Genomic DNA, 53,603 nt, shown 5'->3' with positions numbered 1-53,603 from the left:
GTGGAGACGAGGGGGATCGAACCCCTGACCTCTTGACTGCCAGTCAAGCGCTCTCCCAGCTGAGCTACGCCCCCGTGACGAGGTGATACTATAGGGGAAGACTTTCTTTGATGCAAGGACTTTTTTGGGTTGAATCTCTTACTTACGGGTTTTCCTGGGACGGGGCAGAAATAATCACTCTTCGAGCGCTTATTTCTATCCACCGTCCCGATAAAACCCTGATGCGATAGGCCTTACTTGTAGAGGTAAGCGATGGCGGTGCCGGTGTGGACTTGGATCGTGGCTGTTGACCTGACGACGTTGCTGATGCCCGTGTCGGCCAACAGGCCCAGGGGGCTGTGATCTAGCTCCCATTCTAGGCCGTGTTCGCTTACCTCGGTGTTGGGGGCTATGGCGATGATGGAGAACGTCTTGCCTTCGGCACCTTCGATGGTCCACGACTCGTCTGCGTGAAGAATACGGGCGACCACCTTGTCCTCGGCAATCCAGACTGGGGCGCCCTCGTAGCCCGCGAGCAACCCTAGTACGGACAAGGCCATGTCCGGACGGCCGCCGGTGGCGCAGGTCGCAACCACTTCGGCACCCGGCCAGCGGCGGCGGACGGAATCGAGCGCCAGCGCCAGATCGGTATAGTCCTTGTAGGGGCTATGGCGCTCTACCTCAAAGGCTTCGGCGGCATCGACCAACGCGCGGCCGGCGTCGCTCACCGTGTCGGCATCTCCTACATACACGTCGCAACCCAGCCCCGCACCCAGCAGCGCGTCGAGCCCGCGGTCCACAGCGACAACGTGGTCGCACTCCCCTGCCAGCCGACGCAGCAGATCCGCGCTCGCCACCACGGGCGAGCCGCAGACCACAAGTACTTTGCAAGCCACGGCCCTCGCCTATCCCTCAAACGAAAGCACGCGGGCCAGATCAAGGTCCTCATAGCTGTCGATAAAGATATCGCAGTTGGCACGCACGTCGTCGCGCTTCATGCGGCCGTGCGGGTCATAGATGCCCACACGCTTAAAGCCGGCGGTCCCAGAGCTTTTTAGGCCAAAGACCGCATCCTCAAACACCCAAGCGCGCTCAAACTGGTGCCCATGGCGCTCCTCCAGACGGCGCAGCGCCAGCTCGTACACATCGGGGAACTGCTTGGAGCGTCCCGCCTCGCCTGTCGTGGTAACAAATTCCATGTAGGCGTCGAGCCCGGCACCAGCGAGCGCGGACTTAACCAGCTCGGCCGGCGTGGATGTGGCAACGCACATGGCAATACCGGCCGCCTTCGCCTGCTCCAAAAAAGCCAGGAGCCCCTCGCGCGGCGGCACCTTGGAGTAGCCATCGATCAGAATGTCGCTCAGCACGCGATACAGCTCCTCGCCATTCGCGCCAATGCCCCACGTGTCGTGGTAGGCCTGGCACTCATCCTCCAGCGACAGATGCTCAAACTGGGCAAAATCATCGACCGTCACGTCGACACCGTGGCGGTGTAATAACTCGGGCTGGGCATAGGCCCAAACGGGGGTGCTATTAACCAGTGTGCCGTCGCAATCGAAAATAAAAGCAACCTTGGGAGCGGCGGTATGGGACATAAACGAACCTTTCGATGTCAAATGGTAAACAACCTGCTAAAAACGTTTTACCAAACGTCAGGCTAACAATTTTGAAACCCTAATTGGTAAAACTGTCAAGAGTTTTACCACGGCAATTCTGCCAGTGGTATAAACATGTCGCTTACCGATTAAACGCCCCCGCAAATCCGCTTTCGTCCATAAAGCTAACGCACAGGTGTTATCGTAGTTTCTGCCGAAAGTTCCACCGAGCACGCGAGGTGGAACGAATCACAGAAACTTCGCCGTCCCTTCGATTCGTGCAGCCTTGGACCTTTCGCATCTAGTCACCAAGGCAACACGCTGCCGCGTCATGATGGGATCAAACGTGAGCGATACAAAGCTAAAGCCAACGGCTAAAAAGCCCGCAACCCGTAAAGCCGCCCCGCACGCACCGGAGCTCTCCAAGGACGATGTCTACCTGTTTGGCATTGGAATGTGGGAGCGCAGCTGGGAAAAGATGGGCGCGCATCCCGACACGCAGCAGCGCACGCGCGGCTGGCGCTTTTGCGTTTGGGCGCCCGACGTAAAGAGCGTCCATGTCATTGGCGAATTTAACGACTGGGATGAGGAAGCCAACCCGCTGGTGCCCGTGCATACGAGCGCTATTTGGGAAGGCTTTATTCCTGGTGCCGAGCAGGGCCAGCTCTATAAATACCTCATCGAGACCAACGAGGGCGAAAAGCTCTACAAGGCCGATCCGTACGCCTTTAAGGCCGAGTGTCCTCCGGGCACCGCGAGCGTGCTGTGGACCCTCGATGGCTACAAGTGGAACGACGCCGCGTGGCTCAAGCGCCGCGCCGGCCACAACCATATGTCGCAGCCGCTTAACATCTACGAGGTGCATATTGGCTCGTGGAAGCGCCACGGCGACGCACCACAGGGCGAGCCGGATGAGTACGGCAACTACCCCGGCCCCATGGATCCCTTCCCCGCGCAGCGCGGCGAGTTTTACACCTACGACGACCTGTCGGTGGAGCTCGTGGACTACGTGCGCGACATGGGCTACACGCATATCGAGGTCATGCCGCTTATGGAGCATCCCTTCGATGGCTCCTGGGGCTACCAGACGACCGGCTACTACGCCGCCACGTCGCGCTACGGCAACCCGCAGCAGCTCATGCACTTTATCGATGCGTGCCACGAGGCGAGCATCGGCGTGATCATGGACTGGGTGCCCGGCGGTTTTTGCGCCGACTCCCACGGCCTTGCAACCTTTAACGGCCACATGCTGTTTGAGCACGAGATTCACCCTAACTGGGGTACTCACAAGTTTGACTTCGCCCGCGGCGAGGTCCGCTCCTTCCTGGTCTCCAACGTGCTGTATTGGCTCGAGAACTTCCACGTTGACGGCATTCGCATGGACGGCGTGTCCAGTATGCTGTACCTCAACTTTGGCATCGACGATCCGGGCCAAAAGAAGTTCAACAAGTACGGTACCGAGGAGGACCTGGACGCCAGCGCGTTTATCCGTCAGGTCAACTGCGCCGTGGAGGCGCACTACCCCGACGTGATGATGATGGCCGAGGAGTCCACCGCGTGGCCGCTCGTGACCTATCCGCCGCAGGACGGCGGCCTGGGCTTCCACTACAAGTGGGACATGGGCTGGATGAACGACACCCTGCACTACATGCAGACCGATTTTCCGTGGCGCCCCGGCAACCACGGGCTGCTCACGTTCTCCATCATGTACGCCTTTACCGAGAACTTCATCTGCCCGCTGAGCCACGACGAAGTCGTGCACGGCAAGTGCTCGCTGATCGGCCGCATGCCGGGCGACTGGTGGCGCCAGTTTGCCGGCCTGCGCACGCTGGCTTTCTATCAAATGACACACCCCGGTGCCAAGCTCAACTTTATGGGCAACGAGATCGGCCAGTTTATTGAATGGCGCTACTACGAGTCCATTCAGTGGTTCCTGACCGACGAGTACGAGACCCACCGTCATCATCAGGCGTTTATCAAGGCGCTCAACCACCTGTACACCGCCGAGCCCGCCCTGTACGAGCGCGGCTATACCGACGACGGCTTTACCTGGATCGACGCGGACAACTCCAAGCAGTCCATCGTGAGCTTTGTGCGTCAGGGCGAGGACGTCGATGACGACCTGGTGATCCTGATCAACTTTGACCCGGCAAGCTACGAGAGCTTCCGCGTGGGCGTACCGCGTGAGGGTGACTGGGAGGTCATCTTTGACTCCGACCGTCCCGAGTTTGGCGGCAGCGGATACGCCGGTGAGGAACCCTACACCTGCTCGAGCGAGCCCTATCCCTGGAACGGGCAGATGGACTCCATCGAGATTAAGGTGCCCGGCCTGGCAGGCGTGGTGCTTAAGCGCCGCGGCCCCAGCAGCTATAAGCCGCCCGTGGTCGAGGCCCCCAAGAAGGCGACGCGCAAGCGTGCGTCCTCGGTAAAGCCCAAGACCGCGGCTGCCAAGAAGACTCCGGCCAAGGCGAAGGCTGCCAAGCCCGCTGCCAAGGCTTCGACCAAGTCCACCACGGCCAAAAAGGCAGCCACCAAAAAGGCTGCTCCCAAGGCTAAGGCAGCTGCTGTTAAGGCTCCTGCCAAGAAAGCGTAACAAAGGCGTTACCACTGTAATTACCCGCCCCGTGGGGGCGTAGGATACATGTCATAACCGTTCCGGGAGAAACATCCCCGGGGGAAAGGAACGTATGAATAAGATCTTCGACAACAAGCAGGAGTTTACCGAGCTCTATCGCGATGCCGTCATGAGCATCAGCGGCAAGAGCGTCGAAGCCGCCAGCGACCTCGACCGCTTTAACGCCCTGGCCAAGCTCGTGGCCGAGAAGGCCCGCACCGTTGCCACCAAGAGCGACGCCCGCGCCACCGCCGAGGGCAAGAAGCGCGTGTACTACTTCTCGATTGAGTTTTTGATCGGCCGCCTGCTCGACAACTACCTGCTCAACTTTGGCGTGCGAGACATGGTCGCCGAGGCGCTCGACGACATGGGCTTTGACCTGTCCGTCATCGAGAACCAGGAGCCCGATCCGGCGCTGGGCAACGGTGGCCTGGGCCGTCTGGCCGCATGCTTCCTGGATTCCATGGCAGCCGAGGGCATTGCCGGCTACGGCAACGGCATGCGCTACCGCTACGGCCTGTTTAAGCAGGAGATCGTCAACGGCAGCCAGGTCGAGGCCACTGACGAGTGGCTCACCCACGGCTATCCCTGGGAGGTCCGTCGTCAGGACAAGGCCGTGACCATCAAGTTTGGTGGCCGTGTTGAGGGCTTTGAGGAGAACGGCCGCACGTTCTACCGCACGGTGGACACGCAGGATATCCTGGCTGTCCCCTACGACATCCCCGTGGTGGGCTATGCCGGCGAGACCGTCAACAAGCTGCGCGTCTGGGCTGCCGAGCCGGTCGAGGAGCACTTTGACCTTGAGGCCTTCAACCGCGGCGACTATGCCCAGGCCGATGCCGAGCGCGCCGAGGCCGAGGCCATCAGCGCCATCCTCTACCCCAACGACGCCGGCGAGCACGGCCGTCTGTTGCGCCTGAAGCAGGAGTACCTGTTTGTTTCGGCCGGCATCTACAGCCTGCTCGACACCTTTGAGAAGGAGCACGGCGAGAACTGGGAGCTGCTTCCGCAGTTTGTGGCAATCCATACTAACGACACGCACCCCGCCATGTGCGGCCCCGAGCTCATGCGTATCCTCATCGACGAGAAGAAGCTCGAGTGGGACGACGCCTGGAACATCGTGACGCAGGTTGTGAGCTACACCAACCACACCATCCTGCCCGAGGCTCTGGAGAAATGGCCCATCGGCACGTTCTCCAAGCTCCTCCCCCGCGTGTACCAGATCATCGACGAGATCAGCCGTCGTTGGCACGAGTCGTTCGACACCACTCAGGAGGGCTGGCAGGAGCGTCTGCGCCAGACCGCCATCCTGTGGGACGGCGAGATTCGCATGGCCAACCTGTCCGTGATCTGCAGCCACAGCGTCAACGGCGTGGCCAAGATCCACTCCGACATCATCAAGAACATCGTGCTCAAGGACTTCTACGCCCTGACGCCCGAGAAGTTTAACAACAAGACCAACGGCATCTCGCACCGTCGCTTCTTTGCCGAGGCCAACCCCACCTATGCCAAGCTCGTGACCGAGGCCATTGGCGACGGCTGGCTTAAGGACGCCTTTGAGCTGGAGAAGCTCAAAGAGTTCCAGAACGACACCGAGTTCCTGAAGGCCGTGGGTGCCTCCAAGCGCGCCAACAAGGAGCGTCTGGCCGCCTATGTTAAGGCCGAGACTGGTCTGGTCATCGATCCCAACACCGTCTTCGATGTTCAGGTAAAGCGCTTCCACGCCTACAAGCGCCAGCTCATGAACATCATGAAGGTGATGGACATCTACAACCGCCGTATCGCCGACCCCAACTTCCACGTGACGCCGACGACCTTCATCTTCAGCGGCAAGGCTGCCTCGAGCTACACCTTTGCCAAGGAGACCATCCGCCTCATCAACTCCGTCGCCGAGGTCATCAACAATGACCCGCGCGTCAACGAGGTCATGAAGGTCTGCTTTATCCCCAACTTCCGCGTAAGCAACGCCCAGCTCATCTACCCTGCCGCCGAGATCTCGGAGCAGATCTCCACGGCCGGCAAGGAAGCCTCGGGCACGTCCAACATGAAGCTCATGATGAACGGCGCCATTACGCTGGGCACCCTCGACGGCGCCAACATCGAGATCGCCGACCTGGCCGGCCGCGAGAACGAGGCCATCTTTGGCCTGACCGCTCCCGAGGTCGAGCAGCTCTGGGCATCCAACAGCTACTTTGCGTGGGATACCCTCAACGGCGATCGCGAGCGCCTGGGCCGCGTGATGGACGAGCTCAAGGACAACACCTTTGCGGGTCTTTCGGGCAACTTCGAGAGCATTTATAACGAGCTCATGAACAACAACGACCCCGACCTGGTCATGGCCGATTTCCGCAGCTACGTCGACGCCTGGGAGAAGCTCACGAACAGCTACGGCGACCAGGAGACCTGGAATCGCAAGGCGCTGCTCAACACCGCCTCCTCGGGCTGGTTCTCGAGCGACCGCACCATTCGCGAGTACCGCGACGAGATCTGGCACGCGTAAAGGCGCGCGAGCTCCCCTATGCCAGCACGGCATTACTCGACGGGCGTGACGTTGCGCCGCGCCCGTCGCTAATGGGTTTAGGAACATCGATGACAGAAGGAGAAATCGATGAGTAAGAAAGAATGCATCGCGATGCTCCTCGCAGGAGGACAGGGCAGCCGATTGGGGGCACTCACCCAAAAGATCGCCAAGCCGGCGGTTAGCTTTGGTGGCAAGTTCCGCATTATCGACTTTTCGCTGTCCAACTGCTCCAACTCGGGCATCGACACGGTGGGCGTTCTGACGCAGTACCGCCCCTACCTGCTGCATGCCTATGTGGGCTCCGGCGAGGCGTGGGATCTGGACAGCCGCGACGGCGGCGTGTCGATCCTGCCGCCGTACGAGACGCAGACCGGTGGCGCCTGGTATGCGGGCACGGCCGACGCCATTACGCAGAACCTCGACTACATCAAGGCCAACGACCCCAAGTACGTCCTGATTCTTTCGGGCGATCACCTATATCGCATGGACTACCGCAAGATGCTCAAGACGCACATTGAGAACAACGCCGACCTCACGGTGAGCGTTATGCCCGTGCCGTGGGAGGAGGCCAGCCGCTTTGGCATCCTGACCACCGACCCCGAGGACGGCCGCATCACCAAGTTCACCGAGAAGCCCGATAAGCCCGATTCGAACCTCGCGTCCATGGGCATCTACATCTTCTCGGCCGACGTGCTGATCGAGGCGCTCGAGGAGGACGCTCTGGACCAGCGCTCGAGCCACGACTTTGGCAAGGACATCATCCCCAAGCTGCTCGGCGAGGGCAAGCGCCTGTACAGCTACGAGTTCCACGGCTTTTGGAAGGACGTCGGCACCATCGCCAGCTTCCACGAGACCTCGATGGACCTGCTGGGCAACAACCCAGAGTTCGATCTGTTCGACAAGCACTTCCCCATCATGTCCAACATCACCACGCGTCCGCCGCACTACATTGGCCCGGACGGCCGCCTGGACGACTGCCTGGTCTCCAACGGCTGCAAGATCTACGGCACCGCTCGCCACTCGATCCTTTCGACCGATGTCATCATCGAGGAGCGCGCCGTGGTCGAGGACTCCGTGCTGCTGCCAGGTGCGCACGTTAAGAGCGGCGCGCACATCTGCCGCGCTATATTGGGCGAGAACTCCACGGTCGAAGAGGGCGTGAAGCTCGGCTCTGTCGATACCACCAAGGATACGGCCGTCGTTGGAAATGACGTCGTTATCGGGAAGGGGGAATGATCCGATGATCAATCGCAAGGCCATCGGTTATATCACCGCTAACTACTCTTCGACCTACGGCAGCGTGCTGCTCAAGGACCGCCCCATCGCGTCCGTCCCGTTTTTGGGCCGCTACCGCCTGATCGACTTCCCGCTGTCCAACATGATGAATGCCGGCATCAAGACCGTCGGTGTCGTCATGCCGGGCAACTACCGCTCGCTGATCGACCACGTGGGCTCGGGCAAGGACTGGGGCCTGGACCGCAAGAAGGGCGGCCTGTTCATGGTGCCCGGCAACGCATATGGCACCACCAAGGGCGGCATGCGCTTCCTGCTGCGCGACATCATCTCCAACAAGACGCTGTTCCAGCGCTCGGACAAGCCCTATGTTGTGATGATGGGCACCAACATCATCTTTAACATGGACCTCAACACCATCATCGACGCGCACGAGAACTCCGGCGCCCAGATGACCGTGGTGTACTGCAAGGCTACGCGCAACGTCGATGACGAGACCAAGCTGCAGATCAACGAGAACGGTCGCCTGACGGGCGTGAGCGCCGGCGTCGTGTACGGCGACAACGCCTCTATGGACTGCTGTATCGTCAACCGCGAGACGCTGCTCGAGATCATCGACCACTACCAGGCCGCCGACTATCTGGACCTGCTCGAGGCACTCCAGGGCGACTTTGGCAACATCGACGTGTGCAGCTACGAGTACAAGGGCGAGGTCGTGGGCGTGTTTAGCGAGAAGTCGCTGTATCGCCGCAGCATGGACCTGCTCGACCAGACCGTGGCCGACCAGCTCTTTGACCCCGAGCGCCCGATTCTGACCAAGGCTCACGACGTGCCGCCTTCGCGCTATGCGACCGGCAGCCACGCGTGCAACTCGATCATCTCGGCCGGCTGCATCATCAAGGGCACCGTGCGTAACTCGATCCTGTCGCGCGGCGTCGTGGTTGAGGAAGGCGCCTCGGTGACCAACTCGATAATCAACCAGAGCTGTATCATCAAGAGCGGCGCCCGCGTTGAGAATGCAATCCTGGACAAGAACAACGTGGTTCCCACCAACACCGAGCTTCGCGGCACACCCGAGAACATCCTGGTGCTGGGAAAGGCCCCGTTAACTTCTGATATCACCATCGTACGTTAACGTTGGCACCGCAACATCGCTCGTAACATGTAGAATAGCCGCCCGGCTCGCGCCAGGCGGCTATTCTCGAATTGCAACAGGGAGACAATATGGCTGATTCCAGCAAAAAGATGCAGATCGTGTTTGCCTCGGCCGAGTGCGCGCCGTTTGTGAAGACCGGTGGCCTGGGTGACGTAGCGGGCTCGCTGCCTGCGGCGCTTGTGCGCGCCGGCGCCGAGGTCATCGTGATGGTGCCCAAGTACGCCACCATCAAGGACGAGTACAAGGCGCAGATGGAGCACTTCTCCGACTTTTACGTGAGCCTGGGCTGGCGCAATGAGTACTGCGGACTCGAGAAGCTCGAGCACGACGGCGTCACCTATATGTTCATCGACAACGAGCGCTACTTTGCACGCGACTATCCGTACGGCTTCTTTGACGACGGCGAGCGCTTTGCGTTCTTCTCCAAGGCCATCACCGAGAGCCTGCAGCACCTGCCGGCCGGCTTTGAGTGCGACATCCTGCACTGCAACGACTGGCAGACGGCGCTGGCGCCCGTGTTTTTGCGCGAGTTCTACCAGGGCCTGCCGCTGTACGACCGCGTTAAGACCGTCTTCTCGATTCACAACGTGGCGTTCCAGGGCCAGTTTAGCGACACCGTGATGGAGGACATCCTGGGTGTGGCGCATATTCCGGCGGCCGCCTCGCAGCTGCGTTGCGACGCCTGCAGCATCAACTACATGCTGGGCGCGCTGCGCTATGCCGACGCCATCACTACGGTGAGCCCCACCTATGCCAACGAGATTCAGACGCCCGAGTTTGGCGAGGGCCTGGACGGTGTGCTGCGCGAGCGTTCATACGCGCTGCAGGGCATTTTGAATGGCATCGACGTCACGGGCTTTGACCCGGCGACCGACAAGCGCATTGCCGCCAACTACACCGTCGAGGACCGTTCTGGCAAGGCCGTGTGCAAGGCCAAGCTGCAGGAAGAGCTAGGGCTCGAGGTTCGCGACGACCGTCCGCTTATGGTCATGGTCACGCGTCTGACGCGCCAGAAGGGCCTAGACCTGGTCATGTACGCGCTCGACCGCATTCTGGCCGGCGGCGTGCAGGTGGCGGTGCTGGGCACCGGCGACCGCGACTACGAGGACGGCCTGCGCTACTTCCAGGACAAGTACCCCGGCACCATGGCCGCGCGCATCGAGTTCGATCCGGCGCTGTCGCAGCGCATGTATGCCGCCGCCGACATGTTCCTGATGCCGTCGAAGTTTGAGCCCTGCGGCCTGTCGCAGATTATCGCCATGCGCTACGGCACCCTGCCGATTGTTCGCGAAACCGGTGGTCTGAAGGACACTGTGATCCCGTACAACGAGTTTACCGGCGAGGGCACGGGCTTCTCGTTTAGCAACTTTAACGGCGACGAGATGGGCGACGCGGTATTCCGTGCGGCGCGCCTGTTCTGGGATAACCGCGACGCCTGGAACCAGCTGGTCACGCAGGCCATGAGCCAGGACTTTAGCTGGACGCGCTCGGCCGATAAATATCTGGACCTGTACTTCTTTATGCATCCGGAGATTGAGAGGCCGGCGGCTGTTGTCGACGAGCCTGAGGCTGAGGAGAAGCCGGTTGAGGCTGAGCCCGTAAAGGCCGAGCCTGAGATGAAGACTGAGGTTGCTCCTGAGGCAGAGGCCGAGGTCAAGCCCGCTGCAAAGCCCGCAGCTAAGAAGACCACGACCCGCAAGACGACCGCCAAGAAGGCTACGACAACCAAGGCTGCCGCCACCAAGACCGCCGCAGCAAAGACGACTGCTGCCAAGGCAACGACCACGCGCAAGCGTACGACCGCCACTGCAAAGAAAGCCGCCGAAGCCGAGGCTGCTCCCGAGGTAATGGCTGAGGTCGCTGAGACCAAGCCGGCCGCTAAGGCTCCGGCCAAGACCACTGCCAAGAAGTCGACGGCGTCCAAGACCACGACCGCCAAGAAGTCCACGGTCGCAAAGTCGACCAAGACCAAGGCCGCCACGACCAAAGCGGCCGCAAAGCCGGCCTCCAAAGTCGAGGAGACGCCCGTCGAGGCAAAGCCCACCGCCAAGACCACCACGCGAAAGCGCACGACGACGGCCAAGAAGACCACGGCAAAGAACACGACTCCCAAGGCAGAGACTAAGCCCGCTGCTGCCAAAGAGGAGCCCAAGGCCGAGGTAAAAGCCAAGCCGGCACCGAAGGCCGCTGAGGTCAAGGCCGCACCGAAGGCTACGGTCAAGCCCGAGCCCGCCAAGGAGACTCCGGTCTCCCCCGCCGCTCCGGCAAAGGAAAAAGCCCCGTCCAAGAAGACATCCGTCCGCAAGGCAACGGCCACCCGCAAGCGCCGCTAGCCTACAGACGATTCAAAACCTCATCAAACCCTAAGTAAGGGGCGCTTCAACTGGGCGCCCCTTCTCTGTAGGTAGTTGCTAAAACGATTTTCCAGGACAACCGTTCGCCGATGGTAAACGGATGTTGTTTATACAGCCTGTGTACAACAGATATACTTACATCCTGTGCGTAAAGCCCATGGCCAGCAGGCCATGATTCTATTGAACTGGACCGTACTATGAGATTGATACACAACAGCCGTCTGCCGCAGTTTCGCACTCCTTTTGGCGCTGTGACCACAGGAACTCCCCTTTCACTCTCCGTGATTCTGGAGGATGCCGATCCCGCGCAGGCAACGCTTACGCTGCGCACCTGGGTCGATGAGATCGGTGAGTCTCGGTATCCTATGACGCACGAGGGCGACGGCATATTTACCGCAGAGCTTGAGTGCACCGAGCCCTGTCTTATTTGGTACAGCTTTATCTGCAATATTGAGGGCCAGCCCGAGGTTCGTCTGGGCGCACCACAGGGCCGCACCGGCGGCGAAGGCGTAACCTACGACTACGCTGAGGTGCCGTCGTTCCAGGTCACCGTCTACAAACACCGTGAGAACCGTCCCACCTGGTACGAGCGCGGTATGGTCTACCAGATCTTCCCCGATCGCTATGCCCGCGACGAGCACTGGCGCGAGCGCACGCTGGCCGAGGTCGAAAAACCGCGTAAGGGCATTCAGCGCCGCATGGTCGAGGACTGGAACGAGCCGCCTGTGTACGAGCGCGCCGAAGACGGATCCATCAAGACCTGGGACTTTTACGGCGGCTCGCTCAAGGGCATCCAGAATGACCTGCCCCGCATCGCCGAGCTGGGCTTTACGGCAATCTATCTCAACCCCATTTTTGAAGCCGCGAGCAACCACCGCTACGACACCGCCGATTACACCAAGATCGATCCGATTCTGGGCACCGAGCAGGACTTTACTGAGCTGTGCGAGGCGGCCGAGAAGCTCGGCATTTCCATCATTCTGGACGGTGTGTTCAACCACACGGGCGACGACTCGATCTATTTCAACCGCTACGGTAACTACCCCGGCGTGGGTGCCTGGCAGAGCGAGGATTCGCCGTGGCGCGATGCGTTTACCTTCCACGAGGACGGCTCGTACGACTGCTGGTGGGGCGTGGGCAATATGCCGGCCATCAACGAGAAGTCCGAGCTGGTGCGCGAGAGGCTCCTGGGCAAGGACGGCGTGATCCGCAAATGGCTGCGCGCCGGTGCCCATGGTTGGCGCCTGGACGTCGCTGACGAGCTTTCCGACGAATTCCTGACCGAGATCAAGAAGGCCGTACTTGCCGAAAAGCCTGATGCACTGTTGCTCGGCGAAGTCTGGGAAGACGCCTCCAACAAGATTAGCTACGGCCATCTGCGCCGCTACCTGCAGGGCTCCGAGCTGGACTCTGCTATGGACTACCCCTTCCGCGACATGGTCATCGGCTTTTTAATGGGCTACAAAAACGCCTACCAAGCTGCCGAGGATATCGAGACCCTGCGCGAAAACTACCCGAGCGAGGCATTGTCCTGCGCGCTCAATCTGCTTTCGAGCCACGACCGTCCGCGCATCATCTCGGTGCTCGGGGGCGGCCCCGACGAGTCGCAGCTGCCCGAGTGCGAGCGCAGCAAGTGGCGCCTGGACAAGAACTCGATGGGCCTGGCCAAGAGCCGTTTTTGGCTCGCCACGCTCATGCAGATGACCTTCCCCGGCGTGCCTTCAATCTACTACGGAGACGAGTACGGCCTTGAGGGCCTGACCGATCCGGGCAACCGCCGCACCCTGCCGACCAAGGACCAACTGCACGACTTCGACACGCTGGCTATTGTCAAGAACGCCTCCGCGGTACGCCGCGCACTGCCATTTATGATTGACGGCGAGATCAAGGCCTTCGCGCTCAATGACGAGGTGCTGGCCTACAACCGTACCGGTAAAGACGGCGAGTCCGCGACCGTCATCATCAACCGCAGCCTGCGCAATTCGCATCGCGTGACGATCCCGGCGCTCGGCGAATGCGCGAGTGACGTGATCAGCGGTCACGAGTGTGAGATCCATAACGGTACGGTCACGCTCGATCTGTATCCGCTGGGCTCGTCGATCATCTATCACCATGCCGAGCAGCGCCTGCAGGAGCCGCTCGATCACGGTGCGGGTGTTGTGTGCCATATCACATCGGTGCCGACCGACGACGGCAAGCCCGGTACGATCGGTGCGCCCACGCGTCGCTTTATCGACCATCTGGCCGCCATAGGCATGCGCTACTGGCAGGTCTTGCCCGTCAATCCCACAGACTTCTTCCGCTCCCCTTACGCTGGGCCTTCGGCCTTTGCGGGCAATATTGACCTGCTGCCCGAGAGTCACGAGGAGCTGGCCGCCGACTTTGAAACCTGGAAGGCCCGCGGCGGCGAGGATGCCGATCCGCTGTACACCGCGTTTAAACATCGCAATGCCAATTGGCTCGAGAAATACTGCGTCTACATGGCCGTTAAGAAGTACTTTGAGGGCGAGTCGCGCCATGATTGGCCGGCAGATGTCGCGCGCTACAACGAGTATCTGATCGATGACAAGCGCTTCCACGACGAGGCCGAGCTGCAGGCGTACATGCAGTACCGCTTTGACCTGGCTTGGTGCGAGCTCATGAACTATGCGCACAAGAAGGGCATCGAGGTTATCGGCGATATTCCAATGTACGTGTCCGACGATTCGGCAGACGCGTGGAGCGAACCCGAGAACTTCTGGCTGTCCGATACCGGCAAGGCGATAGAGATTTCCGGTGCGCCGCCCGACAACTTTGCACCCGAGGGCCAGGTGTGGGGCAACCCGACGTTCCGCTGGGACCACATGAAGCAGAACGGCTATAGCTGGTGGATGGATCGCCTGCGCCGCGCGTTTTCGCTCTACGATCGCGTGCGCCTGGATCACTTCCTGGGATTCCACAGCTACTTTAGTATCCCCACGGGCAAGGCTTGCGCCGACGGGCGTTGGCTGGCAGGACCGGGCAAGGACCTGTTCCAGACCGCCTATGACGAGCTGGGTCCGCTCAACTTTATCGCCGAGGACTTGGGCTATCTGACGCCCGGTGTTCGTGCCATGGCATCGACCTGCGGTTTCCCCGGCATGGACGTGCTGGAGTTTAGCGACTACGACGTTCGTTGCGGTGTGCATCCCACGCCCGGCAAGATTCTGTACACCTCGACGCACGATACGTCGACGCTGGCCGGTTGGTGCACCCGTACCTTTGCGGGCGGCGATGAACCGAGCGGTGTTGAGGTGGCGGCCAAGCTGATGAGCGACGCGCTGGCAAGCGACGCTCCCCTGGTGATGATGCCACTGCAGGATGTCCTGGGGCTTGGCGACGACGCGCGCATGAACGTTCCGGGCGTGGCCACGGGCAACTGGACCTGGCAGGCTGACGAGGCGGACATTGCAGCCGCCGAGAACAAAACCGCACAGCTCCTGCGCAACAACCATAGATTCTGGGGTGAAGCGTGATAAAACCCCCGATATAGGGTACAGTTACAGACGTTTGAATTTTTGCGGGCAGAGTAATCTGCCCGCTTTGTGCTGAAAAGGAAGTATTATGGCGCGCTACGATTACAAGTGCTCGAGCTGCGGCAACGTGTTTGAGGTTGAGCATCCCATGTCCGAGACTCCCGAGGTCGTGTGCCCCAGCTGCGGTGCCCCGGCGGCCAAGACATTCTCGGCCAGCGGCATTAAATTTGAGGGCAGCGGTTTCTACAACACCGATCAACGAAGCGGCGGCTCCAGTACCAACGCCACCAGTGGCTGCTGCGCCAACTGCCCGCATAACCACTAGGAACCAAGCAGCCCCGCGACCAAAACCGATCGCGGGGCTATTTCTTTGCTCTATGGGTAGTTAATTAAGCTACCCAGGTTTCCTTGTGAGTTGCGGTGAAATAAGGACTGTTTGGCGGGCAGAAGCGGCTTTTCATTCCCTATTTCACCGCAACTTAGTCGTTACTTGTGGACCAGTCTGGCGCAGAAGTGGCCGTCGTAGGAGTCGGCGTTTACTGGCACGCTTTGGAAGAGGCCTCGATCGTTCTGGCGTACGGATACGAGCTTCTTGGCCTGATCGAACTCGGGGAGTTGCAGAATCTGTGCCTCGGAAAGCGGTGCCACGCTAAAGCCGGCACCCTCGGGAGAAGCAAGGAACGCGTCCACGACCTGCGTGTTCTCCTCGTCGAAGACCGAGCACGTCGCATAGATCAGCTCGCCGCCGGCAGCCACGCGCGCGGCGGCTTCCTTGAGCATCGTCAGTTGCAGTTTGGGCAGCTCAACCGCTACATCCTTTTCGGTCAGGCGCCAGGGGATCTCAGGATGACGGCGCATGGTGCCGGTGCCCGAGCACGGCGCATCGATAAAGACCGTGTCGAACTTAACCGGCTTGCCAAGCATGGCATCAAACGACGTCAGTACTTCATCAAGCTCGCAGGCATCACCCGAAACCGTACGAACGCCCTGAATACCGGCCTTGTGCAGGCGAGCGAGATTCAGATCGCACTTGCGATCATGCAGATCGAGCGCCGTATGCTGACGCTCATAGCCCGCACGCTTGGCCTGGCACATCATCACATAGGTCTTGGTACCACGACCGGCACCAATCTCAAGGCAGCTACCAGGGCGCGTGGCAGCTGTGGCGATAAGCTGCGCGTTGAGATCAGATGCCACCGCGGCAGCACGCTCAAACACACCCGAAGCAACGGTAACCTGGGCATCAACCGGGGCATGGCAGCCCGGGAAGACAGGCGCGACGAGCTGCGAGATATACGGATCGGGCTTGGTCGCAAAGGCGTTCTCATGCAGGGCCAGCGGCGCAGGTGCCAAGTTGCCGGCAAAGTTAAGCGCACCCTCTGGCGTGTCAAACGACGCCATGATACGAGCGCACAGCCAACGCGGCAGACCCATCAAGCGCGACAGACGAACCAAGCGTCGCTCAGACTCATTCACATCGGACGCCGTGGCAAAGTCCTCAACGTTGTCCGCGACCTTATGCAGCACGGCGTTGGCCAAACCGGCGGCAGACTTAGCTCCGCTGCGCACCAGCTCAACACCCTGACTTACGGCAACGCGGCCAGGCGTATGCAGATAGAGCATCTCGAAGGCCGAGATGCGAAGCGCCATGCGAACACGCGGCGCAACCTTTTTAGGCTTATCGAGAAACTGATCGAGCAGCTCGTCCAAAATACCCTGCGTGGCGGCCACACCCAGTGCCAAGCGGGCGGCAAAAGCGGAATCGCGCTGGTCAATAGCCCTGGCCGATGCGCGAGAGGACAGCACGTCACGCGCATACATGCCGCGGCGATCGGCCTCCATTAGCACATCGAGCGCAAGTTTGCGCGCGGGAGAAAGCTTGCTCATGACAAAACACCCCAGATAAGATCGGCGCCTTGCAGCCCAGCAGCCCAAGCAGAAGCGGCCATGGCACGCTTGCCATCGGGCTTAACCTCGAGCAGTTCAACCGCACCATCGGAAAGACCAAGGTAAACACGCTTGGCCTTAATGAGAACCTGACCCTCGCCAAGCGACACATCAGCTGGCGCAGCATCGAGCACGCGAACCGACTTGCCGGCAATCACGCAACGAGCGGGAGCGGTGTCGGACGAGGCAAGCACATGACGCACGCAATCAAGCGCCGCCATGTGCGGATCCAGACGCATCTCCTGCTTGGAAATCTTGGCAGCATGCGTGACGAGAGATTCATCCTGCTCGGTCCACACGGCGGTGCCGTCGGCAAGGGAAGGAAGCGTATCGGCAAGCAGTTTGCCGCCCAGCTCGCCAAGCTCCATAGTCAGTGCCTCAGCATGCTTACCGGCAACCGACGTGGAAGCCTGAGCACAATAAGCACCAGTATCCACGCCATGCCCGATGCGCATGATAGAAACGCCAGCAACCTCATCACCAGCAAGAATGGCACGCTGAATAGGAGCAGCCCCCCGCCAACGAGGCAGCAAGGACGCATGAACATTCACAATGCCGAGCGGCGCCATGTGAAGAACCTCATCGGGCAAAATGCAACCATAAGCAGCCACACAGAAAATATCGGCATCCGCAGCTTGGAGCGCCTCAACAACCTCGGCCGTTATACGATTTGTCTCAACAACCGGCAACCCCAGCTCAAGCGCCTTGGCCTTAACAGGAGAAGGCTCAAGCTTCTTACCACGCCCACGAACAGCATCAGGACGAGTAATAACAAGCGCAATCTCATTCCCAGCCTCAACAAGCGAAACCAGCGAAGGCACAGCAAAATCAGGCGTACCCATAAACACAATACGCATAAAAGTTAGTCTCCTCTCAATAACGAGCCGAGACGGCTACAAAAGAAGCGCTCCAGGTCGCGAACGCACCCAGCCGCAAGAACAATTCAACAAAGACAAATATACCCAAAAACAAAGAAAGGGCCGCATAAAAGCAGCCCTCCCAACAAAGCCCCTATCAGCGAAGACGCCCCTCCCTGGCCAACGGCACCCGGGCAAACCGGGCCAGAACAACGCAGTCCCCGGTGCTGAGCGCCCACATATCGTCCCGCGCGCAGTTTCGCAGCAAAGCGAGAATGTTTGAGCACGGGATGATATGTGGGCGCTCAGCACCGGGGACGGTGGGACCTACTCCGTCTCGCCCGGTCGAGCGCCGCGGGCCAGGGCGTCCTGGTACTCCTTGACGGCCTTGATCCTCTGCATGGGCTTGAGTCGCTCAAACATGGTATTGCCGTGCAGATGATCGATCTCGTGCTGCAGGCACACGCAGAACAGGTCGCCCGAGGCCTCGTAGCGAATCAGGTTGGCATCCAGGTCGTACGCCTCGACGACGACATGGTCGGGACGCTCGATCTCGCAGCTAATACCAGGAATGGAAAGGCAGCCCTCGCTAAACGGCACCAGATGGTCGCTCTGCTCCACGATCACGGGATTAATGAGCACGTACGGATCGTAGTCGCTCTTGTCGCTGTAGTCGCAGTCGATGGTGACCAGCTGAATGAGCTCGCCGATCTGCGGGGCAGCCAGGCCGCAGCCGCCGTTCTCGAACATCATCTTCTTCATCTTCTCGGCAAGTGCCTCGATCGCCGGGGTGATCTCCTCGATGACGGCGCACTCCTGGCGCAGACGAGGGTCAGGCGACAGTACGATTCCGTTGGCTTCCATGGCCATCCTTTCGGGTTGTTACATCAAATCATAGGCGTCGACGTCAACGCTCACGCTCACGCCGCGCACGGAGCCCACCTCTTTGAGGCAGGCGTCGATATCATCAGAGACATGGTACCCCACGGGCGACTTCACAAGCAGATGGAAGCGGTAACGGTCCTTGGCTCTCTCGATTACACACGAAGCCGGGCCCAGCACCTGCGGCACGGCACTCCCCGCCCGCAAAAAGTCGGGCGCGGCGGCATGCCAGCGGCGCTTAAGAAGCTTTGCGATACGTCCGATGTAGTTCTGCGCGTCGTCTCGGTTCGCCGACCACACCAAGATGTTGACCAGGCGAACAAACGGCGGGTACAGCGCGTCGCGGCGCTGATCCAGGTCGTAGTCGGTAAAGATCGAACGGTCGTGCTCGGCGACGGCGCGAATGACCGGGTCATCGGGCAGGTAGGTCTGGATGATAACCTCACCGGGGCGATCACCACGACCGGCGCGGCCGGCAACCTGCTCCAGCAGGTCGTAGGCGCGCTCCCCTGCGCGGAAGTCCGGCAGCTTGAGGGCGAAGTCGGCATTGACCACGCCCACGAGCGTGACCTCGGGAAAGTCGAGACCCTTTGCGATCATTTGGGTGCCCAGCAACACGGCACAATCCGCCGCATCGAACTGCTCGAGCAGTTTTTTGTGCGCATCCTTGCCGCGCGTGGAATCGGCATCCATGCGAATGATGGCGACATTCTCGGGCAGCATCTGGTGCAGTGCGTCCTCGATCTGCTGCGTGCCCAGACCCATTTTTGCCAGGTAACGGCTGCCGCACTTGGGGCAGCGACTCGTGGGCGCGGGATACGGCTGCACGCGCCAAGACGAACCGCATGTATGACACTGCAGCGTGTGCGTGCGCTCGTGATACGTAAGCGCGGTGGAGCAGTGGTTGCAGGTGGGGACGCAGCCGCATTCGCGGCACATAAGGAACGGCGCAAAACCGCGGCGGTTGTGCAGTAACACGGCTTTCTCACGGCGCTCGACCACACGCTCCAAGCCCTCCATCAAGGGTTTTGAGAACATAGATCGGCTGCCGTGAGAAAACTCACGGCGCAGGTCGGCAATCCGAACCGTAGGCAGCACGGCGTGTCCCGGGCGCTCGGGCATCTCAACGCGCGTCCAAGTGGCACCGTAATACGTGCCATGGCGGCAGCGGTCGAGGGCCTCGGCAGAAGGCGTGGCGGAGCCCAACACGAGCGGGCAGCGGTAGCGGCGCGCCATCTCGGCCGCCACCTCGCGCGCATGGTAGCGCGGACTGGAGCCCTGCTTGTAACTGGTCTCGTGCTCCTCGTCGATGATGATGAGGCCAAGGTCGCTGAGCGGGCAAAAGAGCGCCGAACGGGCGCCGACAACCACGCGGGCCGCACCGCTGGCGACCATATCCCACTGATCCAGGCGCTCGCCAGCCGAAAGGCGCGAATGGAACACGGCAACCGTCTCGCCAAAGCGCGAACGAAAGCGGCCGACGGTCTGGGCCGTCAGCGAGATCTCGGGCACGAGCACGCAGGCCGAACGGCCGGCTGCCAGCACGCGCTCAATCGCCGAAAGGTAAACCTCGGTTTTGCCGGAGCCGGTGACGCCATCAACGAGCACCACGTCGCCATGAGCGTCCAGACGGGCGCGCTCAATCTGCGCGAGCGCCTGCTGCTGGCCGTTGGTGAGTGCGACCGGCGCCTTGCCGCTTGCCGAGGACAGCGTGGTCTGCTCGCTGCAGCCACGCCACGCACGGCGCTCCTCCACCACCACGACGCCGCGCTTTTCGAGCGCCTTGATAGTCGCCGACATGCTGTTATAGAGCAGGTTGAGGTCGCGCGTCGTGACCGGTCCGCACTGGAGCGCCTCGATGAGCTGACGCTGACGAACCGCCGTTTTGGGAGGCGTATAGTCGAAGCCCTCGGGCGTAAGCATGACCCAACGGTTTTGGATAGGCTTGACGGCTGGGCGCTCAACCGACCATGCGCCGTCATCGCCCTTGACCACGCGCGGGCTGCCGCCCGGGGGCAAGAACAGGCGCAGACACTCGGAAAGCGTCGCGACATATTCGCGGCTCATCCAACGCGCGATGCGGGCGGCCTCGGCACTAAAGAGCGGTTTGCTGAGGATTGCCTCAATGGCTTTAATGCGCGCGGGGTCGAGCGCGCTGTTGCCCTGCAGGTCGTCCAGCTCAGGCGCAATGTCGACGATATAGCCCGCGGCGGCACGGTTACCAAAGTGGACCAGGACCGTGGATCCGATCTGCGCTTCGCTAGCAAGGGGTTGAGGAATGCCATAAGCAAACGGCTCGGACAGCGCACGGGCGGGAATGTCGAGGACCACGCTCACATAGGCAGCGATGGGCTCAGGTGCGGGCTCGGGCTGCGCCGGGGCGGCGGCAGGAGCCGCGGAATTCGGAGCTTCCTCCGGTTCCGGCGAACCAAACAGCGAAAGTTGCTCGACCATGGCCCCAGCACCTCCTATCCCATACGTCTACAGAAACAAGAGCCCCGCTCGGGGTGAACGGGGCTCGGATACAAACGTTTGCGCAGCGATTACAGCGCCATCGTGCGGGCGCGGTCGATGCGCGCCAGGCAGTCGTCGCGGCCGACGAGCGCCATGGTCTCGCCCAGCGGAGGGCTCACCATGTTGCCGCAGACGGCGACGCGCACGGCCTGGAACACCACGCGTTTCTTAAGGTCCATCTGCTCGGGCAGCGGCTCAAGCGCGGCGTCGATGTTGGCAGCCGTCCACTCGTCCACGCCTTCAAGCGCGGCCTTGGCGGCGTCCAGGATGGCACCCATGCCCTCCTTGGCCAGACCCTTGTTGACGGATTTCTCGTCATACTCGAGCGTCTCGGCTGTGGCAAAGATGGGAGCGGCGACGGTCACGGCGTCGGTCGGCATCTTGGTGCGCGGCTTGACGATGGCAGCGAGCGCGTCGATCCAGTCCTCGCCGTACTCGACGTTGCCCTCGATGAGACCCGCCTCGTGCAGCTCGGGGACCATGATCTCGTCGGCAAACTGAGCATCGGACATGCCGTTGATGTACTCGGCATTGACCCAGTCGAGCTTCTTGGGGTCGAAGGTCGCCGGGTTCTTGGAGATGCGGTCGAGCGAGAACTTGCTGGCCAAGACATCACGCGGGATGATCGTGGTCTCGCCGTCGAGCGACCAGCCCAGCAGAGCCAGATAGTTGACGAAGGCATCGGACAGGTAACCGGCGTCGCGGTACTCCTCCACCGAGGTGGCGCCGTGGCGCTTGGAGAGCTTTTTGCCGTCGGCACCCAAGATCATGGAGATGTGGGCGAACGTAGGCACGGGCGCGCCGAGGGCCTCATAGACCATGACCTGACGCGGGGTGTTGGACAGGTGGTCGTCGCCGCGGATGACATGGGTGATCTTCATCATGGCGTCGTCGACGACGGTCGCGAAGTTGTACGTGGGCGTGCCATCGGAGCGGAAGATGACAAAGTCGTCGAGCTCCTTGGCGTCGAAGGTCACCTCACCGTGGACGGCGTCGTGGATGACGACGTCGCCGCGGTCCTCGGGCACCTTAATGCGCAGGACGTAGGACTCGCCGGCCTCGATGCGGCGGCGGGCCTCCTCGGGATCAAGATCGCGGCAGCGGCGCTGATAGCCCTGGAAGGGGTCCTTGCGCTCCTGCGCGGCCTTGCGATCGGCGTCGAGCTGCTCCTTGGTGCAGAAGCAGGGATAGGCCTTGCCCTCGTCCCAAAGCTTCTGGGCGGCCTGCTTGTACAGGTCCAGGCGCTCGGTCTGGGCGTAGGGGCCAAAGTCGCCGCCCACCTCGGGACCCTCGTCCCAGTCCAGGCCCAGCCAACGCATGGCGCGCAGGATGATCTGCGTGTTCTCGTCGGTGGAGCGGGTGGGGTCGGTGTCGTCGATGCGCAGGATGAACGTGCCGCCGTTTGAGCGGGCGAAAGCCCAGTTATAGATAGCGGTGCGGGCGCCGCCGATGTGCAGCTTGCCCGTCGGTGAGGGTGCAAAGCGGACGCGAACGTCTGATGCCATGGAAATCTCCTCGATTGCAGGATGGATGTCTAACCGCACCAGTATAAAGCATCAAAGCAACCTCCGCACAAAGGGCACCGACTCACTCATTGGGGACAGACTTAAATGACCAGTCCCAAATTAGCTGCCCTGGCAGAAAAGGAACATCCCGGCTGGTCATTTAAGTCTGTCCCCAATGAGTAGGTGCGGAAAGGGTGTGAATGTTTGATTTACGCGTTATGATGTGCCCTTGCATAGAGAGCCCGGCGGAATGGTAACGGTCGCGGGACACGTTTTTGAAAGGACAATCATGTCAGAAGAACTTCGTTCCATCCCACCCCAACACGGGTCCTTTGTTTTTACTTCGGAGTCGGTGACCGAAGGTCATCCCGATAAGATCGCTGACCAGATCAGCGATGCCGTCCTCGACGCAATCCTCGCCAAAGAAATAGAGCTGCAGGAGCAGGGCTACATCGCCCCCAACGGCGTGCCCGCCAACGTGGAGAACGTCCGCTGCGCCTGCGAGACCCTCGTGACCACCGGCACCGTTATCGTCGCCGGCGAGATTCGCACCCAGGCCTACGTCGACGTTCAGGAAATCGCCCGCGGCGTTATCCGCCGCATTGGCTACAACCGTGCCAAATTCGGTTTTGACTGCGATACCTGCGGCGTTATGAGCCTCATCCATGAGCAGTCACCCGATATCGCTCAGGGCGTTGACGAGTCCTTCGAGACCCAGACCGGCGCTACCACCGACCCGATCGACCTGATCGGTGCCGGCGACCAGGGCATGATGTTCGGTTACGCCTCCAACGAGACCAAGACCCTCATGCCCATGCCTCACTACCTGGCAAGCCGCCTGGCCGAGCGCCTGGCTGCCGTGCGTCACGACGGTACCCTCGCCTATCTGCGTCCCGATGGCAAGACCCAGGTCACCGTGCGCTACGAGGACGGCAAGCCCGTCGAGGTCACGACCATCGTCATCTCCACGCAGCACGCCGCCGAGATCGAGGACATGGGCAAGATCAAGGCCGACCTAATCGAGCACGTCATCACCCCGGTCATGGCCGCCGAGAACATGCCGTGGGACAACGCCGACATCTACGTGAACCCCACCGGTCGCTTTGTCGTGGGCGGACCTATGGGTGACACGGGACTGACTGGCCGTAAGATCATCGTCGACACCTACGGCGGCTATGGCCGTCACGGCGGCGGTGCCTTTAGCGGCAAGGACTGCACCAAGGTCGACCGCTCCGCCGCGTATGCCGCGCGCTGGGTAGCCAAGAACGTGGTCGCCGCCGGTCTGGCCGACCGCTGCGAAGTCGAGCTTGCCTACGCCATCGGCGTTTCCAAGCCCCTCTCAATCATGGTCGACACCTTCGGCACCGCACATGTTGCCGAGGACAAGATCGTCGAGGCCGTAGAGAAGACCTTCGACCTGCGCCCGGGCGCAATCATCCGCGACCTAGACCTGCGTCGCCCCATCTACGAAAAGACGGCAGCCTACGGTCACTTTGGCCGAGAAGACGCCGACTTCACCTGGGAGAAGACCGACCGAGTCGAAGAACTCAAAGCAGCCTGCGGCCTGTAATTAAGAGCCGCTAAGGTCACAACACGCATGCGCTTTCAAAAGAAGCACCGCCCCCAAGCGGTGCTTCTTTTTTATTAATCCGGTGGTGAAGATGCTTCGATATGAGCCTACGCTGCGTCACCAGCTAATGAATTTTGCAGCACACGCGCCTCTACCATGTATCCTTAGTTCCGAGGGCTTTGGTATTTGGTCGGTCGCGAGTTCCGCACGAGCCGGAGGCCACTTAATGTGGCCTCCGTGCGAGCCAGGACTGTAGAGCAGGCGACCAAATACCAAAGTCCTCGGAACGACGGGATAGAACAGGAGCACCCATGGCAGGCAAGCCGCAAACACTAGCTACGACCTCGGCATTCGAGATCTTGGGCCCCGTCATGGTCGGCCCCAGCTCATCACACACCGCCGGCGCCCTGCGCTGCGCCCAAGTTGCCGCCAGCCTGTTAGAAGGCCGCATCGCCAAAGTCACCTTTGGCCTATGGAACTCCTTCGCCCACACCTACCGCGGCCACGGCACCGACCGTGCGCTCGTCGCGGGCATCCTGGGCCTCGACACCGATGACGAGAACATCAAGCAGGCCTTCGACCTCGCTCGCGAGCAGGGCCTCGAATATCACTTTGACATCAAGGGCGACGACGCCTCCATCCACCCCAACACCGTCGACATCGATATGGTCGACGACACGGGCGCCACGGCGCAGGTCCGCGGCGAGAGCCTGGGCGGCGGCAAGATGCGCATCAGCCGCATTAACGGCGTCGGCGTCGACATCTCGGGCATGTATTCCACGCTCTTCGTGGCGCACAAGGACGTTCCCGGCGTACTCGCCGCGCTCACGAACCTGCTCGCCTACGCCCACGTGAACATCGCTTTCTGCCGCACCTACCGAACCGAAGTGGGCGGCCAGGCCTACTCCGTCTTTGAGACCGACGGCGCGCCCGACGACACCGTCGTCCCCATGCTGCGCAAGCTCGACAATGTCGATTACGCGACCTTTATCGAGCTCCCCGGTTCTGCCTCATCGCTCTCCCCCGGCGTCTCGGCCAAGGAAATCTTCGACGACGGCGAGCAGCTGCTCGATGCGTGCGAGGAACTGGGGCTCAGCATTGGCGCCGTTATGGCCGTACGAGAGGCGCGCCTGACCGGTGAGGCGCACGCCGTCGCCGCCATGCGCCGCGTGCTCGACGTCATGCGCGAGGAGACCACAGCCCCCATCGCTAATCCGCAGCAATCGCTCGGTGGGCTTATCGGCGGCGAGGCTAAGCTTGTCGATGCCACCGGCAGCAACGACCTTAGCTCCAACTTGATGGGCCCCGTTCAGACCGACGCCGTGGCCCGCGCCATGGCCGTGCTCGAGCGCTCCGCCACGATGGGTGTGATCGTCGCAGCTCCGACGGCAGGATCCGCGGGTGTTGTGCCCGGCTGCGTGCTGGCGCTCGCCGATCGTCTGCAGCTCGACGACGAGCAGGTCATGGACGCCCTCTACTGCGCCGCCGCCATCGGCCTCAACCTCACCACAAGCGCCTGCGTTGCCGGCGCCGAGGGCGGCTGCCAAGCCGAAGTCGGAAGCGCCGCCGCCATGGCAGCCGCCGCGCTGGTGCAGATGCTCGGCGGCACGCCCGAGCAGGCGCTCGACGCCAGTTCCATCGCGCTGAGTAACCTGCTGGGTCTCGTTTGTGACCCCGTCGGTGGCCTCGTGGAGGTGCCCTGCCAAAACCGTAACGCCATCGGCGTGGCTGCGGCCTTTAGCTCGGCACAACTCGCCCTCGCAGGCATTAAGAGCCTGGTGCCGTTTGACCAGATGGCACATGTCATGCTCTCGGTGGGCCACGCGTTGCCGGCCACGCTGCGCGAGACGGCAAAGGGCGGCATCGCGCAGGCTCCGGCCGCACTTTCGGCCTGTGCAAAATGCGGTGTGTGCGGATAGCGACAAAGAACGACTCAAAGGTGGGACAAATGTCCCACCTCTTTTGAATGCCACCGTTTCCGTACCACAAACAGCAGGGCAATCGCTATAATGCAAGCCCAGTAAAAACACGATGAACCGCAAGGCGAAAATCGAAGGATATGCATACGATGTCGCAAAACGATCGAACTCAACTGATTCCCGATCCGCAGCAGCCGAGCAGGCACACCGGCGGCGTTCAGTCGCCGCGTCCTATCGCGCCGAGCCACGGTCAGCAGCGTAGTGCAGCAAACGCTTCCCAACGCCCGAACCAACAGCGACAGCAGCGTCAACAACGTCAGCAGCGCCAGGCAAACGGCAATGCGCCCAAGCAGCCCCACACGCACGCTCGAGGCGATCGTGGCCCCGCGCGCAAACCCGCCAAGAACAATAAGTCGGGCAAAAAGACGACGCTCTTTGTCGTCCTGGGTCTAATCGTCATTGTCTATATCGTAGGCGTCGTAGCATTTTCGCAGGTAGCCTACCCCAACACCACCATCGCCGGCGTCGACGTCTCGTTCTCCAACGCTTCGTCTGCCGCCACCAAGGTCAATTCGGCATGGAAGCACTATAAGCTCGCCGTGACAGGCGATGACTTTAGCTGGACCTATCAGCCCGAGTCCGATGAACCCATCGTCGATGGCGAAGCTGCCGCAAAAGAGATCATCAACCACAACGAAGCCTTTATTTGGCCGGTCCGCCTTGTGGAATCCTTAAGCGGCAAGACCAAAACAACCGCTACCTCCAACGAAGTCGATCTTGATCAAGACGTCGACCTGTCCATGCTCTCCGACACCTTTGACCAAAAGAAGTTTGAGAAGGATCTGGGCGCCGCCATCAACGAGTTTAACGAGGGCCGTTCGGGCACGTTCGAGGCCAATAGCTCCTATGACGAGCAGGCCGGCAAGTTTACCGTCGAGAAGGCGCGCTCCAACGAAAAACTCAACCGCGAGCATGTCATTAAGTATGCCGAGCTCGAGCTTGCCTCGCTGGCCGAGTCCGTAGATCTTTCCAAGCTCGGCAACGATGCCTATGAGCCGCTCAATGGAACGCTGACCGATGATCAGATTCAGGCCGCATGCGATGCCGCCAACAACTTCCTGGGCGTCAACGTGACCCTCAAGCTCAACGGCGAGGATGCCGGCAAGGTTGATGGCAGCTCCGTATTGCAGTGGATCAGCTTTGCCGATCCCGCCAACCCAACGCTCGATACGTCGCAGATCAGCAACTGGGCAGCCGAGCTCGCCAACGGCTTTAATACCGTGGGCTCCACTCGCTGGTGGACGCGCGCCGATGGCAAGCAGTGCGCCGTCGAAGGCGGCGACTTTGGTTGGTCCATCGACAGCAGCTCGCTCGCCAAGCAGGTCGAGGACGCCATTAACAACAAGCAGACCGGCGAAATCGAGATCAAGTACTCCCAGAAGGCCGACACCTTTACCGCAAAGGGAGAGCCCGACTGGAAGGCGTATATCGACGTCGACTTGTCCGAACAGCACGCGCGCTACTATGACGAGAGCGGAAATATCGTTTGGGAGGCCAACTTTATCTCGGGCAAGCCGGGCGAGGATGCCACGCCCGAGGGCGTCTGGCAGATCAACAGCAACGACGGCGGCAGCACCCTGATCGGAGCCAAGGACCCCGAGACCGGCAAGCCCAAATACGAGAGTCCGGTGAGCTACTGGATGCCGTTTGAGGGCAACATGATCGGCTTCCATGATGCCACCTGGCAAAACGACAAGAGCTTCGATAACGCCGAGTCGTACAAATGGTGCGGCAGCCACGGCTGCATCAACCTGCGCCTGGCAGACGCCAAGGCACTTCACGACTGCATCAAAGTCGGCCTATGCGTGGTTGTCCACTCGTAGTGCAACGCGCGCATTCCTACAACGTGGAACCGCTGCGACCAATCTAACAGTTCCGAAAGAAACCGTTCTATGCGCCCACCCCAACCGGTGGGCGCATATACTTATCGAGGTACTTTCTATAAAGGAGACGCTATGCCGAATGTCCCCACGACCACCCCGGGCCCGGATGATACCGAGCACACGCTCGAAGATGTCACCGAAACGATTCCTCTGATTACAAACGTACATGCCGATAAGCAGAGCGGACGCGCGAACGATGCGACCGAGATTTCCGATGAAGAGGCATATGCCAAGCTCAAGGCAAAACGTGCCGAACGTCGACGCAAAAAGCTCATCCGACGCGGCATTGCGGCCGGCGTCGTGGCCGCCATTGTGCTCATCGCCGTTGTCGTGACCTTAGCCATCAACGCACGGCCCGCAGGCAACAACGGGCCGGTGACCGACATGGTGACCGAGGGCACGTTTACCACAACGGTCGAGGCGAAAGGCCAGCTCAAACCCATTTCGTCCTCAGTGGTCTCCCCTTCTGTCGACGGTACGGTCGATTCGATCAACGTGCAGGCGGGCCAATCCGTCAACGAGGGCGACGTGCTTATGACCATTAAAAACGACGAGCTCGATCGCAACGTTGCCGAGGCGCAGCGTGCAGTTGCTGCCGCTCAAGAAGACCTCGCTAATGCGAAGAAAGCCGCAGCTGCCGCTCAGGCCACCCCAACGACGGACGTCGATGGAGCTTCCGCAGCGGCTGGCGTCTCCGCCGCATCGGCGGACACGAACGCCGTATCGGCCGCGCAGCGCAGCCTCGCATCGGCCCAGGCAAACCTCGATCAGGCGAACGCCAAGGCGGCCAGTCGTACGGTCACGGCCCCGAGCTCGGGCAGTATCGTGGAGCTCAACGCCAAGGTGGGCGCCACGGTAACAGGCGGCATGATCATGGGCGAAAGCGATACGAGCGGCGGCAAGCAGTGCATGCAGATCGCCGACCTATCTAAGATGAAGGTGACCGTGCAGGTGGGCGAAAAGGACATCGCCAAGATCGCCGTTGGGCAGAGTGCCAACGTCACGTATCCCGCGTTTCCCGATATCGTAAGCCAGGGAACGGTCACGGCCATCGCCTCGGTGGCAAACTCCGACGCCGCCAACGGTGGCGGCGGCAGCGTAACCTTTAACGTCGACATTCTCATAGAGGCGCCCGACGCGCGCCTGAAGCCGGGCATGACGGCCGAGGTATCGGTGGTGACCGAGCAGCTCGACGACGTGGTGATGGTGCCGACGATGGCGCTCATGACCGAAGACGGCGAACACTATTACGTCAACGTGGCAACCGATGACGAGGGCAAGCATACCCGTCGCGTGAAGGTGACCGTCGTGACGCAAAACGACAACGAAGCCGTAGTCGGCAAGACACAGGTAAAGCGCGACGACCAGGGCAACGAGATCAACCCCAACGTGCCGGTTACCAAGCTGCGCGATGGCGACACCCTCGTCATGGACACCGGAGCGGACGCAACGGCTGACGGCGGCTACAGCACGGATTCGGGCAGCATGTCTGACGACGAGGGCATGTAATGCGTCCCGTTATCGACATCCGCAACGTGCACCGCATTTTTGAGAGCGAGGCGGGTTGCGCCCACATCCTGCACAACGTGAGCCTGGCGGTAAATCCCGGCGAATTCGTCGCTATCACCGGCCCCTCGGGCTCGGGCAAGTCGACGCTCATGAACATCCTGGGCTGCCTGGACAAACCGACGGCGGGCGACTATTACCTGCAAGGGCTCAACGTGGCCGAGCTCGACGATGACGAGCTCACCGAAGTTCGCGCCCTGAGTATTGGCTTTGTCTTTCAGAGCTTCAACCTGCTGCCACGCCTGTCGGTTATCGAAAACGTCATGCTGCCGCTGGCCTACACCAATGTGCCCCGTAGCCAGCGCGAAATGCGCGCCGTGCACGCGCTGCAGGCCGTCACGCTGCCGGTCGACCACTGGGACCACCGCATATCAGAGCTCTCGGGCGGACAGATGCAGCGCGTCGCCATCGCGCGTGCCCTCGTCAATGACCCGCCCATCATCCTGGCCGACGAGCCGACGGGAAACCTGGACTCCGCTACCGGAGCGCTTGTGATGGAGACCTTCCATAAGCTTCAGAAGCGAGGCAAAACCATCGTTCTTATCACACACGACCCCGGCATCGCCGCCGAGGCCGACCGTGCCGTGACCATCCGCGACGGTCGCATTCACGACGGCGCGTATATTCCACATGCACCGCGGACCCTGCGCAGCGCCGTAGATAGCCTGCCCATGATTTCCGCCTCCGCCAACCCGCCGAAAGGAGTGGTGGCATGAGCGCCCGCGATCTCATCCAGGAAGCCCTTCACTCGCTCGAGGCCAACAAGGGGCGCAGCCTGCTCACCATCCTGGGCATTGTCATCGGCATCGCCTCGGTTATCGCCATGACTTCGCTCATCGGCGGCATCCAAAACAGCCTGGTCAACAGCCTGGGCCTCAATGCGGCACGCATGGTGCAAATCTATTCGTCGCAAGAACTCACCGAGTCGGACATCGAGAAGCTTCAAAAACTGGTGCCGCAGATAGAGCAGATCGGCATTGTCGACAGCGCGTATACCGAGTACAAGACCGGCGATAAAAGCTATACCGTCATGGCACAGGGTGTCGATAGCGACATGCTCGACGCCGTGGGGGCCAACAAGCTCGTTGCGGGGCGCACCTATTCCCAGGCCGAGTCCCAATCAGGCTCGCGCGTGGCGCTCATCAGCCGCAACGGCGCCGATCAGCTTTACGGCAACGAACAGGACGCGGTGGGCAAGACTATTAAGGTGTCCAACGGCGAGGTGCAGATTGTAGGCGTGATTGATGGCGGCAGCGACTCCATGGGCTCGCTCACGCTGTATATGCCACGCGAAACCATCTCCGGGCTGTTTGGCGACGAGAATCCTTCATTCCCCAGCGTAACGGCACTTGCCGCCGAGGGCACGGACATGGATGAGCTTTGTAAGACCATCGAGTCCAAGGTACGCGCGATGAAGGGCATCGCGGAGGATGATGAGTACGACAGTGTATCGGCGACCTCCATGAAAAGCGCCATCGATGCACTCAACTCCTTTATGGGAGCGTTCTCGCTCATCATGGGTGCTGTCGCCAGCATCTCGCTGCTTGTCGGCGGTATCGGCATTATGAACATGATGCTCACCAACGTGACTGAGCGCATCCGCGAGATCGGCATCCGCCGCGCTCTGGGCGCCAGTCGTCGCGATATCACCGCCCAATTTTTGGCCGAGTCCTCGGCGCTGTGCGTCACCGGCGGACTGCTAGGTGTCCTGATTGGCTATCTGCTGGCCTGGGCTCTTGCGATGTTTGCCGCAGGATCAGGGGTTCTCGGCGAGCTCGGTGCCAGCGGGCAAATCACACCGAGCTTTTCAATCGCCACGGTACTGCTGGCCTTCGCCGTCTCCGTCGGCATCGGCGTAATCTTTGGCTTCTATCCCGCTCGCCGCGCGGCAAAGCTCGACCCGGTGGAGTGCCTACGCTATCAGTAAGCCACCACCAACAAGTTGCGGTGAATTAGGGACTGAATATGCTATTTAGCAGCAAAAACAGACGCTATTTCACCGCAACTTATTGAAGGGCTGCTTGCGCCAGTTCCGTGCGTCGTCCTCGAGCGATTGGCGGATGACAGGCTTGTACGGGTCGAGCTTGCTCGGGGCGCTTCTCCTCGCAGGCGGGAGGGCACGCATGCGCGGCGAGCGCCTAGCGCGCGAACTCCCGTAAGAGCGCGTCTTCCACTTCCCTAAGCGAAAGGGCCCCGCCTCCCTCGGCGGGACGGGCGACCACGATACAGCGCGCTCCCACGTCGCGCGCGGAGGCGATCTTCTCGGCCGTGCCGCCTACGGTTCCCGAGTCCTTGGTCACAAGCCACTGGGCGCCCACCTGCCGAAGCATCGCCTCGTTGAGCTCGCGGGTGAAGGGCCCCTGCATGCCGATGACGTGCGACGGCGAAAACCCCGCGTCGATGCACTTCGTTATAGCACCGGGCAGAGGGAGCACACGCACGAAGAAGCGCTCCGCGAAATCGGCGACGCGCGTGTAGGGAGCAAGCTCCTTGCTCCCCGTCGTGAGAAGCGCGCGACCCGGGTTCTCGGAGAGAAAGCGCGCCGCGCAGGCGATCGACGCGACCGACACGACGCCTTTGGGCAGCGCCTCGACCGGGCGCGTAAGGCGCAGGCATCGTGCACCCACGGCGAGCGAAGCGGCCCGGATGTTGCCGCTTGCGAGCGTAGCGAAGGGGTGCGTGGCGTCGACGACGATGCGCGCGCCGGAAAGCTCACGCTCCATGTCGGCCTCGTCGAGCCTGCCCGCATGCACCTCGATGCCCGGAAGCTCGCCCAAAAGCTCGCCTCCGTACTCGGTTGCCGCGTAGGCACGGGCGGGGATTCCCGCCCCGCTCGCCCATTCGCACAGGAGGCGGCCCTCGGTGGTGCCGGCGAAGATGCGCAGCGCCGGCGCGGATGCGGGGGCCGTCACTTCGGGCCGCCTGGGCGCGTGATCTGGTAGAGCAGCGCGTTCATAATGGCGGCCGCCACGGTCGAGCCGCCCTTGCGACCCCTCGCGACGATGGCCGGCACGCGTCGCGCGAGTAGCTCCTCTTTCGCCTCGACCACGTTCACAAACCCAACCGGCACCCCAACGACGAGCGCGGGCGCGATCTTCCCCGCGTCCATGAGCTCGGCGAGGCGCAGAAGTGCTGTGGGAGCGTTGCCGACGGCCACGATGAGCGGACCCTCGATGCCGCAAGCTTTGTCCATGCTCGCAACGGCGCGAGTCGTGCCCGCGGCGCGCGCCGTTGCGGCGACATCCGGGTCGGCCATATAGCACACGGCCTGGCAGCCGAGCTTCGCGAGCGCGGGCTTGCTTATGCCTGCGAGCGCCATGTTCGTGTCGGTGAGCACCGTGGCCCCTGCGCGCAGTGCGTCGAGCGCACAGTGCGCGGCGTCATGGGTGAATACGAGGGAATCAGCGTACGAGAAGTCGGCAGTGGTGTGGATGACGCGCTTCACGACGGGCTCTTCGAGCGGCGGGAACGTGCGGCCGCCGAGCTCTTCGGTGATGATCTCGAAGCTGCGCCGCTCGATGTCGCCGGGCGCCATCTCCTTGGAATCCATCTAGTACTCCACTCCTTCCCTTGCACATATCCCCTGAGTGTAGGGGTGTTTCTCGCACCGCATCTCGGTTATGTAGTCGGCCTTCTCCACGATCTTGCGGGAAGGCGCACGCCCGGTGAGCGCTACTTCGACGCCGCGCGCGGACATATCGAGCGCGCGGTCCACGAGTGCCTCGTCGACAAGCCCCTTCGAAAGCGCGTCGAGCGCCTCGTCGAGCACGAGCAGCCCCTCCTGCGCGCCCTCGAGCTCGGCGAGCGCTGAAGCGAGGTTCCCATCGTGCAGCTCGCACGTCGCGGCAAGTTCTTCCGGCGTCATCGACCAGGTAAACTTGTCCGACACCTTCCCCGCGAACACGGGCACGCCGAAATGCCCGGCGAGCAGACGCGCCTCCCCGCTTTCGCCGTCTTTCAGGAACTGCACAACGACGACGCGGCGGCCTGCGGCGAGCATGCGAAGGGCGAGCCCCATCGCCGCCGTGGTCTTGCCTTTGCCGTCGCCATGATACACGTGGATCATACGCCCTCCTCGATAATGCGGTAGACATACTCCATGTCGAGCGCCCCGCGCACGACGTCAGCCAGGCGGTCGAACTCGCGCGCACGGTGATCGGCCGCGGACGCCGCGCCCGCAGCACCCACGACGCTCTCGGGCAGGCCGCGCATGCGCGCGAGCGAGCGCGCGAGGGCGAGCGCCACCCCCGGTTCGTCGAACAGGCCGTGGAGATAGGTTCCGAACACGTTTCCGCAGGCCGCGCCTTCTGGTTTGCCGCCAATCGTGCCCGCAGGGGCGCAGGAGACGGTCGTTTCGCCGTCGTGAATCTCGTACCCGCGCGCCGTCATGCCGTTCCACACCGAAAACGCGCCTTGGGCGCCCGTGATGCGCAGCTCCGACTGGGCGAGGCGCTTTTCCTCCTTGAACACCGTACTTGCAGGGATGAGCCCGAGCCCGCGCGCGGTGCCAGCGCCTTCCCTGCCGTGCGGGTCGGAAAGCTCGTCTCCCAAAAGCTGGTAGCCTCCGCATATGCCGAGCACCGGCGTGCCCGCGCCCGAAAGCGCACGTACACAGGATCCGATGCCGCTAGCCGCAAGCCAGCGCGCGTCGTCGAGCGTGGTCTTCGAGCCGGGGAGCACCACCAGGTCGGGTCGGCCCAGATCGGTCGCCGAGGAAACGTAGCGCACGCCCACGCCGGGCACGCGCGAAAGCGAGTCGAAGTCGGTGAAGTTCGACAGATGCGGAAGGCGCACGACGGCGACGTCGATGACGCCGCGCGCCTCGCGGGCAGATAGGCGCGGCGCGAGCGAGTCCTCGTCGTCCAGGTCGAGCGCAAGATACGGCACGACCCCCACAACGGGAACCCCGCACATCTTCTCGAGCGGGGCCAAACCCGGGCGCAGGATTTCCACATCGCCGCGGAACTTGTTCACCACAAGTCCCCGCAAAAGAGCGCGATCCTCGGGCGCAAAGAGCGCGACCGTGCCGTAGAGCTGGGCAAACACCCCACCTGGGTCGATGTCGCCCGCGAGCAGCACGGGGGAGGACACGGCGCGCGCGAGCCCCATGTTGACGATGTCGTTTTCGGCAAGATTGATTTCGGCGGGGCTGCCGGCGCCCTCGATGACGATGACGTCGTTTTCCTCCGCGAGCGAATCGAACGCCTCCAAAATCTGCGGCATGAGCGCCTTCTTTCGCGCGAAGTAGTCCCTCGCAGCGAAGGCTCCCTGCGCCTTGCCGGCCACGATGAGCTGGCTTCGGTGGTCGCTTTCGGGCTTGAGCAGGATGGGGTTCATGCGCACGTCGGGCGCGATGCCGCACGCCTCGGCCTGCATGATCTGGGCGCGGCCCATCTCGAGCCCATCGGCCGTGACACCGCTGTTGAGCGCCATGTTCTGGCTCTTGAAGGGAGCCACGCGCAGGCCGTCCTGCGAAAGCACACGGCACAGCCCGGCCGCAAGCAGGCTCTTCCCCGCGTTCGACATGGTGCCCTGGATCATGATGGGCTTCGCCCTACCCACGGGTATCGACCTCCTTCGCCGAGCCTCGGCCATCCGCGCCCGCCATAGCGCCGCTGCAAGAAGCGCCGCCCCGTTCGTCGGGTTCGCCTTCGCCCGATGCGCCTTCCGCCCGAAGCGCGCGGCTGAACGCCATCGCAAGCCGGGCGTTCTCCTTGCGCGTGCGCACCGCGACGCGGCACCAGAAACGGGACAGTACCGAAAACGAGTCGCACGTGCGGACCAAAACCCCCTGTTTATACAGGCGCTCGGGGATGTCTTTCGCCGGCGTGCGGACTAAAAGGAAGTTCGCATCCGACGGCACGACGGAAAGCCCGAGCGAGGAGAGCTCGTGGGAAAGCCACGCTCGCTCGCCCGCCAATACATCGCGCGTGCGCGAGACGTATTCGACGTCTTCCAGGGCGGCGATGCCCGCGGCCTCGGCGACCGAGGAGACGGGCCACGCCTGCCCCGCCCGGCGAATCCCCTCGATGAGTTGGGCGTTTCCGCTGATCAGATACCCCAACCGCAACCCTGCCATTCCGTAGAGCTTGGTAAACGCGGAGAGCACGGCCACATGGTGCGAACACGCGGCGCGTGCGGCCACGCTCCTTTCGCGGGCGTCGGGCGCAAATCCGAGGAAGCACTCGTCCACGACGAGCAGCGCGCCCACCTGCTCGCAGCGGCAAGCCGCGGCATCGATCACGCTGGGGTCGACGAGGCGCCCCGTCGGGTTGTTCGGATTGCAGAGGTACGCCACGTCTCCCGGCCCCTCGATCGCGCGGGCGAAGGAGGCGGGCACGTCGAAGTCGTCCGCTTCGGAGAGCGGGAACTCCAGCACGCATGCACCGTAGTACGATGCCGCATCCGCATATTCAGAGAACGTCGGCGCGCACACGACGATGCGTTTCGGGCGCACCGCCGCGGCGAGCCGCCAGATGATGTCGGACGCGCCCGCGCCGCAGACGATAGTATCTTCGGGAATGCCCTGGGCGCGCGCTAGGGCGCGAACGAGGGCGAGACTTTCCCTATCGGGGTAGGCGTCGATTCGAGAAAGCGCCTTGCAAGCTGCGGCGACGGCGCGCGGCGAGGGGCCTGCCGGATTCACGTTCACCGAGAAGTCAATGAGGTCGGAGGCGCTCCCTTCGCAAGCGATGCCGAGCGATTGCGTGCTACCCCCATGCGCACGGGCGCGCAGGATTCCCCCGGCAGCCCGGGGCGCGGCGTGGTCTTCCCTCATGCCATCGCCCCCACGGCGAGCACGACCGCCGCGCGCGCGGCGCCGAAGACGACGAGCGCGCATACGGACGCGGCGAGCATGAGCCTTGTCGCCCGGGCGATGTCGCCCCACTCGATTGCGCGGGACGCGTCGCCTATCGTCGGTTTCTCAACGAGCTTGCCGAAATACACCGCGGGTCCTGCCAGGCGCAGCCCGAGCGCGCCCGCGCACGCTGACTCGGTCTGCGCCGCGTTCGGGCTCGCATGGCGACGCCTGTCACGGCGCCAGATGCGCGCCGCCCCGCGCGCGTCGAGCCCAACAATCGGGCACACGGCGATCATGAGCAGGGCCGATAAGCGCGAGGGAATCCAGTTCACCGCATCGTCGAGGCGCGCCGAGGCGCAGCCGAAATCGATGTAGCGCTCGTTTTTGTAGCCCACCATGCTGTCGAGCGTGTTCACCGCCTTGTACGCCATGCCCAAGGGCGCACCCCCGATCATAAGGTAGAAAAGCGGCGCGATGACGCCGTCGCTCGCATTCTCCGCTACCGTTTCCACGGCGGCGCGCGCGACGCCCTGCTCGTCGAGAACAGACGTGTCGCGCCCCACGATGAGCCCGACGGATTCGCGCGCCGCAACAAGGCCGCCCTTCGAGAACGCGCGGGCCACGGCCAGGCTCTGGCGGCGCAGCTCGCATGCCGCGAGAATCTGATAGCTCGCCCATGCCTCGGCCACGAAGCGCAAGCCGGGGTGAACCATGCTGCAAAGATGCAGGATTCCCCAGGTCAAAAGCCCACACGCAAGCGGAAGCGCCACGGCGAGCACAAGCCCTGCGGCGCGCGTGCCCGCGGACGTTTGCGGGAATGCACCCCGCAGGCGGCCTTCGGCCCACGTGATCGCGCGCCCCATGGCGACGACGGGATGGGGAAGCCAGCGCGGGTCGCCGAAGGCAAGGTCAGCCGCGAACCCGGCGGCGACGGCAAGAATCATCATCACCGGGCATCGCCCCCCGAAGCAGGGCGAACGTCGCGAAGGCAGCGCCCATCCCAGATGGCGGCCCATGCGCCGCCCGGCTCGGTATGCACGTCGAAGTATTCCATTTTCGGGACAGCAAGCTCGGAAAGCAGCGCTTTCACGGTACCCGCGTGAACGACGAAGACGGCGCGCCCACTCCCCTGGGCGCGCTCCGATTCGCATGCCTCCCGAAACGCCGCGACGACGCGGCGGGTGAAATCGCTCTTGCCCTCGCCATGCGGGCACCGCGTCTCGCACCAGGAGTCTACCCAGGCGCGGTAGCGCGCATCCTCTTTAAGCTCGGCGGCACTTCGCCCCTCGAAGTCACCGAAATCCATCTCGCGCAGACCGGGGCATGCCATAAGCTCCGCATTCGGGAAGAGGATGCGTGCCGTCTGGTCGGTGCGGGCCATGCCGCTCGTGATAACACGGAACACGTCACGATCGCACGCGAGCTCGCGCAAAGCGCGCTCGCCCGCGCTCGACAGGGGCTCGTCGGTGCCCGCCCCGCTGTAGCGATGGTCTTCCGTGCCCGCCGTGGCACCATGGCGCACGAAGACGACTTCCAAAGGCGCGCCCGCGCCCTGCGTCCCTCGAGGCGCATCGGCAAGGTTTCCTTTGATGACCTGGGGAATCCCGCACGTCATGCGCACGACGACGTCGGCGCGCGCAGCAAGCGCGCATCCCAGGCGCCCCGCGCGCTCGCGCCATTGGGCGTCTTCCGCACGCATGGGGACGACCCCCGAGCCGACCAAGGGCAGAATCACTGCGTCGAAGCCAATCAGCCGCTCGAGCGCCCGGTCAGCGTCGAGCGCGCGTACGAGTTCCTCAGCACGGTACGCGACACGGCCGGCAAAAGCCGCGGGCACGCCGCCCTCCGCAAGCTGCGCCGCGTCGACGAAATCGTCCGCCGCGAACCCGAGCTTTTCGCGCACGAAGGTCCTCTTCCCCGAATGCGCGCCACCTACCACGAGCATCATAGGAGCATGCCCCCCGCCACCAGCACGGCAAGCATCGCGAGCTCGGCCCATTGCAGAAACCATCCGGCCAAATCCCCCGTCACCCCGCCGAAGCGGGACAGGGCAACATGGCGGTACCACGCGAGCGCCAAAAGCCCCGCCACCGCCATAAGGGCGCCGACGGCCTGAGCGCACGCGACCATCCCTGCAGCCGACGCCGCAGCGAAAGCGCAAAGCGGCACGACGATCGACGCGCGCTTCTTCGCAGGCGAGAGCCCCGCGGCCATGCCGTCCGCCCGCGCGCCAGGCCAGCATTCAACGGCAAGCCCCGAAAGCGAGCGGGAGAACACGAGCGAGCACAGAAGCGCGAGGAACGCCCCCGCCGTAAGCGGCAGCGCGGTGAACAGGGAAAACTGCAGAATAAAGTACACGACAACACCGATGACCCCGAAGGCGCCCGCCCGCGGGTCGTGCATGATCTCGAGCTTTCGCTCGCGCGGGGCACAACTTGCAAGCGCATCGGAGGTGTCGCAGAGCCCGTCTATGTGAATGCCTCCCGTCACCGCCACAGGCAGCGCCACGAGCACGGCCGCGACGATGGCCGCGGGCACGCCGAGCAGGTTAGCCACGTACCCCCACGCCGTCATGAGGAAGCCTTCCGCAAGGCCCACCAGGGGAAACGCGGCAAGCGCATGGGTTGATCCGAAATCGGTCCAGGCCGATTTCGGGACGGGGATGCGCGAGAACGTTCCGAACGCCGCGCCGATTGCCTCTGCTATCTTCACCTTGTAGGTCCTTCGCCTTTCATCCACACGGGAATCCCGCATACCACTTCGACTGCGCGGTCGGCCAGCGCCGCCACGCCCGCGTTCACGCGCGCGAGCGCGCGCCTCCATGCCTCGGTCCCCTCATCGTAGCGTATCCCATCGGCGAACACGTCGACGGAGACCACCACCGTATACGCAGCGGCCTGAGCGAGCCGTTCGATGTCTCCGAGCACCTCGCGCGCCGCAGCGTCGGGGTCACGTGGGGACAAGCCGCCTTCCGCGAAGAGCTCGTTCGCAACCAGGTTGCCCACGTCCTCCAAAAGAAGCGTGCAGCCGCGCGGAAGCCCGGGCACTGCGGCGCCCACGTCACGCGTGCGCTCGAGGGTGGAAAACCCCTTGCCCTCGCGCAGCGCCCGATGGCGCGCGATGCGGCGGGCGCCCTCTTCCCCGAAGGGCTCCATCGTTGCCAGGTACACACGGGGGCCGTCGTGCCCGAGGCACAGGGACTCGGCGTAGGCACTCTTGCCGCTCGCGGCGGCGCCGATAACGAGCGTCACCGTCATTTCCCGGCCTCGAAATGCTTGTAAGCAGCCATGCCGGTCGCCGTGAACGTCTTCCCATCCCGGTACACGCGCAGCGCCGAATCCAGAAGGGGCAGATACGCCATGGCGCCCGCGCCCTCGCCCAAGTGCATGCCTGCGTCGAGGGGTGCCTTTATGCCGAGCTCGCGAAGGAGCTCCTGGCTTGCGGGTTCGCTTGATGCGTGGGTGCCCACGAGGTAGCCCAAGGCGTTGGGACACAGGCGCGCCGCGCACAGGGCCGCCGTGCAGGATATGACCCCGTCGAGGAGCGCCGGCGCCTTCGAGGCCGCGGCCCCCAGGTAGAAGCCGCACATCGCCGCGATGTCGAAGCCGCCCACCTTCGAGAGCACGTCGATCGGGTCGGCGGGATCGGGCGAGTTCGCATCGATAGCGCGCTCGACCACGTCGCGCTTGCGCGCGAGTGAGGCGTCCGAGAGCCCCGCGCCGCGCCCGACGAGGCTTCGCGCGTCCGCCCGGATGAGCACTGCGGCCACCGCCGCCGAGGTGGTCGTGTTGCCGATGCCCATCTCGCCCGCGGCGAGAAGGCGCACACCGGCGCGGACAAGTCCGCACGCGACGGCGATTCCGGCCTCGATCGCGCGCACGGCCCCATCGCGAGACATAGCGGGGCCGTGCGCGATATTGCCGCTCCCCCGCCGCACGTTCGCGCGCACCATGCGCGCGTCTTCTATGCCCCGGGCCATACCCACGTCGACGGGCACGACCTCGACACCCGCGAACGCCGCCATGCGGCAGGCGCTCGTGGCTCCCTCGCACATGTTGCGCGCGACGGCTCGCGTCACGTCTTGCCCGCTTTGCGACACGCCTTCGGCAACGACCCCGTTGTCGGAGAAGAATACCGCGAGCGCACGGGGAAACTCGGCCACCTCGGCGCTCCCCTGAGCTGCGGCGATACGCGCGACGGCGTCTTCAAAGTCGCCCAATCCCCCCAAGGGGTGCGCGATGGAGTCCCACGCGGCGTACGCGGCGGCGCGGGCGCACTCGTCTGCGGGCGCGATCCGGGAGAGCGCGGCTTCGAGCACGGCGCCCGGCGCCGACGAGAAAGCGCGCTCGACTTCCTCGCGGATGCAGGCAAGCGCGGTTTCGGTTGCTTCAGCCATGCCGTCTCCTCTCTGCGAACGACGCTGCGGCAGACGCGAACGCGCGCGCAACGTCGGGGTTCGCAGGATAGTACACATGCGGGAAGCCCGCAACCAGGGACGGGGTAGTCGTCATGCACGGCCAGCCCTTGTCGCGCCGGGGCTTCTGCGCCCAAAAGTCGCCGCCCGGGCAGGTGGACTGCCAGTAGTGGAACTCGTGCGCGCGGATGCGTGTGCCGCGCGGCCCGTAGAGCCCGTCGCGTTGGGAAGTGAGATCCACGTACCCGAAATGGGACAGCCTTCCCCCGTTCTCGCTTGCGCCCTCAAGGGCGCCCACAACAGGCCAGCGCCGCCCCTCGCTATCGGAGATTTCGCGCTGCAGGTACAGAAACCCACCGCATTCGGCAACCGTCGGCATGCCGGATTCCACCGCACGCCGCACCGCCTCGCGCATCGGCGCGTTCTCGGAGAGCTGCCGCACATGGAGCTCCGGGTAGCCGCCTCCCAGATAGAGGGCGCTTGTCCCCCGCGGCAACTCGCTATCACACAGGGGGCTGAAAAAGGCCAGCTCGCAACCCAGGTCCTCGAGCGCGCGCAGGTTCTCCTCGTAGTAGAACGAGAACGCCTCGTCACGAGCAACGGCGACGATGGGCCGCGCTCCCGCGATCGGCTCCAACCGGTAAGGTTCCTCGCAGATATCGGGTGCCGTCGCCACTATTTCGAGCAAGCGGTCGACGTCGACGCTCTTTTCCACCAGCTCGGCCATCTTGTCGATGCGCGCGGAGAGCTGCTCGACCTCGTCGGCGGTCACAAGCCCCAGATGCCGGCTTTCGAGCGAGAACGCCTCGTCGGCGGGAATATTACCCAAAACCGCGACGCCCGTGTGCTTCTCGATCGCAGGCGCCGCGTAGGCGCAGGCAGCGGCGCTCGTCTTGTTCAGCACGACGCCGCGCACGTTCGCACAAGGCAGGAACTCGGCGATGCCGCGAATTACGGCGGCGAGCGATAAAGACGCCCCGCGCCCGTTCACCACTAAAACGACCGGCGTTTCCGTGTCGCGCGCAACCTGGTAGCTGCTCGCGTCGGCCACGCCGGGCGCCATGCCGTCGTAGAAGCCCATGACCCCCTCGAGCACCGCGACATCCGCGCCCGCGGCGCCGCGTGCGAGCAGGGCGCGCAGCGTCGGGGCGTCGGTGAAGAAGCCGTCTAAGTTGCCCGAGCGCGCGCCCACGACGCGACGATGAAAGAGCGGATCAATGTAGTCGGGGCCGCATTTGAAGGCCGCGCATGCAAGGCCGCGGCGCGCGAGCGCGCGCAGGAGCGCGCACGTAACGACCGTCTTGCCGCTCCCGCTCGAGGGCGCAGCGACCATGAAGCGCGGGATGGTCGTGCTCACCGGGCGCCGCCTTCCCCACCTGCACCACGCGCGCTGACGAGGAACACGGGGTTTTGCGCCTTCATAAGATGGTGCGAGCCTACAGCCTCGGCGCGGGCGGCCGACACCTGGCAAGCCTCGAACCCCTTAAAGCGCGAACTCGAGAGGAGCGCGCACGCCTCGGTGAGCGTCTCAACGGTGACGCATGGCACGCACAGGCGAACCTGCGAGTTCTTCTCGAGCGCCGCCTCCACGATGGAGGGAAGCTCGCCCGCGCTCCCGCCGACGAACACGGCGTCGGGGACGGGCAGTATCGCGAGCGCTTCGGGGGCGACACCGGGGACCGCATGCACGTTGCCGCACCCGAATGCATCCGCGTTCTCTCGGATGAGCCGCACGCCGGTCGCGTTGCGCTCGACCGCCCATACCGACCCCGCTCGCGCGACGAGCGCCGCCTCGATCGACACGCTCCCCGTGCCGGCGCCGACGTCCCACACGGTGTCGGTCGCGGTAAGGCGCAGCTTCGCGAGCGCGACGGCGCGCACCTCCTGCTTGGTCATGGGAACGTCGCCGCGGATGAAGAGCTCGTCGGGAATGCCCGAGGAAGCGTACGGCCAGCGGGAACTCGCGGCGCGGGATGCGCCCGCAGAGTCCGCCGCGGAAGAAGCCGCCGCGGGCGCAGACGCGCCGGCCGGCACCTCGGAGGCTGCGCTAGAGCCCGCAGGCGACCCGGCGCCGCCTGCGAAATCGATAAGCATCACGTTCAAGTCGTCGAACGTCTGACCTGTGATTTCACTTGCGGTCGCGCAGGTGATGCGCTCGTCGGGGTACGACAGGCGCTCGGCCACCGTCACGCACGCGTCCCCGAAGCCCGCCTGCACAAGCTCGCCCGAAAGCCGCGAGGGATCTTCCCCGCCCGACGTGACGAGGAAGAGCTCACCTACGCGCTCGGCCTCGGCCACGATGTCGCACGCCACGCCGTGAGCGCTCGCGAAGCGCCAATCCTGCCATGGACGCGCGAGGCGCGCGGCGAGATACGACGCTGAGCTTATGCCGGGAATGACGCGCACGTCCACCTGCGCGTCGCCGGAGAGCGCCTCCACCAGGCGGCGCGCGCCGCTGAACAGCCCCACATCGCCCGTCATCACGACCACGGCGCGCTGCCACGACGCCGCATCGGTGAGCGCGGCGACGATGTCCGCCGTCTTCACGAGCTCGCATCTCACCACGTCGGGCGGCACGTCGATGCCGGCAAGCGCGCGATGAGCGCCGATGACCACGTCGGCGATGTCGATCGCGTCGAGCGCCGCGCGCGAGAGCAAGTCGGGGTTTCCGGGCCCCGCCCCGATGATCGTTACCTTTCGCATGGAATCTCCCGATACCCGCGCGGCGTGACCATACGGCCGCCTACGAGCTTCGTGTCCGCGTTGCCGACGAACACGGTGGTGAACATGTCGGCGTCGATCTCCCCCAGCTCGGAGAGCCTGCACATGCCCGACTGCTGCCCCTCGCGCCCGATGTTGCGCACCCAGCCGCAGAGCGTGTCGGGGGCCTTCCATTCGAGCATAATCTTCGCCGCGCGTGAGAGCCTGTCGGCGCGCTTTCTGCTGCGCGGGTTGTACAAACAGATGCAGAAGTCGGCGCTCGCCACGGCGGCGAGCCTGCGCTCGATGACCTCCCACGGCGTGAGCAGGTCGGAGAGCGACACGACCGCGAAGTCGTGGGCAAGCGGGGCGCCGAGCACCGCCGACCCGCTCTGAGCCGCGGTGGCCCCGGCGATAACTTCCACGTCTACATCGGGGTAGTCCTCCGCAAGCTCCAGCACGGGGCTCGCCATGCCGTACACGCCCGCGTCGCCGCTGCACACGAGCGCCACGGCTTCTCCACTCTGCGCGCGCGAAAGCGCAAGGCGGCACCGTTCGACCTCGTGCATCATCGGCGTCGCGAGATGCGCCGCGTCAGGCACGGCGGCGAGCGCGAGCTCCACGTATTTCGTGTAACCCACAACGACGTCGGACGCCTCGAGCGCACGCCGAGCCGCAATCGTCATGCCGTCGGGGCCGCCCGGGCCGATTCCCACCACGAAGAGCTTTCCCATCACCGCTCCTTAAACGAAAGTTTAATAGTTACCTTGGAAAACGCGACGGTCACGCCGCCGTGAGCGAGCTTCGGGAAGATAAGTTTGCCCCCCTCCGCGAGCGCTGCCCGCTCGCACACGTTGTCGACCCCCACCGTCGCGCGCACGAAATCAGATGGCGAAACGCTGCCTTCGACCTGCGACAACTCCTCTGCGGAATACGTCGCAAGCGGGATATTGCGCGCGCAGCAGAAGGCGAGCAGACCCTCCTCGTGCGCCTTCACGTCGATCGTCGCCGCCTCGCGCACGGCCGAAGGCGAGATACCCACCTGCCCGCACGCGAGAAGAAACGCCTCCTCGATCGCTTCGGCGCACGCACCGCGACGGCATCCTATGCCCGCAACGATGCAGGGCACGACAAGGCGAAGCGGCTCGGGCGCAGGCGCCTGCGCCCGCACGCCCGCCGGCTTCCCCGTCTCACCGGCGGGCACGACCTCGCCCGTTGTCTCCGCCGCACAAACGGACGCATCTGCATTCGCGCCAGCGAACGGCGACACGACGATATCGGCCCGAGCGCGGTCGGACGCAATGTCAACCCCCTCAGGCGGCTGTCCCGAAATCGGCATGTCGGAATAGAGCGCCACGCGCCCGCCCGAAAGCAGCCGCGCCGACACTCGCTTGATGGCCTCGGGATTCGAAACGGCGAGCCCCGCACAGCGCGCCCACGTATCCACCGCCCACACGCCGCGGACGTCGGTCGCCGTGGTGATGACGGGGATGGCCCCTGCCGCGCGTGCCACAGTTTGCGCAAGCTCGTTCGCACCGCCCAAATGCCCCGACAAAAGCGGGACGGCAAAGCGCCCCGCCTCGTCGATCGCCACAACCGCGGGATCGTTTGCCTTCGAGGCGACATGCGGCGCGATCGCCCGCACGGCGATGCCCGCCGCGCCCACGAACAGAAGCGCGTCCGACGCTTCCCACGCGAGCGCCGTCCATGCGCGCAGGTCGGCCTTCCCCTCGCCGAACCCGCGCGAAACGGAAACGTCCCAGCCAGGGTCGTCTTCACCTGTCTGCGCGCAATCGGAAAGCGCGTGTGCGGTGCGCACCGCCAACGCATACCCCCTCTCAGTGAACGCTATGCAGGAAACCCTCATCTAGCGCACCACCATCGTCGAGAAGTAGCTGCCCCGATCGGGCACATCGTCGAGCGAGCGGTACACGCGCTCGCCCGGAAGCCCACAGTCCTCTACAAGCTCGGCACCGTCGAAGGCACCCTCCTCGCAAAAGAAGCGCTTCGTGTCCGCAAGCGAGCGGCGCGCCTTCATGACCACCTTCGTCCCCGGCCAGCCGATTGCACGGCGCACCCCGTACAGAACGCCTTTACTCATACGTCGCCCCCAATTTCCCGATAACTGCATCGGCGCCCGACGTGCGGAAAAGCTCGCGGCGCTCGGCGTCGAACACGACCGCGGCGATGTCGCATGCGCCCGCCGCGCGGCGGCGCAACCTGTCCTCAATTGCCGCAGCGAGCGAGGCGCGCGCAGCGTCCCCAACGCCGGCGGCCTCGATTACCTCGAGCGCCGCCGTGGTCGTGACGGACGACATGATCTCGCGCACGGTCTTCGCGCCCGCGCCGGCCATGGCCGCGTGGGCGGCCAGAATCTCCGCGCGGCAGTCGGCGGTACGCGAATGGGTGTCCATGATGCCGCCCGCGACCTTCACCAACTTGCCGATGTGTCCCACAAGAAGGACATTGGTAAATCCCTCGCGAACGCAGCAGTCAATCGCATCGCCCACGAAGTTGGAGATGAAGACCACCGGCGCACCGTTTAGGTGGAAATGCCCCGAGATGAACTGCCCGCCGTAGTTGCCGGGCGTGAGCACGACTCCGCGCCGCCCCATAGCCGCATGCTGCCGGATCTCGAGCTCGATGCTGTCGCGCAAGGCAGCGAGGCTGCGCGGCTCGACGATGCCCGTCGTGCCCAGGATGGAGATGCCGCCCTCTATCCCCAGATGCGGGTTGAAGGTCTTTTTGGCAAGGGCAACACCCTCGGGTACCGAAATCGTCACAGCAATATTTCCAGAAAAGCCGTGCGCGGCGCACACCTCGCGCACCGCCGAAGTGATCATCGCGCGCGGCGTCGCGTTGATGGCGGCCGCCCCCACCGACTGCTCGAGCCCGGGCAATGTCACGCGCCCCACGCCCACGCCGCCATCGACGGAAACTTCCGATTCGCGCGCGGGCACGTCCTTGCTGCCCGCAGCACCCGTGCCCGACCCCGCATGTTCCACGTGCGCGTACACGAGTACGCCGTCAGTCACATCGGCATCGTCGCCTGCGTCCTTTCGCACGGCGCACTGGGCGCACCCCTCGCCGATGCATGCGTCGACCACGTTCGCCTCGACGGGCAGCCCGCCGGGGGTGACGATCGACACGCGGCCGACGGGCTTTCGTGACAAAAGCATCTCGCAGGCCGCCTTCGCCGCGAGCGCGGCGCAGCTCCCCGTGGTGTAGCCGCAGCGCAGGCGGGTCGTCCCGGTATATATGTAGTGCTCGAAGGCCACGCTAGCTGCTCGCCTTCCGATACCCCGTGGCAAACGAAGGGTCGTAAAGCTTGCTGCGCTCGTACGACTCTGCTTGCGCGCCGTTGTGCGAAAACCCGCCGCGAGCTCCGAGCACGCGGCCCACCACCACGAGCGCCGTGCGGTCGATGCCCTCTCGCGCGCCCGCATCGGCGAGCGTGCCCACTGTGCATCGCACCACGCGCTCCTCAGGCCAGGTCGCCTTGTACACGAGCGCGGCCGGCTCGTCGGAGCTGCGGCCCGCGGCCAAAAGCTCGGCGGAAAGCTCGGCGAGCATACCCGAGCTCAGGAAGATGACCATAGTCGAGCCACTTTCCGCCATGGTGCGCATGCCCTCGCCCGCGGGCATGGGGGTACGTCCGGAAAGCCGCGTGATCACGACCGACTGGCTGATTCCCGGCAGCGTGTATTCCTGGCGAAGCGCCGCCGCGGCACCGCAAAAGCTCGACACGCCGGGCACCACCTCGTAGTCCACGCCGCGCGCGTCGAGCGCGTCCATCTGCTCCTGGATGGCGCCGTACAGGCACGGGTCGCCCGTGTGCAGGCGCACCACGTCCTCGCCCCGCGCATCTGCCGCGCACATCACGTCGAGCACTTCCTCCAAGGTCATGTGCGCGCTGTCGTAGACGATGCAGGATTCCTTGCACTCAGCGAGCAGCTCGGGGTTCACAAGGCTTCCCGCCCAAACGACCACGTCGGCTGCGCGCAGAAGGCGCGCCCCGCGCAGCGTGATAAGGTCGGCGGCGCCCGAGCCTGCGCCAACGATATGAATCATCCGAGCTTTCCCTTCCCGTTTCTCATCGCAACCGTTTACGCCGCCATTCGCGCAGCGGGCAAAACACGGCGCCTGCGGCGGCAATCGGCGCAAATACGCAGGCAGGAGGCGCAATGCCGCCCGCCCTGGCTTTGACACGTTCACAAGTGCCCACTATCATAGTAAAAAATTCGGCAACGAGCATATGACAATCGGATAAAAGGAAATGACCGGCGCGGCGCCCGCACAGCCCGCGCTGGCTTGCGGAGGGAACCAGGTGGGAATCCTGGGCAAGGGACATTACTGTATAGGACGCGCGGGCGAACCGCCTCGCGCCCCAAGCCAGACTGCTTCGCCTTTTCCTCACGGCATCGCCGTGGCGTTAGCTCCTTGTGAACCCCGAGGGGTGCGCTTTTCTTTCGCTTGTGCCGACAAGCAACTGTCGCCGGGGGACTGGCAAACCGAGGAAAGGAAAAACCATGTCCGACCAGATGTCACGCCGCGGCTTCATGGGCGCCGCAGCAACCGGAGCCGTCGCGCTCGCCGGAGTCGCGCTCGCGGGCTGCTCCAACACCTCCGCGAGTTCCGAGAAATCGAGTGAAAAGGAGAAGGCCGTGAAGCCGGTCATCCTCGTCACGAGCTTCGGCACGAGCTACAACGACTCGCGCCACATCACCATCGGCGCCATCGAAGACGCTATCCGCGAGAAGTACTGGCAGGACTACGACATCCGCCGCGCCTTCACCGCGCAGATCATCATCGACAAGCTGAAGAAGCGCGACGGCATCACGATCGACAACATGACCGAGGCGCTCGACCGCTGCGTGGAAGACGGCGTAAAGGAAATCGTCGTGCAGCCGACGCATCTCATGGGTGGCCTGGAATACACCGACGTGAAAGACGAGCTCGACAAGTACGCCGACAAGTTCGACAAAATCTCGCTCGGCGACCCGCTGCTCACCTCCGACGACGACTACAAGAAGGTGGCCGCAGCCATTAAGGAGAACATGGCGTCCTTCGACGACGGCAAGACGGCGCTGTGCCTCATGGGCCACGGCACCGAAGCCGATTCCAACGCCGACTATGCCAAGATGCAGGAAGTGTTTAAGAACGAGGGCTTGACGCAGTTCTTCGTCGGCACCGTCGAGGCTGAACCGACCTGCGAGGATGTTATCGCCGCCGCGAGCGCCGCAGGCTACAAGAAGGCCGTGCTCGCGCCGTTCATGGTGGTCGCGGGCGACCACGCGAACAACGACATGGCAGACGAGACCGACCCCGACAGCTGGGCTGCGAAGTTCGTGGCCGCCGGCTTCGAAGTGACGTGCCTGCTCCAGGGTCTGGGACAGAACGTCGCGGTCGACGACATCTACGTCGCGCACGTGGACGACGCCATCGCCAAGCTGTAAACTCGCCGCGCACGGGGGCGCCGGTCGCGTCCCCGTGCAACGGGCATGCGCCTTCCCCGACTGACGGCGCATGCCCGTTGCATTCGCATCCCGCCCGCCCACCGCACGGCGCGGACGGTCGAAGCGATTGAAAGGAACCCCCTCCATGTTGAAGAAAACCCTCGCCTTCGCCCTGTCAGCGGCGCTTTTCGCGTTCTCGCTCGCCGGCTGCGGCGGAAATTCAATCGACAGCGCAAAGGCAAGCGATGCCGATTCCCAGGAAAAGACCGAACAGGCGGCCGATGCACCCGAGGGCGCAAGCGCTGCCCCCATCACCGCCGACAAGGTGGCCGACGGCACCTATCCGATCACCGTAGATTCCAGCTCGAACATGTTCAGGATTGTGGACGCCCAGCTCATCGTGGAAAACGGCTCCATGCACTGCGTGATGACGCTTTCCGGCACGGGCTACGGCAAGCTCTTCATGGGCACGGGCGACGAGGCTGCCGCCGCGAGCGAGGCCGACTTCATCCCCTATGTGGAAAACGCGGAAGGCAAGTACACCTACGACGTGCCCGTTGAAGCGCTCGACGAGGACACCGCCTGCGCCGCGTGGAGTATTAGAAAAGAGCAGTGGTACGACCGCACGCTCGTGTTCGAATCCGCCGGCGTCGATCTGCGCGCCGACGCACTGAAGTAACGCCATGCGGTCGATTCTTCCCAAGGGGGAAAGCAGGAAGCGTCGCAGCATCGCGGTGCGCGCGATCGCCTGCGTTCTCGTCGCCCTGTTCGCGCTTCCCTTCGCGGGGTGCAGTGCGAGCCCGAACGCGACCGGTGGCACGGCAGGCTCTCAGGAATACACTGTGAGCGTCTCGCTCTCCGGCGGGTCAGGGCGCGCAAGCATCGCCTCACCCACCACAATTGTGAAGGATGGCGACACCTACACCGCGACCATCACCTGGTCGAGTTCGAACTACGACAAAATGACCGTCAACGGCGTGGACTACGCGCGCGTAAACGACGGCGGCAACTCCACGTTCGAGATACCCGTCACGCTCGACGAGGACATCGCCGTGTCGGCCGAGACCGTCGCCATGTCGACGCCGCACACCATCGACTACACGCTCCACTTCGACTCATCCACCATGAAGGAGAAATCGGGCGACGATGCAAGCGGCGGCTCCCCTGCGGGAACGGCTTCAAGCGCCGCGGCCGACTTCCACAACGCCGATTTGGGCTGCGGCTGGGAGCCGACGGGGGCGCTTCAGCTTGAATACGCCGAGCACTTCACTGTCGACGAGTACGAAGGCGGCCTGCGGCTTATCTGCATTTCGAACGGGGAGCGCTTCCTCGTGGTACCGCAAGATGCGAAGGTACCTGATGGGTTGAGCTCCGACATCGCGGTCATAAGGCGTCCCGCCAACAAGGTGTACCTCGTGTCGTCGGCGACGATGTGCCTGGTCGACGCGCTCGATGCGAACGACAACATCCTCATGTCGGGCACGAAGGCCGACGATTGCTCGGTCGCGGGCTTCAAAAGCGGACTCGAAAGTGGGGCGATCGCCTACGGCGGCAAGTACAGCGCTCCCGACTACGAGCGAATATCGGCCTCGGGCTGCACGCTCGCCATCGAGAACACCATGATCAACCACACGCCCGATGTGAAGGAAAAGCTGCAGAAGCTCGGGCTCGTCGTGCTCACCGAACAGTCGTCGAGCGAGCCCGAAGCACTCGGGCGCGTCGAGTGGATTAAGCTTTTCGGCGTCCTATTCGACAAGGAAGACGAGGCCGCGCACCTGTTCAACGAGCAGAAGGCCCGCGTCGAGCAAACGTCGAGGCTCGCGTCGTCAGGTAAAACCGTGGCGTATTTCTACATTAACTCGAACGGGGCCGCCGTCACGCGGCGGGCGGGCGACTACGTGGCGCAGATGATCGAGCTTGCAGGCGGCAACTACGCGCTCGATGACGCGCAGACGGCGTCGACGTCAGGTTCGTCAGTAACGCTCGAAATGGAGCGCTTCTACGCGACGGCGAAGGATGCCGACATCATCGTCTACAACGGCACCATCGACGAATCGGTTGCCACCTTGAAAGACTTCGTAGGCAAAAACGCGCTATTGTCGCAGTTCAAAGCTGTAAAGAACGGCAACGTCTGGGTCACAAGCGCCGACATGTACCAGCAGATGACTTCTACCGCCGACATTATCGACGAGCTGCACGGGGCGTTCACCGGCGATGACACGAGTGACTTCCATTATCTGAGGAAGCTCGGCTAGCGCCATGAGAAGCCGGCTTACCATGGCATACGACGAATCGGGGCGCGCCGCGCGGTGTCGCGTCGTGACGGCGCTGCTCGCTGTTGCCCTCATCGTGCTCGTCGGGGCCAACCTGTGCATCGGGAGCGTGCTCGTGCCCGCAGACCACATCCCCGACATCCTTTCGGGCGGCGCGGCCAATTCCATGGAAAGCCAGGTCATCTGGGAGATTCGCCTGCCGCGCGTGCTTTCAGCCATACTTCTCGGCGGGGCACTTTCGCTCTCCGGGTTCCTGCTGCAGACGTTTTTCAACAACCCCATCGCCGACCCGTTCATCTTGGGCGTCTCCTCGGGCGCAAAGTTCGTCGTCGCGCTTACGATGATCGTGCTTCTGGGCGCGAACCAGGCCATGTCCTCGCCGGTCATGGTGGCCGCAGCGTTTCTGGGATCGCTTATCACCATCGGCTTCGTGCTCCTCATCGCACGGCGCATAAGTTCCATGGCCATGCTCATCGTGGCGGGCGTCATGGTGGGATACATCTGCTCGGCGGCGACGAACTTCCTCATCGCCTTCGCCGACGACCAGTCCATCGTGAACCTGCACAACTGGTCTTTGGGTAGCTTCTCGGGTTCGAGCTGGGACGACGTCGCGGTCATCGCGGTCGTGGTGATCACCGTGAGCGCATGCGTATTCGCGATATCGAAGCCCCTTTCCGCCTTCCAGCTGGGAGAAGCCTACGCAAAAAGCGTCGGCGTGAACGTCGCACGCTTCCGCGTGGTGCTCGTCCTTCTAGCAAGCATGCTCTCCGCCTGCGTGACCGCGTTCGCTGGTCCGGTGTCGTTCGTAGGCATCGCGGTTCCGCATCTCGTTAAGTCGGCGCTGAAGTCGTCGAAGCCCATCCGCGTGATTCCTGCGTGCTTCTTGGGAGGCGCCATCTTCTGCGCGGGCTGCGATTTGATCGCACGCACGCTGTTCTCCCCCGTCGAGCTTTCCATCAGCGCCGTCACCGCCATCTTCGGCGCGCCGGTGGTTATCGCACTCATGTTGAAGAAGCGGGTGAGGTAGATGGGGAAATTCGTGCCGCAGCCCAAAACGCTCGGAGGGGAGTCGAACCTCGAAACCCCGGTCGAAACGCAGGCTGACGGAGCGCCGCTTTTCCGCATAAGCGACCTGTCGGCGGGTTACGACAAGAAGGTCGTAGTCGAAGGCGTCGATCTGGAGGTTCGCGCGGGCGACGTCGTGGCGCTCATCGGGCCGAACGGCTCGGGCAAGTCGACCATCTTGAAAACAATCACACGCCATCTGGCACCGCATGCCGGCACGGTCGAGCTCGACGGGCGAGAGATTTCCCGATGGAAGACGGCGGAGTTCGCAAGGAACCTTGCCGTTATGCTGACAGATCGCCCCCGGACCGAGCTCCTCACCTGCTGCGATATCGTAGAGGCGGGAAGGCATCCCTACACCGGGCGAATGGGCACACTCACGCCCGATGACCATAATCGGGTCGACGAGGCCATGAAAACCGCACATGTGGAAGGGCTCGCCGAGCGCGACTTCATGCAGATAAGCGACGGGCAACGCCAGCGCGTCATGCTCGCACGCGCCATCGCGCAGGATCCGCGTGTGCTCGTGCTCGATGAGCCCACGTCGTATCTCGATATCCGCTACCAGATCGACCTGCTGCGAATACTTCGCCACCTTGCGAAATCGCGGAATGTTGCTGTCATCATGTCCATCCACGAACTCGAGCTCGCGCAGAAAAGCGCCGACAAGGTGATTTGCGTGAAGGACGGCCGGGTCTTCCGCGCCGGCGCACCCGAGGACATATTCACGCGCGAGACGATTGGCGAGCTCTACGGCCTTCAACATGGCACCTTCAACGAGCGCTTCGGCAGCGTGGAAATTGGGCGCCCACACGGCGATGCGCACACGTTCGTCATCGCCGGCGCAGGTACGGGGTCAGCTGTGTTTCGCCAGCTCATCCGGCAGGGCAAGGCGTTCTACGCGGGCATTCTGCACGAAGGGGACATCGACTGCGAGCTCGCGCGCGACCTGGCGACGGAATGCGTGGCCGAGCGCGCCTTCGAGCCGATCGGGGATAAAACCATAGCCCGCGCCAAAGAGCTCCTCGTCCACTGCGCGCGCCTTATCGTGTGCCCCGCCGCCTTCGGCACCATAAACGCCCGCAACGCAGAGCTCGTCGAGTTCGCACGATCGCATGGTATCGAGGTCATGCAAGCGTGCGAAGGCGCATCGGAGGATTCCAATGGTGGAGTGGGTATGATGAATTGGACACCTAGTTAAGAGCGAAAGGTGTTCAAGATGGCCCAAAGAAGAAAGCGATACG

Annotated in this window: 42 protein-coding genes and 1 tRNA gene; 18 read left to right on the top strand and 25 right to left on the bottom strand. The window is 63.3% G+C overall.

Going from position 1 to position 53,603, the window contains the following annotated elements; all coding sequences use genetic code 11:
• Position 1: 1 nt before the first annotated feature.
• The 3 genes from I4W07_RS07130 to I4W07_RS07120 form a co-directional block, all read right to left on the bottom strand.
• Positions 2 to 74, bottom strand: a tRNA-Ala gene (locus tag I4W07_RS07130).
• 159 nt (positions 75 to 233) lie between these two features.
• Positions 234 to 875: a thiamine diphosphokinase gene (locus I4W07_RS07125; protein ID WP_196026091.1), complete on the bottom strand. Its 642-nt coding sequence runs from the start codon at positions 873 to 875 to the stop codon at positions 234 to 236.
• 9 nt (positions 876 to 884) lie between these two features.
• Positions 885 to 1,574, bottom strand: coding sequence for an HAD family hydrolase (locus I4W07_RS07120; RefSeq protein WP_196026090.1), 690 nt, complete (start codon positions 1,572 to 1,574; stop codon positions 885 to 887).
• A 331-nt stretch (positions 1,575 to 1,905) separates the two neighbouring features.
• Here I4W07_RS07120 and glgB point away from each other — a divergent pair, with 331 nt between their 5' ends.
• The 7 genes from glgB (at position 1,906) to I4W07_RS07085 (ending at position 15,271) form a co-directional block, all read left to right on the top strand.
• Positions 1,906 to 4,167: a 1,4-alpha-glucan branching protein GlgB gene (glgB, locus tag I4W07_RS07115; protein WP_196026095.1), complete on the top strand. Its 2,262-nt coding sequence runs from the start codon at positions 1,906 to 1,908 to the stop codon at positions 4,165 to 4,167.
• 94 nt (positions 4,168 to 4,261) lie between these two features.
• On the top strand, positions 4,262 to 6,688 hold the full coding sequence (locus I4W07_RS07110; RefSeq protein WP_196026089.1) for a glycogen/starch/alpha-glucan phosphorylase: 2,427 nt from the start codon (positions 4,262 to 4,264) through the stop codon (positions 6,686 to 6,688).
• Between the two features lie 108 nt (positions 6,689 to 6,796).
• On the top strand, positions 6,797 to 7,945 hold the full coding sequence (locus I4W07_RS07105) for a glucose-1-phosphate adenylyltransferase (RefSeq protein ID WP_006233920.1): 1,149 nt from the start codon (positions 6,797 to 6,799) through the stop codon (positions 7,943 to 7,945).
• A gap of 4 nt (positions 7,946 to 7,949) precedes the next feature.
• Entirely contained in the window at positions 7,950 to 9,077 is a 1,128-nt protein-coding gene (gene glgD / locus I4W07_RS07100; RefSeq protein WP_196026088.1) for a glucose-1-phosphate adenylyltransferase subunit GlgD, read from the top strand.
• Positions 9,078 to 9,166: 89 nt separating this feature from the next.
• Entirely contained in the window at positions 9,167 to 11,431 is a 2,265-nt protein-coding gene (glgA, locus tag I4W07_RS07095; RefSeq protein ID WP_196026087.1) for a glycogen synthase GlgA, read from the top strand.
• 218 nt (positions 11,432 to 11,649) lie between these two features.
• The gene (locus I4W07_RS07090; RefSeq protein ID WP_196026086.1) at positions 11,650 to 14,946 is read left to right on the top strand and encodes a 4-alpha-glucanotransferase; all 3,297 of its coding nucleotides are present in this window, start codon (positions 11,650 to 11,652) and stop codon (positions 14,944 to 14,946) included.
• Positions 14,947 to 15,034: 88 nt separating this feature from the next.
• A complete protein-coding gene (locus tag I4W07_RS07085; protein WP_195192825.1) occupies positions 15,035 to 15,271 on the top strand; it encodes an FmdB family zinc ribbon protein in 237 nt (78 codons plus the stop codon).
• Between the two features lie 161 nt (positions 15,272 to 15,432).
• Here the strand turns inward: I4W07_RS07085 and I4W07_RS07080 are convergent, their stop codons facing one another.
• The 5 genes from I4W07_RS07080 to gltX form a co-directional block, all read right to left on the bottom strand.
• A complete protein-coding gene (locus tag I4W07_RS07080) occupies positions 15,433 to 16,833 on the bottom strand; it encodes an RsmB/NOP family class I SAM-dependent RNA methyltransferase (protein ID WP_196026085.1) in 1,401 nt (466 codons plus the stop codon).
• Positions 16,830 to 17,750, bottom strand: a complete 921-nt coding sequence (gene fmt / locus I4W07_RS07075; protein WP_196026084.1) for a methionyl-tRNA formyltransferase — start codon at positions 17,748 to 17,750, stop codon at positions 16,830 to 16,832. Before fmt ends, I4W07_RS07080 begins: the two co-directional genes overlap by 4 nt.
• A gap of 327 nt (positions 17,751 to 18,077) precedes the next feature.
• Complete coding sequence (gene def / locus I4W07_RS07070) at positions 18,078 to 18,614, bottom strand: peptide deformylase (RefSeq protein ID WP_138374697.1); 537 nt, start codon at positions 18,612 to 18,614, stop codon at positions 18,078 to 18,080.
• An 18-nt stretch (positions 18,615 to 18,632) separates the two neighbouring features.
• Positions 18,633 to 21,086 carry a replication restart helicase PriA gene (gene priA, locus I4W07_RS07065; RefSeq protein ID WP_230317538.1) on the bottom strand — a complete coding sequence of 818 codons (2,454 nt, stop codon included), beginning with the start codon at positions 21,084 to 21,086 and terminating at the stop codon, positions 18,633 to 18,635.
• Between the two features lie 89 nt (positions 21,087 to 21,175).
• Positions 21,176 to 22,651: a glutamate--tRNA ligase gene (gene gltX / locus I4W07_RS07060; RefSeq protein WP_196026083.1), complete on the bottom strand. Its 1,476-nt coding sequence runs from the start codon at positions 22,649 to 22,651 to the stop codon at positions 21,176 to 21,178.
• Positions 22,652 to 22,940: 289 nt separating this feature from the next.
• On the opposite strand from gltX, the gene metK reads away from it, so the two are divergent.
• From metK to I4W07_RS07030, 6 genes are all read left to right on the top strand, one after another.
• On the top strand, positions 22,941 to 24,221 hold the full coding sequence (metK, locus tag I4W07_RS07055; RefSeq protein WP_195192830.1) for a methionine adenosyltransferase: 1,281 nt from the start codon (positions 22,941 to 22,943) through the stop codon (positions 24,219 to 24,221).
• A gap of 311 nt (positions 24,222 to 24,532) precedes the next feature.
• Complete coding sequence (gene sdaAA / locus I4W07_RS07050; protein WP_196026082.1) at positions 24,533 to 26,140, top strand: L-serine ammonia-lyase, iron-sulfur-dependent, subunit alpha; 1,608 nt, start codon at positions 24,533 to 24,535, stop codon at positions 26,138 to 26,140.
• Between the two features lie 149 nt (positions 26,141 to 26,289).
• The gene (locus I4W07_RS07045; RefSeq protein WP_196026081.1) at positions 26,290 to 28,023 is read left to right on the top strand and encodes a L,D-transpeptidase; all 1,734 of its coding nucleotides are present in this window, start codon (positions 26,290 to 26,292) and stop codon (positions 28,021 to 28,023) included.
• Positions 28,024 to 28,155: 132 nt separating this feature from the next.
• Positions 28,156 to 29,592 (top strand): efflux RND transporter periplasmic adaptor subunit, encoded by a 1,437-nt coding sequence (locus I4W07_RS07040; RefSeq protein WP_196026080.1) that lies wholly within the window; start codon positions 28,156 to 28,158, stop codon positions 29,590 to 29,592.
• On the top strand, positions 29,592 to 30,365 hold the full coding sequence (locus tag I4W07_RS07035; protein ID WP_196026079.1) for an ABC transporter ATP-binding protein: 774 nt from the start codon (positions 29,592 to 29,594) through the stop codon (positions 30,363 to 30,365). The genes I4W07_RS07040 and I4W07_RS07035 overlap by 1 nt, the downstream gene beginning before the upstream one ends.
• On the top strand, positions 30,362 to 31,576 hold the full coding sequence (locus I4W07_RS07030) for an ABC transporter permease (RefSeq protein WP_196026078.1): 1,215 nt from the start codon (positions 30,362 to 30,364) through the stop codon (positions 31,574 to 31,576). Before I4W07_RS07035 ends, I4W07_RS07030 begins: the two co-directional genes overlap by 4 nt.
• A 211-nt stretch (positions 31,577 to 31,787) precedes the next feature.
• On the opposite strand, the gene cobK is transcribed toward I4W07_RS07030, so the two are convergent.
• The 17 genes from cobK to cobM are packed head-to-tail and all read right to left on the bottom strand — an operon-like array spanning position 31,788 to position 47,636.
• Complete coding sequence (gene cobK / locus I4W07_RS07025) at positions 31,788 to 32,561, bottom strand: precorrin-6A reductase (RefSeq protein ID WP_055286487.1); 774 nt, start codon at positions 32,559 to 32,561, stop codon at positions 31,788 to 31,790.
• Entirely contained in the window at positions 32,558 to 33,199 is a 642-nt protein-coding gene (locus I4W07_RS07020; protein ID WP_196026077.1) for a precorrin-8X methylmutase, read from the bottom strand. Before I4W07_RS07020 ends, cobK begins: the two co-directional genes overlap by 4 nt.
• On the bottom strand, positions 33,200 to 33,715 hold the full coding sequence (locus I4W07_RS07015; RefSeq protein ID WP_196026076.1) for a cob(I)yrinic acid a,c-diamide adenosyltransferase: 516 nt from the start codon (positions 33,713 to 33,715) through the stop codon (positions 33,200 to 33,202).
• Positions 33,712 to 35,211, bottom strand: coding sequence for a cobyric acid synthase (locus I4W07_RS07010; protein ID WP_271739776.1), 1,500 nt, complete (start codon positions 35,209 to 35,211; stop codon positions 33,712 to 33,714). The genes I4W07_RS07015 and I4W07_RS07010 overlap by 4 nt, the downstream gene beginning before the upstream one ends.
• The gene (locus I4W07_RS07005; RefSeq protein ID WP_196026074.1) at positions 35,204 to 36,427 is read right to left on the bottom strand and encodes a pyridoxal phosphate-dependent aminotransferase; all 1,224 of its coding nucleotides are present in this window, start codon (positions 36,425 to 36,427) and stop codon (positions 35,204 to 35,206) included. The genes I4W07_RS07010 and I4W07_RS07005 overlap by 8 nt, the downstream gene beginning before the upstream one ends.
• Entirely contained in the window at positions 36,424 to 37,398 is a 975-nt protein-coding gene (gene cbiB / locus I4W07_RS07000; RefSeq protein WP_196026073.1) for an adenosylcobinamide-phosphate synthase CbiB, read from the bottom strand. Before cbiB ends, I4W07_RS07005 begins: the two co-directional genes overlap by 4 nt.
• Positions 37,398 to 38,354, bottom strand: coding sequence for a histidine phosphatase family protein (locus I4W07_RS06995; RefSeq protein WP_271739775.1), 957 nt, complete (start codon positions 38,352 to 38,354; stop codon positions 37,398 to 37,400). The genes cbiB and I4W07_RS06995 overlap by 1 nt, the downstream gene beginning before the upstream one ends.
• Before the next feature lie 41 nt (positions 38,355 to 38,395).
• On the bottom strand, positions 38,396 to 39,163 hold the full coding sequence (cobS, locus tag I4W07_RS06990; RefSeq protein WP_196026071.1) for an adenosylcobinamide-GDP ribazoletransferase: 768 nt from the start codon (positions 39,161 to 39,163) through the stop codon (positions 38,396 to 38,398).
• Entirely contained in the window at positions 39,160 to 39,708 is a 549-nt protein-coding gene (locus I4W07_RS06985; RefSeq protein WP_196026070.1) for a bifunctional adenosylcobinamide kinase/adenosylcobinamide-phosphate guanylyltransferase, read from the bottom strand. Before I4W07_RS06985 ends, cobS begins: the two co-directional genes overlap by 4 nt.
• Positions 39,705 to 40,847 carry a nicotinate-nucleotide--dimethylbenzimidazole phosphoribosyltransferase gene (cobT, locus tag I4W07_RS06980; protein ID WP_196026069.1) on the bottom strand — a complete coding sequence of 381 codons (1,143 nt, stop codon included), beginning with the start codon at positions 40,845 to 40,847 and terminating at the stop codon, positions 39,705 to 39,707. Before cobT ends, I4W07_RS06985 begins: the two co-directional genes overlap by 4 nt.
• Positions 40,840 to 42,222 carry a cobyrinate a,c-diamide synthase gene (locus tag I4W07_RS06975; protein ID WP_271739774.1) on the bottom strand — a complete coding sequence of 461 codons (1,383 nt, stop codon included), beginning with the start codon at positions 42,220 to 42,222 and terminating at the stop codon, positions 40,840 to 40,842. The genes cobT and I4W07_RS06975 overlap by 8 nt, the downstream gene beginning before the upstream one ends.
• The gene (gene cbiE, locus I4W07_RS06970; protein WP_196026068.1) at positions 42,219 to 43,568 is read right to left on the bottom strand and encodes a precorrin-6y C5,15-methyltransferase (decarboxylating) subunit CbiE; all 1,350 of its coding nucleotides are present in this window, start codon (positions 43,566 to 43,568) and stop codon (positions 42,219 to 42,221) included. Before cbiE ends, I4W07_RS06975 begins: the two co-directional genes overlap by 4 nt.
• On the bottom strand, positions 43,556 to 44,299 hold the full coding sequence (gene cobJ / locus I4W07_RS06965; RefSeq protein ID WP_055310656.1) for a precorrin-3B C(17)-methyltransferase: 744 nt from the start codon (positions 44,297 to 44,299) through the stop codon (positions 43,556 to 43,558). The genes cbiE and cobJ overlap by 13 nt, the downstream gene beginning before the upstream one ends.
• On the bottom strand, positions 44,299 to 45,384 hold the full coding sequence (locus tag I4W07_RS06960; RefSeq protein ID WP_271739777.1) for a cobalt-precorrin 5A hydrolase: 1,086 nt from the start codon (positions 45,382 to 45,384) through the stop codon (positions 44,299 to 44,301). The genes cobJ and I4W07_RS06960 overlap by 1 nt, the downstream gene beginning before the upstream one ends.
• Before the next feature lie 48 nt (positions 45,385 to 45,432).
• On the bottom strand, positions 45,433 to 45,666 hold the full coding sequence (locus I4W07_RS06955; protein WP_196026066.1) for an SAM-dependent methyltransferase: 234 nt from the start codon (positions 45,664 to 45,666) through the stop codon (positions 45,433 to 45,435).
• Positions 45,659 to 46,843 carry a cobalt-precorrin-5B (C(1))-methyltransferase CbiD gene (cbiD, locus tag I4W07_RS06950; protein WP_271739773.1) on the bottom strand — a complete coding sequence of 395 codons (1,185 nt, stop codon included), beginning with the start codon at positions 46,841 to 46,843 and terminating at the stop codon, positions 45,659 to 45,661. The genes I4W07_RS06955 and cbiD overlap by 8 nt, the downstream gene beginning before the upstream one ends.
• A 1-nt stretch (position 46,844) precedes the next feature.
• Positions 46,845 to 47,636 carry a precorrin-4 C(11)-methyltransferase gene (cobM, locus tag I4W07_RS06945; protein WP_055286466.1) on the bottom strand — a complete coding sequence of 264 codons (792 nt, stop codon included), beginning with the start codon at positions 47,634 to 47,636 and terminating at the stop codon, positions 46,845 to 46,847.
• A gap of 458 nt (positions 47,637 to 48,094) precedes the next feature.
• On the opposite strand from cobM, the gene I4W07_RS06940 reads away from it, so the two are divergent.
• The 5 genes from I4W07_RS06940 to I4W07_RS06920 all read left to right on the top strand — a co-directional run bounded on the left by I4W07_RS06940 (position 48,095) and on the right by I4W07_RS06920 (position 53,560).
• A complete protein-coding gene (locus tag I4W07_RS06940; RefSeq protein ID WP_196026065.1) occupies positions 48,095 to 49,021 on the top strand; it encodes a sirohydrochlorin cobaltochelatase in 927 nt (308 codons plus the stop codon).
• 145 nt (positions 49,022 to 49,166) lie between these two features.
• Positions 49,167 to 49,700: a hypothetical protein gene (locus I4W07_RS06935; RefSeq protein ID WP_035138217.1), complete on the top strand. Its 534-nt coding sequence runs from the start codon at positions 49,167 to 49,169 to the stop codon at positions 49,698 to 49,700.
• Positions 49,701 to 49,704: 4 nt separating this feature from the next.
• The gene (locus I4W07_RS06930) at positions 49,705 to 51,276 is read left to right on the top strand and encodes an ABC transporter substrate-binding protein (RefSeq protein ID WP_196026064.1); all 1,572 of its coding nucleotides are present in this window, start codon (positions 49,705 to 49,707) and stop codon (positions 51,274 to 51,276) included.
• A gap of 22 nt (positions 51,277 to 51,298) precedes the next feature.
• The gene (locus I4W07_RS06925) at positions 51,299 to 52,321 is read left to right on the top strand and encodes a FecCD family ABC transporter permease (RefSeq protein ID WP_195503389.1); all 1,023 of its coding nucleotides are present in this window, start codon (positions 51,299 to 51,301) and stop codon (positions 52,319 to 52,321) included.
• Positions 52,322 to 53,560 (top strand): ABC transporter ATP-binding protein, encoded by a 1,239-nt coding sequence (locus I4W07_RS06920; RefSeq protein ID WP_196026063.1) that lies wholly within the window; start codon positions 52,322 to 52,324, stop codon positions 53,558 to 53,560.
• Positions 53,561 to 53,603: the final 43 nt, after the last annotated feature.

It is taken from the genome of Collinsella aerofaciens (assembly GCF_015670745.1).
GTDB classification, from domain to species: Bacteria; Actinomycetota; Coriobacteriia; order Coriobacteriales; family Coriobacteriaceae; genus Collinsella; species Collinsella aerofaciens_T.
Note: the sequence above shows the minus strand (reverse complement) of the source record. Positions and strands in the feature narration are given on the sequence as shown.

Coding starts and splice junctions, on each gene's coding strand:
- I4W07_RS07120 (WP_196026090.1), bottom strand. CDS start 1,574: ATGTCCCATACCGCCGCTCCCAAGGTTGCTTTTATTTTCGATTGCGAC.
- glgB (WP_196026095.1), top strand. CDS start 1,906: ATGATGGGATCAAACGTGAGCGATACAAAGCTAAAGCCAACGGCTAAA.
- I4W07_RS07110 (WP_196026089.1), top strand. CDS start 4,262: ATGAATAAGATCTTCGACAACAAGCAGGAGTTTACCGAGCTCTATCGC.
- I4W07_RS07105 (WP_006233920.1), top strand. CDS start 6,797: ATGAGTAAGAAAGAATGCATCGCGATGCTCCTCGCAGGAGGACAGGGC.
- glgD (WP_196026088.1), top strand. CDS start 7,950: ATGATCAATCGCAAGGCCATCGGTTATATCACCGCTAACTACTCTTCG.
- glgA (WP_196026087.1), top strand. CDS start 9,167: ATGGCTGATTCCAGCAAAAAGATGCAGATCGTGTTTGCCTCGGCCGAG.
- I4W07_RS07090 (WP_196026086.1), top strand. CDS start 11,650: ATGAGATTGATACACAACAGCCGTCTGCCGCAGTTTCGCACTCCTTTT.
- I4W07_RS07085 (WP_195192825.1), top strand. CDS start 15,035: ATGGCGCGCTACGATTACAAGTGCTCGAGCTGCGGCAACGTGTTTGAG.
- I4W07_RS07080 (WP_196026085.1), bottom strand. CDS start 16,833: ATGAGCAAGCTTTCTCCCGCGCGCAAACTTGCGCTCGATGTGCTAATG.
- fmt (WP_196026084.1), bottom strand. CDS start 17,750: ATGCGTATTGTGTTTATGGGTACGCCTGATTTTGCTGTGCCTTCGCTG.
- def (WP_138374697.1), bottom strand. CDS start 18,614: ATGGAAGCCAACGGAATCGTACTGTCGCCTGACCCTCGTCTGCGCCAG.
- priA (WP_230317538.1), bottom strand. CDS start 21,086: ATGGTCGAGCAACTTTCGCTGTTTGGTTCGCCGGAACCGGAGGAAGCT.
- gltX (WP_196026083.1), bottom strand. CDS start 22,651: ATGGCATCAGACGTTCGCGTCCGCTTTGCACCCTCACCGACGGGCAAG.
- metK (WP_195192830.1), top strand. CDS start 22,941: ATGTCAGAAGAACTTCGTTCCATCCCACCCCAACACGGGTCCTTTGTT.
- sdaAA (WP_196026082.1), top strand. CDS start 24,533: ATGGCAGGCAAGCCGCAAACACTAGCTACGACCTCGGCATTCGAGATC.
- I4W07_RS07045 (WP_196026081.1), top strand. CDS start 26,290: ATGTCGCAAAACGATCGAACTCAACTGATTCCCGATCCGCAGCAGCCG.
- I4W07_RS07040 (WP_196026080.1), top strand. CDS start 28,156: ATGCCGAATGTCCCCACGACCACCCCGGGCCCGGATGATACCGAGCAC.
- I4W07_RS07035 (WP_196026079.1), top strand. CDS start 29,592: ATGCGTCCCGTTATCGACATCCGCAACGTGCACCGCATTTTTGAGAGC.
- I4W07_RS07030 (WP_196026078.1), top strand. CDS start 30,362: ATGAGCGCCCGCGATCTCATCCAGGAAGCCCTTCACTCGCTCGAGGCC.
- I4W07_RS07020 (WP_196026077.1), bottom strand. CDS start 33,199: ATGGATTCCAAGGAGATGGCGCCCGGCGACATCGAGCGGCGCAGCTTC.
- I4W07_RS07015 (WP_196026076.1), bottom strand. CDS start 33,715: ATGATCCACGTGTATCATGGCGACGGCAAAGGCAAGACCACGGCGGCG.
- I4W07_RS07005 (WP_196026074.1), bottom strand. CDS start 36,427: ATGAGGGAAGACCACGCCGCGCCCCGGGCTGCCGGGGGAATCCTGCGC.
- cbiB (WP_196026073.1), bottom strand. CDS start 37,398: ATGATGATTCTTGCCGTCGCCGCCGGGTTCGCGGCTGACCTTGCCTTC.
- I4W07_RS06985 (WP_196026070.1), bottom strand. CDS start 39,708: ATGACGGTGACGCTCGTTATCGGCGCCGCCGCGAGCGGCAAGAGTGCC.
- cobT (WP_196026069.1), bottom strand. CDS start 40,847: ATGGCTGAAGCAACCGAAACCGCGCTTGCCTGCATCCGCGAGGAAGTC.
- cbiE (WP_196026068.1), bottom strand. CDS start 43,568: ATGCGAAAGGTAACGATCATCGGGGCGGGGCCCGGAAACCCCGACTTG.
- cobJ (WP_055310656.1), bottom strand. CDS start 44,299: ATGGGAAAGCTCTTCGTGGTGGGAATCGGCCCGGGCGGCCCCGACGGC.
- I4W07_RS06955 (WP_196026066.1), bottom strand. CDS start 45,666: ATGAGTAAAGGCGTTCTGTACGGGGTGCGCCGTGCAATCGGCTGGCCG.
- cobM (WP_055286466.1), bottom strand. CDS start 47,636: ATGATTCATATCGTTGGCGCAGGCTCGGGCGCCGCCGACCTTATCACG.
- I4W07_RS06940 (WP_196026065.1), top strand. CDS start 48,095: ATGTCCGACCAGATGTCACGCCGCGGCTTCATGGGCGCCGCAGCAACC.
- I4W07_RS06935 (WP_035138217.1), top strand. CDS start 49,167: ATGTTGAAGAAAACCCTCGCCTTCGCCCTGTCAGCGGCGCTTTTCGCG.
- I4W07_RS06930 (WP_196026064.1), top strand. CDS start 49,705: ATGCGGTCGATTCTTCCCAAGGGGGAAAGCAGGAAGCGTCGCAGCATC.
- I4W07_RS06925 (WP_195503389.1), top strand. CDS start 51,299: ATGGCATACGACGAATCGGGGCGCGCCGCGCGGTGTCGCGTCGTGACG.
- I4W07_RS06920 (WP_196026063.1), top strand. CDS start 52,322: ATGGGGAAATTCGTGCCGCAGCCCAAAACGCTCGGAGGGGAGTCGAAC.